49 protein-coding genes (1 of these 49 running past the window's edge) are annotated in these 57,671 nt (G+C 74.5%); 16 read left to right on the top strand and 33 right to left on the bottom strand.

The window, feature by feature from the left end; translation table 11 throughout:
- Positions 1-517 carry the 3' portion of a cation:proton antiporter gene (locus tag OO47_RS13590; protein WP_033209043.1) on the top strand. 695 nt of this gene lie to the left of the window's left edge, so 517 of the gene's 1,212 nt are visible here — the last part of the coding sequence; the start codon falls outside the window, past its left edge; the stop codon is at positions 515-517.
- A gap of 25 nt (positions 518-542) precedes the next feature.
- Here the strand turns inward: OO47_RS13590 and OO47_RS13585 are convergent, their stop codons facing one another.
- Positions 543-2,555, bottom strand: coding sequence for a hypothetical protein (locus tag OO47_RS13585; protein ID WP_033209116.1), 2,013 nt, complete (start codon positions 2,553-2,555; stop codon positions 543-545).
- Positions 2,556-2,928: 373 nt separating this feature from the next.
- Entirely contained in the window at positions 2,929-6,015 is a 3,087-nt protein-coding gene (locus OO47_RS13580) for an ATP-binding protein (protein ID WP_234323162.1), read from the bottom strand.
- A gap of 548 nt (positions 6,016-6,563) precedes the next feature.
- Between OO47_RS13580 and OO47_RS13575 the strand changes: the two genes are divergently transcribed.
- The 3 genes from OO47_RS13575 to OO47_RS13565 all read left to right on the top strand — a co-directional run bounded on the left by OO47_RS13575 (position 6,564) and on the right by OO47_RS13565 (position 9,764).
- Positions 6,564-8,171, top strand: coding sequence for a S8 family peptidase (locus OO47_RS13575; RefSeq protein ID WP_030213301.1), 1,608 nt, complete (start codon positions 6,564-6,566; stop codon positions 8,169-8,171).
- Between the two features lie 140 nt (positions 8,172-8,311).
- Positions 8,312-9,358 carry a YhgE/Pip domain-containing protein gene (locus OO47_RS13570; protein ID WP_030213298.1) on the top strand — a complete coding sequence of 349 codons (1,047 nt, stop codon included), beginning with the start codon at positions 8,312-8,314 and terminating at the stop codon, positions 9,356-9,358.
- An 82-nt stretch (positions 9,359-9,440) separates the two neighbouring features.
- Positions 9,441-9,764, top strand: a complete 324-nt coding sequence (locus OO47_RS13565) for an STAS domain-containing protein (protein WP_033209041.1) — start codon at positions 9,441-9,443, stop codon at positions 9,762-9,764.
- 294 nt (positions 9,765-10,058) lie between these two features.
- Here OO47_RS13565 and OO47_RS13560 read toward each other — a convergent pair whose 3' ends face one another.
- The 9 genes from OO47_RS13560 to OO47_RS13520 form a co-directional block, all read right to left on the bottom strand.
- On the bottom strand, positions 10,059-10,427 hold the full coding sequence (locus OO47_RS13560) for an STAS domain-containing protein (RefSeq protein ID WP_063831904.1): 369 nt from the start codon (positions 10,425-10,427) through the stop codon (positions 10,059-10,061).
- Entirely contained in the window at positions 10,424-11,509 is a 1,086-nt protein-coding gene (locus OO47_RS13555) for a cobalamin B12-binding domain-containing protein (protein ID WP_051715966.1), read from the bottom strand. Before OO47_RS13555 ends, OO47_RS13560 begins: the two co-directional genes overlap by 4 nt.
- Entirely contained in the window at positions 11,506-13,086 is a 1,581-nt protein-coding gene (locus OO47_RS13550; RefSeq protein WP_051715963.1) for a PP2C family protein-serine/threonine phosphatase, read from the bottom strand. Before OO47_RS13550 ends, OO47_RS13555 begins: the two co-directional genes overlap by 4 nt.
- Before the next feature lie 203 nt (positions 13,087-13,289).
- Positions 13,290-14,927 (bottom strand): SpoIIE family protein phosphatase, encoded by a 1,638-nt coding sequence (locus tag OO47_RS13545; RefSeq protein ID WP_030213283.1) that lies wholly within the window; start codon positions 14,925-14,927, stop codon positions 13,290-13,292.
- On the bottom strand, positions 14,927-16,759 hold the full coding sequence (locus OO47_RS13540; protein WP_078489637.1) for an ATP-binding response regulator: 1,833 nt from the start codon (positions 16,757-16,759) through the stop codon (positions 14,927-14,929). Before OO47_RS13540 ends, OO47_RS13545 begins: the two co-directional genes overlap by 1 nt.
- Positions 16,756-17,811 (bottom strand): ATP-binding protein, encoded by a 1,056-nt coding sequence (locus OO47_RS13535; RefSeq protein WP_033209106.1) that lies wholly within the window; start codon positions 17,809-17,811, stop codon positions 16,756-16,758. Before OO47_RS13535 ends, OO47_RS13540 begins: the two co-directional genes overlap by 4 nt.
- Positions 17,808-18,230 carry an anti-sigma regulatory factor gene (locus OO47_RS13530; RefSeq protein WP_030213280.1) on the bottom strand — a complete coding sequence of 141 codons (423 nt, stop codon included), beginning with the start codon at positions 18,228-18,230 and terminating at the stop codon, positions 17,808-17,810. The genes OO47_RS13535 and OO47_RS13530 overlap by 4 nt, the downstream gene beginning before the upstream one ends.
- Complete coding sequence (locus tag OO47_RS13525; RefSeq protein WP_030213278.1) at positions 18,227-18,604, bottom strand: STAS domain-containing protein; 378 nt, start codon at positions 18,602-18,604, stop codon at positions 18,227-18,229. The genes OO47_RS13530 and OO47_RS13525 overlap by 4 nt, the downstream gene beginning before the upstream one ends.
- Positions 18,601-19,446 (bottom strand): STAS domain-containing protein, encoded by an 846-nt coding sequence (locus OO47_RS13520; protein ID WP_030213275.1) that lies wholly within the window; start codon positions 19,444-19,446, stop codon positions 18,601-18,603. Before OO47_RS13520 ends, OO47_RS13525 begins: the two co-directional genes overlap by 4 nt.
- Positions 19,447-19,714: 268 nt before the next feature.
- On the opposite strand from OO47_RS13520, the gene OO47_RS13515 reads away from it, so the two are divergent.
- From OO47_RS13515 to OO47_RS13495, 5 genes are all read left to right on the top strand, one after another.
- Positions 19,715-20,602, top strand: coding sequence for an SDR family oxidoreductase (locus OO47_RS13515; RefSeq protein ID WP_030213273.1), 888 nt, complete (start codon positions 19,715-19,717; stop codon positions 20,600-20,602).
- A 92-nt stretch (positions 20,603-20,694) separates the two neighbouring features.
- Positions 20,695-21,141, top strand: a complete 447-nt coding sequence (locus OO47_RS13510; RefSeq protein ID WP_030213271.1) for a hypothetical protein — start codon at positions 20,695-20,697, stop codon at positions 21,139-21,141.
- Between the two features lie 246 nt (positions 21,142-21,387).
- Positions 21,388-21,870, top strand: a complete 483-nt coding sequence (locus OO47_RS13505) for an MSMEG_6728 family protein (RefSeq protein WP_030213268.1) — start codon at positions 21,388-21,390, stop codon at positions 21,868-21,870.
- A 123-nt stretch (positions 21,871-21,993) separates the two neighbouring features.
- Entirely contained in the window at positions 21,994-23,169 is a 1,176-nt protein-coding gene (locus tag OO47_RS13500) for a spore photoproduct lyase family protein (RefSeq protein ID WP_030213264.1), read from the top strand.
- A gap of 122 nt (positions 23,170-23,291) precedes the next feature.
- Positions 23,292-23,498, top strand: a complete 207-nt coding sequence (locus tag OO47_RS13495; RefSeq protein WP_030213261.1) for a hypothetical protein — start codon at positions 23,292-23,294, stop codon at positions 23,496-23,498.
- 44 nt (positions 23,499-23,542) lie between these two features.
- On the opposite strand, the gene OO47_RS13490 is transcribed toward OO47_RS13495, so the two are convergent.
- The 5 genes from OO47_RS13490 to OO47_RS13470 form a co-directional block, all read right to left on the bottom strand.
- The gene (locus OO47_RS13490; RefSeq protein WP_078489662.1) at positions 23,543-24,040 is read right to left on the bottom strand and encodes an ATP-binding protein; all 498 of its coding nucleotides are present in this window, start codon (positions 24,038-24,040) and stop codon (positions 23,543-23,545) included.
- 135 nt (positions 24,041-24,175) lie between these two features.
- Positions 24,176-26,365 (bottom strand): catalase/peroxidase HPI, encoded by a 2,190-nt coding sequence (katG, locus tag OO47_RS13485; protein WP_030213256.1) that lies wholly within the window; start codon positions 26,363-26,365, stop codon positions 24,176-24,178.
- 257 nt (positions 26,366-26,622) lie between these two features.
- A complete protein-coding gene (locus OO47_RS13480) occupies positions 26,623-26,985 on the bottom strand; it encodes a DUF952 domain-containing protein (protein ID WP_030213254.1) in 363 nt (120 codons plus the stop codon).
- A 144-nt stretch (positions 26,986-27,129) separates the two neighbouring features.
- On the bottom strand, positions 27,130-28,077 hold the full coding sequence (locus OO47_RS13475) for a LysR family transcriptional regulator (protein WP_030213251.1): 948 nt from the start codon (positions 28,075-28,077) through the stop codon (positions 27,130-27,132).
- Positions 28,078-28,114: 37 nt separating this feature from the next.
- Positions 28,115-28,810: a type 1 glutamine amidotransferase domain-containing protein gene (locus tag OO47_RS13470; protein WP_030213248.1), complete on the bottom strand. Its 696-nt coding sequence runs from the start codon at positions 28,808-28,810 to the stop codon at positions 28,115-28,117.
- A gap of 229 nt (positions 28,811-29,039) precedes the next feature.
- Between OO47_RS13470 and OO47_RS13465 the strand changes: the two genes are divergently transcribed.
- A complete protein-coding gene (locus OO47_RS13465) occupies positions 29,040-29,339 on the top strand; it encodes a DUF1876 domain-containing protein (RefSeq protein WP_030213244.1) in 300 nt (99 codons plus the stop codon).
- 169 nt (positions 29,340-29,508) lie between these two features.
- On the opposite strand, the gene OO47_RS13460 is transcribed toward OO47_RS13465, so the two are convergent.
- The 10 genes from OO47_RS13460 to OO47_RS13415 form a co-directional block, all read right to left on the bottom strand.
- A complete protein-coding gene (locus OO47_RS13460; RefSeq protein ID WP_030213242.1) occupies positions 29,509-30,111 on the bottom strand; it encodes a CBS domain-containing protein in 603 nt (200 codons plus the stop codon).
- Positions 30,112-30,309: 198 nt separating this feature from the next.
- Positions 30,310-32,373 carry a galactose-binding domain-containing protein gene (locus OO47_RS13455; RefSeq protein WP_030213240.1) on the bottom strand — a complete coding sequence of 688 codons (2,064 nt, stop codon included), beginning with the start codon at positions 32,371-32,373 and terminating at the stop codon, positions 30,310-30,312.
- A gap of 121 nt (positions 32,374-32,494) precedes the next feature.
- Positions 32,495-33,088 (bottom strand): TetR/AcrR family transcriptional regulator, encoded by a 594-nt coding sequence (locus tag OO47_RS13450; protein WP_030213234.1) that lies wholly within the window; start codon positions 33,086-33,088, stop codon positions 32,495-32,497.
- Between the two features lie 82 nt (positions 33,089-33,170).
- The gene (locus OO47_RS13445; RefSeq protein ID WP_051715960.1) at positions 33,171-33,989 is read right to left on the bottom strand and encodes an ABC transporter ATP-binding protein; all 819 of its coding nucleotides are present in this window, start codon (positions 33,987-33,989) and stop codon (positions 33,171-33,173) included.
- Positions 33,976-35,019 (bottom strand): taurine ABC transporter substrate-binding protein, encoded by a 1,044-nt coding sequence (locus OO47_RS13440; RefSeq protein ID WP_030213231.1) that lies wholly within the window; start codon positions 35,017-35,019, stop codon positions 33,976-33,978. The genes OO47_RS13445 and OO47_RS13440 overlap by 14 nt, the downstream gene beginning before the upstream one ends.
- Before the next feature lie 52 nt (positions 35,020-35,071).
- On the bottom strand, positions 35,072-35,947 hold the full coding sequence (locus OO47_RS13435; protein WP_030213228.1) for an ABC transporter permease: 876 nt from the start codon (positions 35,945-35,947) through the stop codon (positions 35,072-35,074).
- Entirely contained in the window at positions 35,944-37,116 is a 1,173-nt protein-coding gene (locus OO47_RS13430) for an LLM class flavin-dependent oxidoreductase (RefSeq protein ID WP_078489636.1), read from the bottom strand. The genes OO47_RS13435 and OO47_RS13430 overlap by 4 nt, the downstream gene beginning before the upstream one ends.
- Before the next feature lie 351 nt (positions 37,117-37,467).
- Positions 37,468-38,052 (bottom strand): 3'-5' exonuclease, encoded by a 585-nt coding sequence (locus OO47_RS13425; protein WP_030213222.1) that lies wholly within the window; start codon positions 38,050-38,052, stop codon positions 37,468-37,470.
- 53 nt (positions 38,053-38,105) lie between these two features.
- Entirely contained in the window at positions 38,106-38,792 is a 687-nt protein-coding gene (locus OO47_RS13420; RefSeq protein ID WP_030213219.1) for a GntR family transcriptional regulator, read from the bottom strand.
- Between the two features lie 106 nt (positions 38,793-38,898).
- The gene (locus OO47_RS13415) at positions 38,899-40,092 is read right to left on the bottom strand and encodes a CaiB/BaiF CoA transferase family protein (RefSeq protein WP_030213217.1); all 1,194 of its coding nucleotides are present in this window, start codon (positions 40,090-40,092) and stop codon (positions 38,899-38,901) included.
- A gap of 269 nt (positions 40,093-40,361) precedes the next feature.
- Here OO47_RS13415 and OO47_RS13410 point away from each other — a divergent pair, with 269 nt between their 5' ends.
- Positions 40,362-41,543, top strand: coding sequence for an acyl-CoA dehydrogenase family protein (locus OO47_RS13410; RefSeq protein ID WP_051715958.1), 1,182 nt, complete (start codon positions 40,362-40,364; stop codon positions 41,541-41,543).
- Between the two features lie 34 nt (positions 41,544-41,577).
- Here the strand turns inward: OO47_RS13410 and OO47_RS13405 are convergent, their stop codons facing one another.
- Together OO47_RS13405 and OO47_RS36855 are read right to left on the bottom strand one after the other, a co-directional pair.
- Positions 41,578-42,081: an FBP domain-containing protein gene (locus tag OO47_RS13405; RefSeq protein ID WP_030213213.1), complete on the bottom strand. Its 504-nt coding sequence runs from the start codon at positions 42,079-42,081 to the stop codon at positions 41,578-41,580.
- 104 nt (positions 42,082-42,185) lie between these two features.
- A complete protein-coding gene (locus tag OO47_RS36855; RefSeq protein WP_030213211.1) occupies positions 42,186-43,568 on the bottom strand; it encodes a DUF6777 domain-containing protein in 1,383 nt (460 codons plus the stop codon).
- Between the two features lie 242 nt (positions 43,569-43,810).
- Between OO47_RS36855 and OO47_RS13395 the strand changes: the two genes are divergently transcribed.
- A complete protein-coding gene (locus OO47_RS13395; RefSeq protein ID WP_051715956.1) occupies positions 43,811-45,175 on the top strand; it encodes a streptophobe family protein in 1,365 nt (454 codons plus the stop codon).
- A 10-nt stretch (positions 45,176-45,185) separates the two neighbouring features.
- Here OO47_RS13395 and OO47_RS13390 read toward each other — a convergent pair whose 3' ends face one another.
- From OO47_RS13390 to OO47_RS13380, 3 genes are read right to left on the bottom strand one after another with little or no spacing between them, the layout of a single operon-like run.
- Entirely contained in the window at positions 45,186-46,178 is a 993-nt protein-coding gene (locus OO47_RS13390) for a serine/threonine-protein kinase (protein WP_030213207.1), read from the bottom strand.
- On the bottom strand, positions 46,178-47,206 hold the full coding sequence (locus tag OO47_RS37745) for an SH3 domain-containing protein (protein ID WP_234323159.1): 1,029 nt from the start codon (positions 47,204-47,206) through the stop codon (positions 46,178-46,180). The genes OO47_RS13390 and OO47_RS37745 overlap by 1 nt, the downstream gene beginning before the upstream one ends.
- 4 nt (positions 47,207-47,210) lie before the next feature.
- The gene (locus OO47_RS13380) at positions 47,211-49,955 is read right to left on the bottom strand and encodes an FHA domain-containing protein (protein WP_030213203.1); all 2,745 of its coding nucleotides are present in this window, start codon (positions 49,953-49,955) and stop codon (positions 47,211-47,213) included.
- A gap of 104 nt (positions 49,956-50,059) precedes the next feature.
- Here OO47_RS13380 and OO47_RS13375 point away from each other — a divergent pair, with 104 nt between their 5' ends.
- Positions 50,060-50,731 carry a TetR/AcrR family transcriptional regulator gene (locus tag OO47_RS13375; RefSeq protein WP_030213201.1) on the top strand — a complete coding sequence of 224 codons (672 nt, stop codon included), beginning with the start codon at positions 50,060-50,062 and terminating at the stop codon, positions 50,729-50,731.
- Here OO47_RS13375 and OO47_RS13370 read toward each other — a convergent pair.
- Positions 50,695-51,501 (bottom strand): class II aldolase/adducin family protein, encoded by an 807-nt coding sequence (locus OO47_RS13370; RefSeq protein ID WP_030213199.1) that lies wholly within the window; start codon positions 51,499-51,501, stop codon positions 50,695-50,697. The two genes, OO47_RS13375 and OO47_RS13370, sit on opposite strands and share 37 nt — an antisense overlap.
- Before the next feature lie 221 nt (positions 51,502-51,722).
- Here OO47_RS13370 and OO47_RS13365 point away from each other — a divergent pair, with 221 nt between their 5' ends.
- Entirely contained in the window at positions 51,723-52,376 is a 654-nt protein-coding gene (locus tag OO47_RS13365; RefSeq protein WP_030213197.1) for a ThuA domain-containing protein, read from the top strand.
- Positions 52,377-52,488: 112 nt separating this feature from the next.
- Entirely contained in the window at positions 52,489-53,886 is a 1,398-nt protein-coding gene (locus OO47_RS13360) for an NADP-dependent succinic semialdehyde dehydrogenase (protein WP_030213194.1), read from the top strand.
- 103 nt (positions 53,887-53,989) lie between these two features.
- Here OO47_RS13360 and OO47_RS13355 read toward each other — a convergent pair whose 3' ends face one another.
- Positions 53,990-56,074, bottom strand: a complete 2,085-nt coding sequence (locus OO47_RS13355) for a SpoIIE family protein phosphatase (protein ID WP_106969394.1) — start codon at positions 56,072-56,074, stop codon at positions 53,990-53,992.
- Between the two features lie 233 nt (positions 56,075-56,307).
- On the opposite strand from OO47_RS13355, the gene OO47_RS13350 reads away from it, so the two are divergent.
- Positions 56,308-57,671 (top strand): AfsR/SARP family transcriptional regulator (locus OO47_RS13350; RefSeq protein WP_033209037.1); only part of this gene is annotated, 1,364 nt, incomplete at its 3' end.

The following is a 57,671-nucleotide window of genomic DNA, read 5'->3' as shown; positions in this document are numbered from 1 at the left end:
GGCGTTCGGCCTCGACGTGCTGCTCGGGGCCTTCGCGGCGGGCGTGCTCACCCGGCTCGTGCTCGACGGCGCGGCACCGGAGAGCGGTGCCGAGATCCTCGGCAAGGTGGAGGCCATCGGGTTCGGCTTCCTCGTGCCCCTGTTCTTCGTGGTCACCGGCATCGAGTTCCAGTTGGACGAACTCCTGGGAAACCCCGGGACGTCGGCGCTCGTCCCGCTGTTCCTGCTGCTGTTCCTCGTCGTGCGGGGGCTGCCCGTGTACTTCCTGGCGCCCCGCGACCTCGGCCGCGCCGACCGGTCGGCGCTGGCCCTCCACACCGCCACGTGCCTGCCGCTCGTCGTCGCGATCACCACCATCGGGGTGGACCAGGAACTCCTCGACGCGGAGAAGGCGGCCGCGCTGATCGGCGCGGCGATGCTCTCCGTGCTCCTCCTGCCCCTCGTGGCGGCACGGCTGAGGACGCCCGGTGGCGCGAGGCCCGCGGAACGCACCTCGACGGACACCGAGGCGTGGTGACCGGTCGGCCCGGGAGCGGCGCGCCTCAGTCGTCGGCGTGCCGGTCGATCCAGGCCAGGGCGGCCGTCCGCTCGGCCCCGGTCGGTGCGGGCCTCACCTGGTCCGGGCGGCGGACCAGGGAGTGCGCGCGGGCGGTCCGCAGGCCGATCGCGCGGGCCTCGGGGGAGAGGCCGGGGTGCTCGGCGACCTCCAGGGCGCGCTGCCACCAGCTCCGGCTGCGGCCGTCGACGGAGTAGTGCCACAGCGGCTGCGCGGGGTCGGCCACGCCGACCAGCACCTGCTGGAGCTTGTGCGGGGGGATTCCGGGGACGCCGATCAGCCGGTCGGCCACGAGCAGCGGATGCTCCCCGTCGAGGCGGGCCCGGACCAGGACCCAGGTCATCAGCTGACCCACGTCGTGGGCGGACGAGGTGACGAAGTCCCACAGCTCGGCGGCCTTCGCCTCGTCGGGGGCGCCGAGGTGGGTGAGGAGCCGCAGTTCGTCCTTCCAGAGCGGCCGGGCCCCGTTCCACCAGGAGACCAGCTTCCCCGCCGCCGGATGCCCCAGGTCGAGGGCGAGACAGGTCAGGGTGACCAGCGGGTGGCGCCACTCGGTGTACGTGGTCCGGTACTTCTTGGTGAGGTCCTTCATCCGGCGCGGCAGCAGCGCCCCGACCTCGGACTCCCCGGCCAGGCCGTGGGCCAGGAGGAGTTCCAGGCAGAACCCGAGCCCCTGCAGACCGGTCCCCGGGTCGGCCACCCGCTCCCGCAGCCAGCCCGCGTCGGCGTCGGTGAGCGTCCGGTACCGGTGCCACACGTCGCCCAGCACGCCCTCGTAGGCGGTGAGATCGGGCCCGGTGCCGGACAGGAGCCCGTCCCGGGCGGCCTCGTAGCGGTCCACGGCGGCCAGCACGTCGTCGGCGCCGGCGCCGGTGCAGGCGAACGCGCCGCCGCCGGGCCGGAGCGCCTCCTCCCGTACGAGCTCCACCCGGTCGCGGGCCGCGTCCGCGGCGAGGACGCGCAGGGCGCGCGGCAGCCGCTCGTCGGTGCTGAGGCGGACCGCCGTCAGGGCGGACCAGGACAGCCCGGCCCGGTGGTCCGCCCCCGTCTCCCGGCGCCGGTCGGCCGTGACGGCCCCGACCAGCGCCTCGTGGAGGCCGCGCAGCGACTCCTCCGGTGCGCCGTGCGCCTCCAGTTCGGCCGCGAGGGCGGCCGCGGCCCGTACCGCGTCGGGCTCGCGGAGCGCGCGGTGCAGCGACAGCCAGGCGTGGACCGCGCTCCGGTCGCCGGCGAGCGCGATCTCCCGCACGACGGCCAGACCCCGCTCGGACGGCACCCGGCGCAGCACGGGGGCGGTCCGGGTCCCGAGTTCGGCGACGACCTCCCACGCCTCCTCGAAGCCGTGGCGCAGCAGGGCGTGGAGCAGCTCCTTCCAGGCGCCCCACTCCGCCGGCCGTCCCTCGTACTCCTTCCGCCAGGCGCGCAGCAGCCGCTCCGTCTCGTCGGGCGCGAGCCCGTCCCGCCGCTCCAGCGAGACCGCGAACCGGGTCGCGGCGGAGAGGACCAGGGGACCGCGCAGCCGCTCGTGGAGCCACGCGGCCTCGACGGGGGACAGCGGCCGGTACGCGAAGGAGACGGCGGAGCGGTCCACCGGCTCGTCGAGCGCGTCGAGGAACTGGCGTACGCCGTCGGGGTCCGCCGGGTCGGGCAGCCCCGCCTCGTCCCGGCCTGTGACCCGGTCCAGGCCGAAGGCGCCTCCCGGTCCGTTGTCGGTGATCCGGAATCCGGCGGGCCCCTCGCCGAGCACGGCGGCGACGGCGGCGTGGTCGCCGCCCCAGTGCAGCAGCAGCTCGCCCGTCAGGGCGCCGGAGCGGTCGAAGGCCCGCCGGTGGGACTGCCAGTGCCAGTACGCGAAGGAGAACGGGACCGGAAGGCCCCGCACCGCGGCGAGTTCGGCGGCGTCCTCGTGGCCGTCGGACTGGGTGTAGCGGCCCCGGGTCGGCGGCGGGAGCGCGAGGAACCCGCCGCCGCCGAGCCCCCGCCACCAGGCCGTGACCACGGCGAGGTCCGATCGGCTCCGCGCCGCGCGGCGACCTTCCGCACCGGCGCCGTCCGGGCCGGCGCCGCCTGGGCCGATCCCATTCGTGCCGGTGCCGTCCGGGCCGGCGCCGTTCGTGCCGGCCCCGTTCGTGCCGATGCCGTCCGCGCCGGTGCCGTCCGGGCGGGCCCCGTTCGTACCGACCCCGTTCGTACCGACCCCGTTCGTACCGACCCCGTCCGGGCCGGTGCCGTCCGTGCTGGTGCCGGGGTCGTCCACGTGCTGCTCCCTGCGTTCTCCGGGTCCGTCGAGGACGGTTCCCCCGCCCGCGGCCCACCCTGCCACAGGGGTCCGACACCCCTTCCGGGCGGACCGCCGGAGGCCTCCCGCCCGGCTACCGCCGGCGCGCCTGCGCCCCGCCGTCCCCCCACCCCGCCGGGGCGATGTCGGCCCTGGACGCGGCGTTCAGCTTCCGCATGATGCGCGCCACGTGGTGCTCCACGGTCCGGGTGGAGAGCACCAGGCTCTCGGCGATGTCCCGGTTGGCGCGCCCCTGCGCGACCAGCCGCGCCACCTCCTGCTCGCGCGGGGACAGCCGGTCGCCGTAGCCGAGCCGGCCGCGGCGGTGGGTGGTGACGATGTCGTGGCGGCGCAGCAGCCGCCGGCAGCGGGCCACGTCCCAGCGGGCGTCGAGGCGCCGATAGGCCTCCACCACCTCCCGGACCTCGTCGGCCGCCGCCTCCCCGCGCAGACCGAGGAGGCAGCGGCCCCGGGCCTCCGCCGCCCGGGCCGCGTCGAAGGGACGGCCGAGCAGCCGCCACCGCTCCTCCGCGTCCGCCAGCAGCCCGACGGCCTCCTCCGGCCGCTCCCCGGCCTCGGCGAGCAGCGCCCGGCACACGGTCAGGGCGGCCCGCGCGGCGGGCGCGTCGCCGCCCTCGATCCCCGCCGCGAAGTCGGCGACGAGCCGGCGGGCCCGCGCGGTCTGCCCACTGCCGTGCAGGGCCTCCACGGCGACGGGCAGCACCTCCCCGGCCCACACCCAGCCACCGGTCAGGTCGAGGCGGTGCAGCACCTCCTCCACGGCCTCGCACGCCTGCCCGGGCCGCCCGGCCTCCAGATGGACGCGGGCCGTGGCGGCGGCGGACGCGGTGAGGATGAGACCGGTGTCGTAACGGGTGGTACGGGCGGCCTCCGCCAGGTCGTGGCGGGCCCGGGGGACGTCGCCGAGCACGTGCAGCGCGGTCAACCCGCGCACCAGCGTGGCCTCCGAGGTCAGGTCGGGTATCTCCCGGTAGAGCCGGGCGGTGCGGTCGGCGGCCTCGTACAGGCCCTGCCAGCGGCCCTCGTGCCAGGCGAGCACGAGCCGGGCGGTCTGGACCAGCCCCTCCAGGTAGGGGCTGGTGGTGTCGGCGAGCCCGTCGGTGGCCCGGCCCAGGAACTCCCGGGCCCGCGCGCCGTATCCGAGGGCGCTGGAAGCGTGCGCCAGATTGGTCCAGCCCCGGGCGTGGTGCGCGGCCTCCATCGCGGACCCGGCCGGGCCGCGCAGCGCCTCGGCGGCGGTCCAGGCCCGCGGGTCGCCGAGCAGCATCAGGGCGGTGGCGCGGTTGGCGGCGACGGCGGCCCGGGCGACCGGGTCGGCGACCCGGCCGTCGAGCGCCTCGCCGCGCTCCAGCCACTCCCGGTGGCGCTCGACCGGCCAGCCCTTGATGGAGGGGATGGCGGCGACCGCCATGGCGCGGGCGGCGGTCTGCGGGTCGGAGGCCTCCAGGTCGGGGACGGCGCGGGCGACCTCGTTGAGGCTGTCGAGCGCCCCTCCGCTCTGGTTGCGCAGGACGACGCTCAGGTGCAGCCGGATCTCGCCGCGCAGCCGGGGCGGCGGGTCGTCCTCGTCGAGGACCCGCCGCACGGCGGCCACCACCGGCTCGCCCGCGCGGGCCAGTTGCGCGGTGCGGGCCAGCTTCGCGGCGGTACGGATCCGGCCCTCCGCGCGCGGGTCCTCGGCGACGGCCCGGGTGTAGAGGCCGGTGGCGGTGGCGTAGTCGCCGGCGGCGGCCGCGCGGTCGGCGGCCGCGACGAGGCAGCGCAGGGCCTCGCGCACCCGTCCGGCCGCCGCGTACAGCCGGGCGAGGTCGGCCAGCGGCGGCGGCCCTCCGCCGTTCCGGCGCAGCGCGCGGGCGGCGCGCAGGCTCAGCCGGGCGAGCCGCGGCCCGGAGAGGAAGGCGAGCGCGGCCCGGCGGTCCAGCGGGTGCCGGAAGACGGGGTACGGGCCGGCGGCCCGCAGCACGGACCGGCGTACGCACGCGTCCACGGCCTCCTCGGCCCGCTCGGGCGCGAGGTCCGCGACCTCGGCGAGCACGTCGACGGGCACCGCGAGGCCGAGGACGGCCGCAGCCTCGACGACCCGCCGCGCGTCCTCGTCGAGCGGCGCGCACCGCCGGGCCAGCTCCCGCCGCACCCTCACGGGCACCCCGACCTCACCCACGGCGGCGCACACCGGCCCACCGACTCCCACCCACGCCTCCGCACCCCGGTCGCCCCCGTCCGCCCGGCGCCCCGCCGCGCGGTCGCCCCGGTCCGGGCGGGGACCCGGCGGTCCGTCGTCGGTCCTCCGGTGGGGGCCGTCCTCCCGCAGGAGTTCACCGGCACTCCGCAGCAGTTCCCCGGCGGTGCCGGGCAGTCCGCCGGTCAGTTCGTGCACGAGGGCGGCGAGTTCCTCCTGTTCGTCCGTCCGCTCCGGCCGGTGCGCGTCGAGCCATCGCCGGACGAACTCGCCCGTCTCCCCGGGCGTCCAGGGCCGTACCTCGATCTCCTCGACCCGTACCCCCTCCGGGACGCGGACGCCGAGGGCCGGCGGCCCGGCCGCGGCGTCCTCGGTGACCACGAGCCGCAGCCCGGCCGGCATCGCGCCCGTCAGGCGCCGGAGCAGGGCGAGGGTCGCGGGGTCCGCGCGGTGGACGTCCTCCACGACCAGGACGGCGTCCCCGACGGCCGCGAGGAGCGCCCCGATCGCCCGCGGCAGCAGCCCGCGCCGCACCTCGGGATCGGCCGCCGCGGCGGGCGGGTCCGGCAGCCGGCCGGCCAGTTCCGGTACGAGGAGGCCGACGGCCCCGGTCACCGCGGGCAGCGCCCGGCCGGGGAGCCCGGGCCGGCACGGCAGTCCGGCCAGCGCGTCGGCGACGGGCCCGAGCGGCACCGCGTCCGCCGCGTCGGGGCACGTTCCGCGCAGCTGCGTCCACTCCGCGAACTCCGCCCGGCCGAGCACCTCGTCCACCAGCCGGGACGTCCCCGTCCCCGCCTCCCCCCGTACGACGGTGAGGCCCGGCCCCTCCCGCAGCGCTTCCCCCAGCCGCCGCGCCTCCTCGGCCCGCCCGACGAAGATCCGCCCGGTGGAGGCCCGCCCGGTGGAGGCCCGTTCGGCGCACCCGCCCGCCGCGGCGGCCGCCTCCCCGCAGGGCCCCGTACCGAAGGAACGTCTCTCCACGGCTCCGCCTCTCACCGACCACGCATCCGGAAGGCCCCCGTACGACCGGGGTCGGCCCCGCCCGTCGAGCAGGTGGTCTACCCTCCGGACGGCCGAGGTCGCAATAGGGGTCCACCACCTAGGGAATGCGGGCGGTCCGCGACGGCCGCCGCTCCCACTCTTTGGGTAGCGCTACGGATTGCTGCGTTCCTCCCGGCCGGACGAAGCTCTGGGCGGTCCGGCGACGCCGTCCCGCACACCGCGGCCCCCAACCGGTGGGGTGCGGAGCGCGGCCGGACCCGCGCCGTGCGGAGCCGAATCCGTACGACGCACCGTCCCACGCCCCACCGCCGTGGGCGCCGACACCCGAAGGCGCCCGCACGTTCGCCACGTCCGGCTCATTGTCATGATCCGGACAGGATCGCGTCCGGCGATCCGGCGGCCGGTCTCCGGACGCGCCCTCCCCACCACCGGTGGAGCGCGTCCGGGGCCCACCGGGGCGACGGGTGTCCCCCCTCCGGGCCCGAGCCGGGCCCGGACACCTCTCAAGGGATCTCAAGGGAGAAACCATGGAGTTCGACGCTCGCGCCCTCCGGCGCCTGCTCGCCGTCGGCGCCAGTGCCGCCCTGCTCGCCGGGGCCGCCTCCACCGCCGGGGCCACGGCCGCCCCCGTACCGCCGGGCGGCGGCGAGGGCCGCATCGTCGGCGCGGACCGCCCCGGCGCGGTCGACGGCTCCTACATCGTCACCTTCAAGGACTCGGTCGCCCGCGCCGACGTACCCGCCTCCGCGAAGGCCCTGGCCGAGCGGCACGCCGGCAGCCTGCGCCACACCTACACCGCCGCCCTGCGCGGCTTCGCCGTGCGGATGACGGAGGCCGAGGCCAAGGAGCTGGCCGCCGACCCGTCGGTGGCCCGGGTGGAGGCCGACGCGGCGGCGTACGCCGCCGACACCCAGCCCAACCCGCCCTCCTGGGGCCTGGACCGCGTCGACCAACGCGACCTGCCGATCGACAAGGGCTACACCTACGGCACCACCGCCTCCACCGTGAACGCGTACATCCTGGACACCGGCATCCGCATGAGCCACCGCGACTTCGGTGGCCGCGCGGTCAGCGGCTACGACTTCATCGACAACGACTCCAACGCCTCCGACTGCCAGGGCCACGGCACCCACGTCGCCGGCACCGTCGGCGGCGGCGCGTACGGCGTCGCCAAGGGCGTCAAGCTGATCGGCGTCCGGGTCCTGAACTGCCAGGGCACCTCGGGCGACACCTGGGCCCCGGTCCTCGCGGGCATCGACTGGGTCACCAAGAACGCCAAGAAGCCCGCCGTCGCCAACATGAGCATCGGCGGCGGCAAGACCCAGTCCGTGAACGACGCGGTGGCCGCCTCCATCGCCTCCGGCGTCACCTGGGTCGTGGCGGCCGGCAACAACAACGCCGACTCGTGTTCCTACTCCCCGTCCTCCACCCCGGCCGCCATCACGGTCGGCGCCACCAACAGCCGGGACGCCCGCGCCACCGGCTGGTCCAACGGCCAGGGCTCCAACTACGGCTCCTGCCTGGACGTCTTCGCCCCCGGCGACAGCATCGTCTCCACGTCCAACTCCGGCGACACCGCCTCCCAGTCGATGAGCGGCACCTCCATGGCCGCCCCGCACGTCGCCGGCGCGGCCGCCCTGCTGCTCGCCGCCAACCCGACCTGGACCCCGGCCCAGGTCCGCGACAAGCTGGTCGCCGACGCCACCTCCGGCAAGGTCACCGACCCCCGCACCGGCTCCCCGAACAAGCTCCTGTACACGGGCACCGGCAGCACCACCCCGCCGCCCACCGGTGACAAGTTCGAGAACACCGACGACGTCCAGATCCGCGACAACGCCACCGTCGAGTCGCCGATCACCGTCACCGGCGTCACCGGCAACGCCCCCGCGAACCTGGCCGTCACCGTCGACGTCCGCCACACCTTCCGCGGCGACCTGAAGGTCGAACTGGTCGCCCCCGACGGCGGCGCGTTCGTCCTGAAGAACTACAACTCCTCCGACAGCGCCGACCACGTCCAGGGCACGTTCACGGTCGACGCCTCCGGCAAGGCCGCCAACGGCACCTGGAAGCTCCGCGTCACCGACAACTGGGTCAACGACACCGGCTACGTCAACGCCTGGTCGCTCCAGTTCTGACCGGCGCCCCGCGTTTCCCCCGTCCCGCACCCCCGGAGCAGAGCCGCTCCGGGGGCGCGGGCCGTGCCACGCGCGCGTACGACAGCCGTTCGGGCGCCCTCCGGCTGCGCGGACACCGGGCCACCGGGAGCGTGGGGGACATGAAACAGAGCACCCTGTCCGAGGTGAAGGACGCCGTCACTCCACGGGCCACCCTGCTGGTCATCGGAGTGATCGCCCTCCAGCTGCTGTTCGTCGCCTCCTACGTGGGCGCGCTGCACGAGCCCAAGCTCAAGGACGTGCCCTTCGGCGTGGTGGCGCCGCAGGCCGTGGCCGGCCAGACGGTGGCCCGGCTGGAGGGGCTGCCCGGCTCGCCGCTCGACCCCCGCGCGCTGCCCGACGAGAGGACCGCGCGGCAACAGCTCCTGAACCGGGAGATCGACGGAGCGCTCGTGGTGCGCCCGGCCGGCACCACCGACACGCTCCTGGTCGCCTCCGGCGGCGGCAGGGCCCTGTCCCTCGCGCTGGAGTCGCTCGTCACCGCCGTGGACAAGAACCAGGGGCGTACCGTCCGCACGGTCGACGTGGCCCCGTCCTCGCCCCACGACTTCAACAGCCTGTCCTCGTTCTACCTGGTCATCGGCTGGTGCGTCGGGGCCTACCTGTGCGCGTCGATCCTGGCGATCAGCGCCGGGGCCCGCCCGGCCAACCCGGCCCGCGCGGCCACCCGCCTGGGCACCATGACCCTGGTCGCCCTCGTCGGAGGCCTCGGCGGCGCGGTCATCGTCGGGCCGATCCTGGGCGCCCTGCCGGGCAGCGTGTGGGCCCTGTGGGGGCTCGGCGTCCTGCTCATCTTCGCGGTCGGCGCCGCCACCCTGGCCCTCCAGGGCCTCTTCGGCGTCATCGGCATCGGCCTGGCGATCCTGCTGGTCGTGATCGCGGGCAACCCGAGCGCGGGCGGCGCCTTCCCCGCGCCGATGCTGCCACCGTTCTGGGAGGCCATCGGCCCGGCCCTGCCACCGGGCGCGGGCACCTGGGCGGCCCGCTCGATCTCGTACTTCCACGGCAACGACATGACCTCCGCCCTGCTGGTCCTGTCGGCCTGGGCCGTCGTCGGCGTCCTGGTCACCATGCTCGCGGCGGTGCTCCGGCGACGCCGGGCCGCGGAAGCGGACGGCGCCCCGGACCCGGTGGTCCGGGCCCCGTGACGGCCGCCCGCCCGGGGGCGACTGGCGCGGCGGCGTCCGCCGGTGTGAGGATGACGCCATGTATGCGGTCCCCGAGGGAAAAGTGCACCTCACCCGACACGAGCAGGTCTTCCTGATCACGATGCGCGGCGAGATGGATCACGACGACGTGGAGGAGGTCGAGGCCGCCTGGACGGCGGCCGACGAAGCGGCCTCCCCGATGACGGCGGTGGACCTCTCCCGGGTGACGTTCGCCGACAGCATGCTCCTCAACACGCTGCTCGGAGCCCGGCGCCGCCACGAGGCGGACGGACGCGAACTGGTGCTGATCGGCCCCCTGCACTCCGCGGTGCTGCGTCTCCTGGACGTCAGCGGTACCCTGGACCGCTTCCGGATCGTCAGCACGGGCCCCTCCCCGGCCAGCTGAGCCCGTGACCGGTGGCGGGGAAGGGAAGCCGGTACCGGGGAGCGGCGGGGGCCGTTCCGTTCGGCGGTTCGACCGCGCACCGGCCCCGGCGTACTCCTCCTCGAACCGTCCCCCCGGGGGCTCCCCGCTGGACGTCACCGTCCGCGACGGCTCCCCCCGTCCGCCGGTCGTCCGGGAACGGGACGTCCGCCGCGCGGGAGGACACGGCCTCCGCCTGGTCGCCCTCCCGTACGAGCGGCTGCACCACGACGACCTGGCGACGGGCAAGGAGGTCGTCGCCCGGCTCCGCCCGCGTCAGCCCGCCGACCGACCGGACCGAGAGCCCGGCGGCGGGCCGGTGAGGTGGTCCAGGACGTTGGTGATGTGGAGCATGCGCTCCAGGAAGTCCGGACGGTTGTCCAGGTGGAGGGTGGCACCGAGGGCGCCGGCCCGGCGGTGGACGAGCAGCAGGGCGGACAGGCCCGAGGAGTCGATGTGCGTCAGGCCGTCGAAGTCGAGCCGTACGCACCGTGGCGGCGTTCCGTCGCCCGTCAGGTGCTCGGTGATCCCGTCGACCAGTTCGTCGCAGGTGTCGTAGTCGAGGTCCCCGGTCACGCGCACGAACAGCGAGTCGGACTCGCGAACGAGTTCGAGGGCGAACTCGGTGGAGGGGAAGCCGCTCATGAGCCGGAGCCGGAGCCGGAGCCGGTACGGACGGCGTGCGCGCCCAGGGCTGCCGCGCCCCGTTCGATCGCGCGCATCGTGCGGGGGAAGTCACGCAGCTGTTCCGCCAGGACGTCCAGACTCGCCACGAGGAAACGGGCGGGGACGCCGCGCACTCCGAGGACGTCGGCGGTCCAGACGAGGAACGTGGTGAACAGCTCGGGGTCGTCCACGTAGAGCGAGGTGGCCAGGAAGTCGACGATGTGCGCGATGTCCTCAGCCGTGCGCTCGCGCTGGAGGTCGTCGTACGCGCGCATCGGGGGGAACCGGTCCTCCAGGTCGGCCAGGGTCTGCTTGACCAGCCGGTGCCGGGACCGGACGACCATCGTGTACTCCTGGTCGGCCAGGTGCGGCAGGTCGTCCACGGCCTGTCGGCCGGCCGACGCGTTCGGCCGTGCCACGCCCCCGTCCAGGACCGCGAGCGCGCCCCGCGCGTCGGGCGCCCACCGGTCGGCGCACAGCGTGCGCGCGTACCGGCCGTCGGGACCGAAGGCGCGGCCGCCCGCCAGGACCGGGACGCCGACGGCCTGACAGGCGGTGATGGCGGCGTGGGCGGCCGGCAGGTGGGTGGGGATCGAACCGGACAGCAGGACGGCGTCGGGATTGCTCTGGTGCAGATGGGCGACCAGGTGCGGGGTCGGGGTCTGCGCCCCGAGGTAGTCGACCCGCCATCCGTGCAGGGAGAGGACCTCCGCGACGAGACGGGCGGGGAACGCGTGCCACTCGCCGTCGACGCAGCTGACCGTGACGCGGCCCCGGAAAGGCGCGGTGCCGCCGCCGGTGCGGCGGTGCGCCAGGGAGGCGACGATCCGCTCGTTGATGGCGGTGACGGCGTGTTCCTGGGCCACGGTGATGCGGTCGGCGGCCCACTCGACGCCGACCCGCGCCTGGACCCGCGCGAGCACGTCGAGGAGGAGGGTCTCCTCCGGCACACCCGCGTCGAGGGCCTCGTGGACGACCGAGGCGGCGGCGGGTTCGTCACCCTCCACCGCTGCCCTCCACAGCCGTTCCACCACCGTGTCCGTCGCGGTGGCCTGTCTCACGTGTTCCTCCAGCCGTTCCGGCCGCTTTCTTCGTCCCCGGCGTGCGACGAAGCCCTGGGAGCGGTGATCGCCACGACGGCCATGTCGTCGTGACGGCCCTCGCGGATCCACTGGGCGGCCAACATCTGTATCCGCTCCACGACCGCCTCCGCCTGCATGCCCGCGCACTCGGCCAGGGCCCTCTTCAGGCGTTCCGTCCCCAGGAAGTCGTCTCCGAGAGGGCCGCCCCGCGCCTCGACGATGCCGTCGGTGTAGAGCAGGCACGTCTCCCCGGGGGCGAGCACGGTCTCCACGGTCCGGGCCTCGACCGTCGGCAGCGCGCCGACCAGGGTGCCGCGGGTCGCGACCTCCTCCACCGTGCCGTCGGCGCGGGCGAGGAGCGGCGGCAGGTGCCCCGCGCTGGTCAGTCGCAGCCGCGTCCGGCCGTCCCGGTTGAGCACGGAGACGAGGACGAGGGTGGCGAAGCGGGTGTGGTGCGAGGAGAGCAGCGCGCCGTTGAGCAGGTTCAGGATCCGCCGGTGGTCCTCGGCCAGCGGGAGCAGGGCGTGCAGCGTGTTGCGGATCTTGCCGGTCAGGACCGCCGCGTCCAGGCCCTTGCCCGCGACGTCGCCCAGGACGACGAGGGTCTCCCCGGAGGGGTCGGCACTGGGATGGACGTCGTAGAAGTCCCCGCCGACCCGTTCGTGGTCCTTCGAGGCGCGGTAGCCGCCGGCGTATTCGACCCCGTGGACGTGGTGCAGCGCCGGCGGCAGCAGCTCGCGCATCAGTGTGGTGGTGATGGCCGCCTGCTCGGTGTAGAGGCGGGCCGCGGACAGGGCGGCCCCGGCACGCGCGGCGAACAGGCGCGCGAACACCTCCTCGCTCTCGCTGAAGGCCCGTTCGGTGCCGGAGCGCAGCAGGATGAGCGCTCCGGCGGGCACCCCGTGGCCCGGGAGCGGCGTGACGATGACGGAGCCGACCGGCGAGGTGAAGCCTTCGGGAACCACCCAGTCGGGAAGGTCGGCGGGATCGATCCAACGGGCCGGTACGGGCGGGAAGCCCTGCAGGGCCTCGGCGAGACCCGGCACGGCGGAGACGTCGACCTGCCGGACGGTCTGCGTGACGGGGCCGCCCCGGCGGGCGAAGGTCAGCGGGTGGCGCCGGCCCTGGGGCGGCGCCACGAGGACGGCGGCCTCGGCGAGGTGTTCCGTGGCCATCGAGGCGGCCATCTCCATGCATCGTCCCGCGTTCAGCGTCGACAGCAGCGCGCCGGAGACCTCGGCGAGGATCTCGGACCGCGCCCGTACGTCGAGCAGTGCCGTCTCGGCGAAGCGGCGGTCGGTCTCGTCGACCAGCCACCACACCACGTCACCGTCGTCGCCCGTCGTGGGGTGCGCCTCCAGGAAACGGTCGCGGATGCGCCCGGTCGGCGGCCCGGACCCCGCGTCCGACAAGCCGTCGCAGATGCGCCGGTGGGCGTCCGACAGCCAGGGCGGCACCCGTTCGTGCAGCCAGTCGCCGCTCGCGGCGTCGGGGAGGAGGAGCCGGGCGGCCTCGTTGATCCGCACGAGACCCCCGTGCCGGTCCACGACCAGCACGGGGTGGGGAGCTTCGATCCAGGCCGCACGGGCCCGGGGGCCGACGCTGGGCGGACGGGCGGGAGAACCGCGGGAAGCAGACACAAAAGGAGGCGCGCGACGCGCCTCACCACCTTCCTGCTATGGACGACAGTTGTCCGAGGGCAACCGTCTCGCATCCGGCACCGGGACCGCAACCCGTCGGGCACATGCGCATGGAAGCCTCACGATGTGAGGGATCGCCCTTTGCCGGTCAAACGCACCGCCATCAGGGCGATGTCGTCCTCCCCGTTCGGCGGGAACGCCTCCAGGAGGCCGTCGCAGACGCTCTCCACGTCCGCGGGGAGGCCGCCGAGGGCGGATTCGAGGCGTTCCAGGGAGACCTCCAGGTTCTCACGGCGGCGTTCGACCAGGCCGTCGGTGGTCATGACGAGGACGGAGCCGGGCGGCGGCGCCACCTCGGTGCTCACCGGATGGGGGAGGCCTATGCCCAGGAGCGGTCCGTGTTCGTCCAGGGAGCGGACCTGCCCGTCGGGGGTGCGCAGCAGCGGCGGCAGATGGCCGGCGTTGGCGATGTGCAGCAGACCGGTGGCCTCGTCGATGAGGACGATGCACAGGGTGAGGGTCAGTCGCGCCCCGACGGCCGTCAGCAGGTGGTCGAGCCGCCCGAGGATGTCGTGCGGCGGATGCCCCTCGATGGCGTAGGCGCGCAGCGCGTGGCGCACCTGCCCCATGAGCATGGCCGCGTCGAGGGAGTGGCCGGCGACGTCGCCGACGGCGAGCAGGAGGCCGCCCCGCGTCGGAAGGGCCTCGTAGAAGTCGCCGCCGATCTCCGCGTGGTCGCTGGCCGGCAGATAGCGCACCGCGAGGTCGGCGAGGTGCGAGTCGGGCAGCGTCTCGGGCAGGAAGCTCCGCTGGAGGGTGAGGGCCAGGTCGTGCTCCTCGGTGTAGCTCCGCAGGGCCTCCAGGGCGAGCGCGCACGCCTGGGCCAGCTGGGCGAGCAGCTGTTCGTCGTCGGACGTCGACACCGTCTCCGCGGGGACCGCGAGGCACACCGGCTGCCGGCCGGGCTTGGCGCGCGCCACGGCCACGACCAGCCTGTCGCGGGGCACGGGGCCGGACGGGAACCCCGGCCATTCGCGGGCGTGGACCGTGAGCAGGCGCGTCCCGGTACGGTCTCCCAGCTCGTGGTGCGGGGGCAGGTCGCGGGCGTCGAGCCGCGCGTCGGCGACGGCGTCCGGGGAGGAAGGGCCGCCCGCGCCGTCGCAGACCGCCGAGGCCGGTTCCCCGTGCGGGGAGATGATCGCCGCCACGGCGGGCGCCCCCAGGACGATGGACGCGCCCCGGGCGGCCGCCCGGGCGACCCCGGCGGCGCTGTCCGCGCTGTAGAGGAGCAGGGTCGCCTCGTTCAGGTGCAGCAGGCGGTCCGCGAGGCGCTCGGCCCGGCGGCGCGCCCGCGCGTAGCGCAGGGTGGCCGTGACGGTGGCGAGGAGCTCGTCCGGGGCTATGGGCTCCGTGAGGTAGGCGTCCGCGCCCCGGTTGAGGCCCTGGGTGCGGTCGTCGACGGTGATGGCGGACGCCGAGACGTGGAGGACGGGGATGCCCGCCGTCGCCGGGTCGGCCTTGATGCGCTCGCAGACCTCGAAGCCGGTCATGTCGGGCAGCCGCACGTCGACGACGGCCACCTCCGGCAGGGCGTCGGCGTCCTTGAGCAGCGCGAGCGCCCCGGTGCCGTCCTCCGCCTCCACGACGGTGTGGCCCGCGCGGGACAGCGTGGTCCGCAGGACGTAGCGGTTGGTCGGGTTGTCGTCCACGACCAGGACGCACGCGGGCGAGTGGTCGGAAGGGAACTGGCCTGCGATCACGGCGTGGCTTCTCCGGACGTGCGCTGCTCGCCGGCCTCCGCCGGCGGGGTGTGGTCGGGTCCGGCCGGATCGATGGCCAGGGACAGGGCGATGCGTTCGGGCGTCAGGTGCGTCTTGCCCAGGACGGCCCGCGCGTGGGTGAGCCGGGAGCGATCCACGTCTCCGGGGTCGGACGAGGTGAGGACCACGACCGGGACGTCCGCGGTCTCCGGGTCGCGGGCCAGGACCTGGAGGAGCACGTACCCGTCGGGGGCGGGCATCGCCAGGTCGATCAGGACCGCGTCGGGCCGCTCCGCGCGGATGACGTCGACGGCCCGCGAGCTGACCGACACCTCCGTCACCTTCCGTGCGACCCGGTGCAGGACCGGCCGGAGCAGTTCGACGAACGTCCGGTCGTCGTCCACGACGACCAGCGACCCCACCCGGGTGCCGTCGGCGGCCCCGGACTGCGGCGCGTCCTGTGCGGGAAGGTCGTGACGGGCCGGGATCTCGACCCGCACCACGGTCCCCGCACCCGGTTCGCTGGTCAGCGTGAGGACGCCGCCCAGCAGGCTGGTCAGCCTGCGGGCGTAGGGCAGGCCGAGGCCGGTGCCCGGCTGCCCCCGCTGGTGTGTGCCCAGGACCTGGTAGAACTCCTCGAAGACACGGTCCTGCTGGTCCTGGGGGATCCCGATGCCCGTGTCGGTGGTGGTGAAGACGAACCAGGGCCGTCCGGCCCGGTCCTCGGCCGTGACCGTGAGGCGGACCTCGCCGGCCGTGGTGAACTTCAGGCCGTTGGACAGCACGTTGCGCAGGACGCGTGTGAGCATGACCTCGTCGGTGACGAGTTCCGGCACGTCCTCCACGTCGGGGATGTCCAGCCGCACCCCGTCACGGGCCATGCTCCGCAGCGTCCCCCGCAACTGGTGCAGCAGGGTCCGCAGGTCGGTGGGCACCAGATGCGGTTCCAGGCGTCCCGATTCGGCCTTGGCCACGTCCAGGAGCTCCTCGACCAGGGCCAGGAGCGTACTGCCGGAGCCGGCGATCAGCGACATCTGCTGGCGCTGCTCCTCGGTCAGCGGATCCGCGTCGGGCGCGAGCAGGAGACGGGCCAGCGCGATGACCGAGTTGACCGGGGCCCGCAGCTCGTGGCTCACGTTGGCCCAGAAGCGGGTCTTGGCCTCGCTCGCCAGACGCAGCTGACGGGACTTGTCCTCCAGCTCGGCGTAGAGGGCCACCACGCCGGTGTTCGTCTCCTCCAGCTCCGCGGACAGCTCGCTGTAGAGGGCGACCACCCCCTTGTTGGTCTCCTCCAGCTCGGCGTTCAGCCGCTGCAGCTCCTCCTGCTGGGCCCTCGACTCCTCCAGGGCCTGGAGGAGCTGGCGGTTCTGGATCCGCAGCTCCTCGCCCATGCTGAGGTCGCCCGATTCGCGGAGTGCCGTACGGGCGCGCTCCGCCCTCTCCCCGGGGCCCCCCGAGGAGGCGGTCAGCCGCTGGCCGACCGTCAACGCGTTCTCTCCGGACGACGCGGCGTACCGGCAGTGGTCCAGGAGCCGCCCGGCGGCGTCGAGCGCATCACGGCCGGGGACGCGGGGACCGCTCCAGGTGAAGCGGGCACGGAAGAGATCGGAGTCCCGCAGGGAGCTCTCCACCTGCAGGTCCACGCGAAGCCCCGGGGCTCCCAGGAGATCACGTCCCACCTCGCTCAGTACCGTCACCACTCGCACCAGTTCGTGCCCCTCCAGACCCAGGGCACGACACACCAACTGTCCCCGCCTCCGCAGTTCAAACCCGTCCCGCTCGACGGCCAGCGGAAGGACGCAGAGACTGTCGACGTGCGGCTGCCTCATCCGCGGGCCGCCCGGGCGACGACGATGCCCGCGTCGTCGCGGCGCACTCCCGCCTGCCCGAGGAGCTGGGCCGCGACGACGGTCGGCTGCCGGGTGAACAGGCCGGGGAGATCGGCCGGTGACCAGCGGTCGCTCAGGCCGTCCGAGTGCATGACGAGGACCGCACCGGGTTCCAGCGCGGTCCGGAAGGGCCGGAGGGCGGGCAGCTGGTGGCCCACTATCCCGGGAAGGGAGAGGAGGGGGACGCGCTTCTCCCCGCCGACGACGAAAGCGCTGACGTTCCCGACCCCGCAGTGCTCCACCACCCCCCGGGAGAAGTCGGCCCGGGCGACCGTGATCGCCGCGCCCCGACTGCCCCGCAGCTCCGCGTGGAGGGCTCGCACGACGTCCTGGGGGCTCCTGTGGGCACTCGCCCGGAAGGCGGCCCGCGCGCGCTCGCCGGCGAGCGCCGCCAGCGGGCCGTGCCCCAGCCCGTCGCACATCATCACCGTGACCGCCCGCGCCCCGTCGGAGCCGTGCTCGGTGCGCGCGGCCCAGGTGTCCCCGCAGACCTCCTCGCCGCTGATCGGGCGGGTCAGACCGGCGACCTCGGGCTCGTCGGGGTCGGGGAGCGGGCCGGGGCCGTCCTCCGCCCAGAACCGCGCGAGCAGTGCCGTACCCCGGCCGGGCAGGGAGTGGACGTCGAAGACGTCGGCGAACCGCGCGATCGCCCCCATGCCCACGCCCAGGGTGCCGCTGCCGGACACGCCGTCCGTGAGCGCACTGCCCAGGTCGGTCATGCCCGGACCGCTGTCCAGGGAGAGGAGTTCGAGGGCGGCCCGGCCCCGGGGGGCGGTCACCCGCAGGGCCAGGGCGCCGTCCCGGGCGTGCTTCTGCAGATTGGTGGCCGCCTCGGTCACGGCGAGTTCCGCCTCGGCCACGCGGACCGGAGCCATGCCGATGCGCCGGGCCAGCCGCGCGGCCTCCCGCCGGGCGGCCGCGGCGACGGCGACGTCGAGGCGCAGCCACACGACGTCCCCGGCCTCGGTCTCGTCACCGGACACCGGGTTCACCGCGCCCACTTCAGCACCGTCACCGTGGTTCCGGCGCCCGGCGCCGAGTCCAGCTCGAACTCGTCGACCAGCCGCCGGGCGCCGCTGAGCCCCAGCCCCATGCCGCTGCCCGACGTCCAGCCGTCGGTCAGGGCCTGCTCGATGTCGGGGATGCCCGGGCCGGTGTCCGAGAAGCTCACCCACACGCCGACGCGCGCCACGTCGCGGACGATGACCGCGCGCGCCGTACCGCCCCCGCCGTAGATGAGGGTGTTGCGGCCCAGCTCGCTGGCGGCCGTGACCAGCTTGGTCTGGTTGACCAGGGACAGACCGGCCTGCTGGGCGAGGACGCGAACCGCCTGGCGGGCCTTGACGACGTCGCCGCTGGACCGGATCTCCACTTCCTCGCGGGAGGCCTCGTCGGCCGGATACTCCTTCACCGGCGCGCCGGAGGAGTGTCCTGCGCCCGGCGCAGGTAGCCCAGTCCGAGTTCGAGGTTGAGCGCGGTGCGGACGCCGCCCAGTGAGAGCCCGAGCTCCACCAGCGTCATGGCGACGGCCGGGCGCATGCCGACGACGACCGTCTCCGCGCCGAGGACGCGGGAGATGGCGGCCGTGGTGGCCAGCATGCGCCCGACGAACGAGTCGACGATCTCCAGGGCCGAGATGTCGATGACCACGCCGCGGGCGCCGGTCGCGACGATCTGCTGGGAGAGGTCGTCCTGGAGGTCGAGCACCATCTGGTCCTCCAGGTCCACCTGGATCGACACCAGCAGGATGTCACCGATCTTCAGGACCGGTACGCGATCGCTCACAGCAGACCCGCCGGACGGGCCGCGGCGGCCTTGTCGATCTCCATCAGGGCGTGGCGCAGGGCGTCGGCCAGGGTCGCCTTCGTGGGGATGTCGCCGAACTCGATGCCCAGGGCGACGATGGTCTGCGCGATCTGGGGCCGGATGCCGGAGATGGTGCACTCCGCGCCCATCATCCGCGCTGCGACGACGGTCTTGAGGAGGTGCTGCGCGACCTGCGTGTCGACGGCCGGCACACCGGTGATGTCGATGATCGCGTGCGCGGAGTTGGAGTCCACCAGGGCCTGGAGCAGCTTCTCCATCACCACCTGGGTGCGCGCGGAGTCGAGCGTGCCCACCAGGGGCACGCCCACCACGCCGTCCCACAGCTTCACCACGGGCGTGGACAGCTCGAGCAGCTGCTGCGACTGCGCGGAGATGATCTCCTCGCGGGTCCGGGCGTACTCCTCCACCGTGAACAGGCCGAGGTCGTCGAGCAGGCGGGCGAACTGCAGGTAGGCGCGCGCGTCCTCGACGGAACCCGCGAGGAGGGGCTCGAGGACCTCCTTGAGCGCGAAGATGCTCACGGCGGTCTCGGTCGGGGTGAACCCCTGCCGGGCCCGGGTGCGCGACAGCTCGACGAGAAGACTGCGCACGACGGCGAAGTGCTCGCCGCGCCCGGCGAGACCGCCCTTCGACACGGCGTCCACGACCGCGTCGTAGAGCTCGCCCAGTTCCCGGCCGAGTTCCGCGGTGCTCACGCGCCCGCGCAACGAGGCTCCGACGGTCTCCTCCCACTGCGCCAGCAGGTCGGCCCGCCGCGCGGTCAGCAGTTCCAGCAACCGCTTCGATTCCTCGTTGTCCATGGGCCTTCCCCTCACCTGTCCTGCCGTGCGAAACCGGCTCCGACGATACGTCACCGGTCGGGGGCGCCGATCACTCGCCTCCCGGCCTTCGCACCCCCGGCCACGCGTGCCCCCGATTCTCGTTCTCACACCTGTGCGGAGAAAACCGGGACCATGCGGCAATCGGCGCAGTCGGAAGGCGGCTCGCGAGGCCCGGTGGTGCCATGGAGGCGTCCCCGCGACCGGCGGGGAGGAGAACCGGGAAGGCCCGACCACCGCTTGGAGGAACATGTCCCACGACAACCCCCTGCGGGGGCGGACGGCGGTCGTGACGGGCGCGGCACGCGGCCTGGGAGCCGGGCTCGCCAGGGAACTGGCCGGCCGGGGCATGCGGATCGCCCTGCTCGGCCGGGAGCGCGAGACCCTGGAACGGGTGGCGCGGGAGCTGCCCCCGGGCAGCCGGTGCTACGAGGTCGACGTGACGGACGACGACCTCATGGAACGGACGGCCCGCCGGGTGACGCGCGACCTGGGGGAGCCCTCCGTCGTGATCGCCAACGCGGGCGTCGCCGAGGGCGGCCCGTTCGCCGCGTCCGACCCGAGGACCTGGAACCGCGTCGTCGAGGTCAACCTCATGGGCAGCGCGACCACGGCCAGGGTCTTCCTGCCGGGTCTGCTCGCCTCGCGGGGGTACTTCCTCCAGGTGGCCTCGACCGCCGCCTTCGGATCGGCCCCCATGATGAGCGCCTACTGCGCCTCGAAGGCGGGGGCCGAGTCGTTCGCCCGGTCGCTGCGCGCGGAGTGCGCCCACCGGGGCGTCGCGGTCGGCGTCGCGTACCTGCACTGGACGGACACCGACATGGTGCGGGACGTGGACGCCCACGACGTCCTGCGCGAGCTCCGCGCCCACATGCCCCGCCCCGCGCGCAGGGTGTACCCCGTGGAGACGGTGGCGTCCTGGCTGGCCGAGGCGGTCCGCCGTCGCTCCGCCACCGTCTACGCGCCCCCCTGGCTGCGCCTCGTGCAGCCCGTCCGCCCCCTCCTGCCCGCGCTCGTGGCGTGGTCCTCGGCGAGGACCCTGCCCCGTCTGGAGGAGGAGGGCGCCCTGCGCCCTACGGGGCTGCTCGGACCCGGCGGCCTCGCCGCCGGGGAGGGGCCGGACCGTGGCGGCCGTTGACCCGCGTCCCCGCCGCCCGGCGGGTTGACCCGGCCGGACCACATGCGATCCGGCCGGGTGTGCCCCTCCCGGGCCGGGGGCAGAGGGGGTACATGACCAACGATGATGATCACCGGGGCCGCCGCGTACGTCCCGAGAACGTCGACGACCTCACGGTGGAGGCGCTGGGCTCGCTCTCCAAGGCACTGGAGACCACCGAACGGGCCCGCGGCCACCTGTACTCCTTCCACCAGCTGACCGGCACCGCCGACCTGGAGCTGGACAGGGCGGTGGCGCTGCTCAGGCGGGCCGGCCACGAGGAGTGGGCCGCTCTCGTCGAACGGGAGGTCCTCGGCCGCAACGTCATCCCGGGACACTGGACGTTCCAGCTGGTCGAGTCCTACGACCGGACGTACTACGAGCCGTTCAAGAAGGTCGAACGCGACGCCGTCGCGGCCCTCGCCGAGGGCCGCCCCCACCTCTACGAGGCGGAGATGAAGGAGCGGCGGCGCACGCACGGCCACCGGGACCACACCGCGACCCCCGAGGAGACGCCCTAGCGGTACCGCCCTGTCCGGCACCTTCCCCGTGCCACCGGCCCCGTCCCGGCGTCATGGGCGTCGACCTCTTCGCAGGCGTCTCCGTGGGGACCGCGAAGGCCGGCCCCGCCGGCCGCGAGACCCGGGCGAACGACGTGCGCAGGGTGACGTACGAGGACGGGGACCGGATCGGGTCCGGGGACGCTCCGCTCCGATCACGCCCCGCGATCCGGAGGCGGCGGGCCGAAGAACGGGTAGGGCTGTTCCGTGCAGACATTTCTCCCCCATGCCGGATTCGCCGACTCGGCCGCCGTGCTCGACCCGAAGCGGCTGGGCAAACAGCGCGTCGAGGCCCTCCAGGTCCTCCGGGGGCTCACCGTCCCCGGATACGGGTGGCGCCGGCACCCCGCGGTGCGGATGTGGGCCGGTTACGAGGAGGCCCTGGTGCGCTACGGCCTCGACGTCTGCGGCGTCTGGACGGCCGGGGGCCGTTCCGACACCTGCGCCGCCACCCTCACGCGCGACTACCTCGCCCTGGCCCCCGGGCGAGGGGTGAGGGAACAGGACGAGCTCGCGGCGGCCGGCGAGCTGCCGCCCTGGCTCGGCGACCCCGCGTTCCACCGCAGTCACCGGTCCGCGCTGGTGCGCAAGGCCCCGGAGGTCTACCGCGACCTCTTCCCGGGAGTTCCCGACGACCTTCCCTACGTCTGGCCCCGGTCCGACCGGGAGGGCGGGTCCGCCCGCTCCTGAGCCGCCGCCCGCGGCCCTCCGGCGGACCGGCTCCCTACACTGGAGAGGACGCCGAGGCAGAGGCCCGGCCGCCGACAGCGCCCGCCCCGGCGGCGCGCGCCGGCCCAGCGCAGCGGAGTGGACATGCGAAGGCGTTCCGAAGGACCGGGGGAGGGGGCCGAGGGTCTGTTCGACGTGGGCGAGCTCGCGGCCGCCCCCGCCGGAGAGACGCACGACCGGCCGTTCCGCGACGGGGAGCGGGCGCGCCGAATGCTCGACGTGGCGGAGATCCACGCCGAACCCGCCGCCGCGGACTCCCTGCGGGGGCGGCAGATCATCGCGCGCTTCCCCGGGGCCCGGATCGTGGAGACGGAGTCCCACTGGCGCGTCCCGCACCTGCACGGCAACGCCGGGAACGTGGAGCGCTGGGTGAGGACCAAGCGCGACACCCTGGTCCTCGGGGAGCGGAAGTCCTTCGGCGTCCGGCCCAACGGCCGCTCCGCCGACTGGATCGCCCCCGGCCTCTCCAACGGCTGCGCCATGGCCTGCGCGTACTGCTACGTCCCGCGCCGCAAGGGCTTCGCCAACCCCGTCACCGTCTTCACCAACGTGGACCGCGTCCTGGCCGCCCTGGGCCGGCACGTCGCCGCCGCCGGACCGAAACGGGAACCCAACCAGTGCGACGACCGGGCCTGGGTCTACGACATCGGGGAGAACGGCGACTGCGCGGTCGACGACCTGATCAGCGACAACACCGCCGACCTGGTCCGGGCCTTCCGCCGGTGGCCCACCGCCAAGGCGTCCTTCGCCACCAAGTTCGTCAACCCGGACCTGCTGCGGCTCGACCCGCGGGGCCGTACGCGCATCCGCTTCTCCGTGATGCCGCCGGACGACTCCAGGCTCCTCGACATCCGGACGAGCCCGGTCCCGGACCGCCTGGCCGCGGCCGCCGACTTCCTGGACGCCGGGTACGAGGTCCACTTCAACCTCTCCCCGGTGGTGATCCGTCCGGGCTGGCAACAGGCATGGGACGAACTGCTCCGCGCCATGGACGACGTGCTCCCCCGCAGGGTGAAGGACCGGGCCGCGGCGGAGGTCATCATGCTGACGCACAACGAGGACCTCCACGAGGTCAACCTCGGGTGGCACCCCCGTGCCGAGGAGGTCCTGTGGCGCCCGGACCTCCAGCAGCCGAAGCGTTCCGAGAACGGCGCGCGGAACGTGCGCTACCGCACGGGCACCAAGGCGTCCGCCGTCGAGTCGCTGCGCCGCCTGATCGAGGCGCGCGCCCCGTGGCTGCGGGTGCGGTACGCCTTCTGACCGCGACGGGAGCCCGTGCCGCCGGCCGGTTCCTCCGTACGGACAGTCCCCCTGTCCGTACGGAGGGTTTCGGGGCACACGTACGGGGACGGCCGATGGGCGGCCGGACAGGAGGCGCAGCCATGGCACAGGCATCCCGACCCGTTCCGGCGGCGGACGAGGTCCGCGCGGCCCTGGAAGAGGTGTCCGACCCCACCGCGAGGGCCGTGGTCCTGGCCCTGCTCGGGGTCCGCGACGAGCTGAGGGCCGTGTCCGAGCGCGCGGGCCGGATGGACGCGCGGATGAAGCAGCTGAACCAGTACCTCGGGGCCCTCGCCAACAAGCCCTGAGCGGGTGGCGGTCGGGGGGCCCGGGCGAACCGCCCCCCGACCGCTCATCGGCCGGCGTCTCGTCGGCCGGAGCCGGCGGTCGGGGCCTCGTCGTCCGGGGCCTCGTCGTCCGGGGCCTCGTCGTCCGGGGTCTCGTCGTCCTCCAAGGGAAGGGCCGGGCGGAAGCACGCCGTGACCGTCTTGCCGTGCCGCTGGCAGCGCATGCTCCACTCGTCGGCGAGGGCCCGCACGATGCTCACGCCCCGCCCCGAGACCGCCCCCTCCTCCGCGACGCGGGGGCGGGGCAGCGTCGGGTCCTCGTCGTGGACGCTGATGTGGAGGCAGTCGCCGTCCCAGGTGAGCACGAGCTGCGCGTCGCTGTGCGCGTGGAGGTGGGCGTTGGTGAGCAGCTCGGAGACGGCCAGGACGACGGAGTCCACCGTCTCCGGTTCCCGCGCGGTCCACGGCAGGGAGGCCAGGTGCCGCCGCGTCCACTGCCGGCCGGCCCGCACACCTCCGGACACGGGAAACGAGTGCGCCCACCCCATCGCCTTGACCGTCACGCTCTTCACTCCTTCGAGGGTCGCCCGCGTCGTCCGTACGGGACCCGGTTACCCGGCAATCGCCCCGGCAGACACGGCGGGTCCCCACGGCCCGTGCCCGTTCCGGCCGCCCGGGGCCGGAACGGGCCGGTGGGTTCAGGCGAGGTCGAACCGGTCGAGGTTCATCACCTTGTCCCACGCCGCCACGAAGTCGCGCACGAACTTCTCGCCCCCGTCCCGGGCGGCGTACACCTCCGCGAGGGCGCGGAGCTGGGAGTGCGCGCCGAAGACGAGGTCGACGGGCGTGGCGGTCCACTTGAGCTCGCCCGTGGCGCGGTCGCGGCCCTCGAAGACGTTCTCCTCCGCGGCCGACGTCTTCCACTCCGTGCCCATGTCGAGCAGGTTGACGAAGAAGTCGGTGGTCAGCGCCTCGGGCCGGTGGGTGAAGCGGCCGTGCGGGGACCCGGCGAAGCCGGTGTCCAGGACCCGCATGCCGCCGACGAGCGCCGTCATCTCGGGCGCGGTCAGCGTCAGCAGGTTGGCGCGGTCGAGGAGGTGGGTCTCCGGCGACAGCTTCTCGCCCGCCCGCAGGTAGTTGCGGAAGCCGTCCGCCTTGGGTTCGAGCACGGCGAACGCCTCCACGTCCGTCTGCTCCTGCGAGGCGTCCGTACGCCCCGGCGCGAACGGGACCGTGACGTCGTGCCCGGCGTTCCGCGCGGCCTGCTCGACGGCCGCGCAGCCGCCCAGGACGATCAGGTCGGCGAGCGAGATCCGCTTCCCGCCGCCCTGCGCGCCGTCGAAGTCCTCCCGGATCCGCTCCAGGGCCTCCACGGTCCCGGCCACCTCGGGCAGGGCGTTGACCTCCCAGTCCTTCTGCGGCGCGAGCCGGATCCGCGCCCCGTTGGCCCCGCCGCGCTTGTCGGTGCCGCGGAAGCTCGCCGCCGCCGCCCACGCGGTGGTGACCAGCTGGGGGAGGGACAGGCCCGAGTCGAGGACCCGGCGCTTGAGGGAGGCGACGTCCTCGTCCGAGACCAGCTCGTGGTCGACCGCGGGGACGGGGTCCTGCCACAGCTGCGGCTCGGGGATCCAGGGGCCCAGGTAGCGCGAGAGGGGGCCCATGTCACGGTGCAGCAGCTTGTACCAGGCCTTGGCGAACGCCTCCGCGAGCTGGTCCGGGTTCTCGTGGAAGCGCTTCGTGATCGGCCCGTAGACGGGGTCGACCCTCAGCGCGATGTCCGTCGTCAGCATCATCGGGGCGTGCTTCTTCGACGGGTCGTGGGCGTCGGGCACGGTGTCCTTCGCCGACGGGTCCGTGGGCGTCCACTGCTTCGCTCCGGCCGGACTGGTCGTCAGCTCCCACTCGTACCCGTACAGGTTGTCCAGGTAGCCGTTGTCCCACTTCGTCGGCCGGGAGGTCCAGGCGCCCTCCAGGCCGCTGGTGAGCGCGTCGCCGCCCACGCCGGTGCCGTACGTGTTCCGCCAGCCGAGGGCCTGCTGCTCGAAGGGGGCGGCCTCGGGCTCCGGACCGATGTACGAGGGGTCGACCGCGCCGTGGCACTTGCCGAAGGTGTGGCCGCCGACGATGAGCGCCGCCGTCTCCTCGTCGTTCATCGCCATGCGGCCGAACGTCTCCCGGATGTCCCGGGCGGCGGCCAGCGGGTCGGGGTTCCCGTTGGGGCCCTCGGGATTGACGTAGATCAGGCCCATCTGCACGGCGCCGAAGGGCCCGGTGAGCTCCCTGTCGCCGCTGTAGCGCTCGTCCCCGAGCCAGGTGTCCTCGGGGCCCCAGAAGATCTCCTCCGGCTCCCAGATGTCCTCCCGCCCGAAGGCGAAGCCGAACGTCTTGAACCCCATGGACTCCATGGCGCAGTTGCCGGCGAAGACGAGGAGGTCGGCCCAGGAGATCTTCCGGCCGTACTTCTGCTTGACCGGCCAGAGCAGCCGGCGCGCCTTGTCGAGGCTCGCGTTGTCCGGCCAGCTGTTGAGGGGCGCGAAGCGCTGGGCGCCGGAGCCGCCGCCGCCCCGGCCGTCGGCGATGCGGTACGTGCCGGCGGCGTGCCAGCTCATCCGGATGAAGAGCGGCCCGTAGTGGCCGTAGTCGGCGGGCCACCAGTCCTGCGAGGCCGTCATCACCTCGAAGACGTCCCGCTTCAGCGCGTCGAGGTCCAGGGTCGCGAACTCCGCCGCGTAGTCGAAGTCCTCTCCCATCGGATCGGACAGGGGCGAGTGCTGGTGGAGGACCTGGAGGTCCAGTTGGTTGGGCCACCAGTCCCGGTTGGTCCGGGGCCGGGTCGGCGCCGGGGTGGGGGCGGGGATTGCCGGGTTCTCGCTTTCGCTGCCGGACACGTCCGTCCTTCTTCCTGTGTCGGTGTTCTTGCGTCGAGCACTGCGACCCGCGCCCGTCACGCGCCGTGGCGCCCGCCGGCCGGAATCGTCCGACCGGGCCCACGGGGCGGGGAGCTCGCGTCGGCGTCCGTATGCTCGCGCACCACCGACCGCGCGGCTGAGAGAACACGCAGGGCACCCGCGCTTTACACGTCATCACACCGGAGCGGTGCTCGTGGAGGAACGGAGGGCGCCCACCGGGAATCAGGACGTCCCCGTCACCCCCGCGGCGCCGTTCCGACGGCCCGGCCGTCCTCGTTCCAGGTGACCTCCAGGACCCGTACGACGGCCTCGCGGTCGAGCGGTCCGAACACGTGGGGGAAGAGGGTCCCGTCGGGAACCCCCGGTGGCGGGGCGGGGACGGCCGCCTCCCGCTCGGTCCGGGCGGACAGCCGGTCCTCGTCGAGGACGAGCGCCAGGAGGGGCCGGGGGGAGGCGCGGTAGAAGGCGTTGACGACGGCGAGGGCGGTCGCCTCGTCGGGCGCGCAGTGGACGAAACCCTCCTCGGCCAGGGACGCGGGCGCGTACGGCCGCTCCGGACGTGCGGACCATTCGGCGAGGGGGACGACGTGGTAGATCATGCTCCGGTTATACCGGCCCTCTTGTACCGGCCCCTTGTACAGGCCTCGTGCATGGACCTCGCGCACGGACCTCGCGCACGGACCTCGTACACAGGCCTCGCGCACCGGCCCCTTGCATCGGCCTCCGCCCGGGCCGTCCCGGGCTCACCAGGAGCGTCCCGCCGCGACCAGCGCGTCACGCACGCGCGTGACGTCGGGGTTGTCCGCCCGGCCCGGGCGCCGCACGAGGTAGCCGGTGTTGAGGGGCGGGTCCTCCGGCTCGTGGAGGAGGACGAGCGCCCCGGAGGCCAGTCCGGACGCGCAGAGGTAGCGCGGCAGCACGCTGAAACCGGCCCCGGCGGCCACCGCCGCGAGAACGCCCCGCAGATCGGGGACGGTGACGTCGGCGGGGCGGGACAGCCGCGTGCCGAAGACGTGGCGCCAGTAGCGGCGTGCGATGGGCAGGTCCTCCGCGTAGGCGACGAGGGGCACCGCGCGCAGGGCGGCCGGGACCTCCGCGGCCGGCCGGCCCCTCACCCGCCCGGCCCACGCGGGCGCGGCGACCAGGACGAACTCCTCGTCCATCAGGGGGACGGCGACCAGGGAGCGTCCGCGCGGCCGGAACGTGGCGATCACCAGGTCGTGGCGGCCCGCGCGCAGCCCGTCGAGGAGGGGTTCGGTCAGGCCCGGGGCGATCCGCAGCCGTACGCCGTCCTCCACGAGCGGGGCCAGGAGGGGCAGGACGCGGACGCAGAGCAGCTCGGCGGGGCCCGCCAGGTGGACGGGGGCGGCCCGCTCGTGGGGCGCGGCCTCGTGGCCGAGCGCGGCGGCGAGCGCGTCGAGCGGGGCCGCGACCCGGGCCGCGAGGTCGTCGGCCACGGAGGTCGGGGCGACGCCGCGCGGCAGCCGTTCGAAGAGCTCGCGGCCCGTCTGCCTCTCCAGGGAGCGGATGCGTTCGGTCACCGTGGGCTGGGAGAGGCCCAGGAGCCCGGCGGCGGCGGTGAACGAGCCGGAGCGGTGGACCGCCAGGAACGTCCGCAGCAGGTTCAGGTCCGTCACGGGCGTCGCGCCGGGTCGCCTCGTACCGCTGTCGTCGGGCTCCGTGTCGCTCATGGCGAAAGACCGTCCGCGTCCGTGTGCCGGTGTGTGGTCAGGCGAGGCGTGCGACGACCTCGGCCGCGAGCGGGGCGGACGAGGCGGGATTCTGGCCGGTGACCAGGTTCCGGTCCACGACGACCTTCGGCGCCCACGGCTCGCCCGCCACCACGTTCACGCCCGCGTCGGTCAGACGGGTCTCCAGGAGCCACGCGGCCCTGTCCGCCAGGCCGCCCTGGGCCTCCTCGGCGTTGGTGAAGGCGGCGGCCTCGTAACCGGCGAAGGCGTTCGTGCCGTCGGGCCGGGTGGCGGCGAGGAGCGCGGCGGGCCCGTGGCAGACGACGGCGACGAGCTTGCCGGAGTCGAGGGCGTCCACGAGCAGCCGGCCGGAGACGGGATCGACGGCGAGGTCCTCCATGGGCCCGTGGCCGCCGGGGTAGAAGACGGCGTCGTACGCGTCGAGGTCCACGTCGTCCAGGCCGATCGGGTGCTTGATCGCCTCGATCGAGGCGAGCGCGGCGGCGGTCTTCCCGGCGCCCTCCGGCCCGCCGTTGTGCTCGGGCGCCAGGCTGCCCTCGTCCACGGTGGGGACGACGCCGCCGGGGGTGGCGACGACGACCTCGTGGCCGGCCTCCGCGAACGCCTCGTAGGGGGCGACGACCTCCTCCGCCCAGAAGCCGGTGGGGTGCTCGGTGCCGTCGGCGAGGGTCCAGTGATCGGCGCCGGTCATCACGAAGAGGATCTTGGACACGGAAGTCTCCGGGGGAGTGCGGGGAAGCGGGGGTACGTCTCCGACCGTAGACCGGCGTCCGGAGGTCCACCAATGGGGAGACCCATGGCTGCCATCGGAACTCCTATGGCAGCCCGGGAACAGGGCCGCCCCCGCGCGCCGGGGCCCCCGCCGGTGGGATCCTGGAACCGTCGGAAGGGGTCGCGCCGGTGCGCACGGCCCGCTGCCGGACGGTGCGAGGAGGCAGACCATGACCCGCACTCTGGAGTGGACGGTCGGTGTGGAGCTGGTCGAGGACGGCGGTACGACCCGGGCCGAGGCCCGGCTGAGCACCGGGACCTCGACGCTCACGGGCCGCGGTTCCGCCCGCTGCAACCCGACGGACAGGGACGTGCCCGCGATCGGCGACGAGCTCGCCGCGAGCCGCGCGATGAAGGACCTGGCGGGCAAGCTGATGCGGGAGGCCGACCGGGAGATGGAGGCGGCGGGCGCGGGGACCGTGCCGCAGCGCACCGGCCCCGGCTACGGCTGGCCGGAGGCGGTCTCCTGACGGACGTCGAGGACGAGGCCGGCTCCCCTTCCGGGGGGCCGGACCCGGCTCTCCCGAGGACTGGCCTCGGTCTCCCGGGGGACCTGACCCGCCCCTCCCGAGGACTGGCCCCGGTCTCCCGGGGGACCGGACCCGGCCTCCCGAGATCCGGATCGGCCCGGCCCGCCTCTCAGGCCCCGCCTTCCCCCTCCTCGTACGTCAGCCTGTCCACGACCTCCACCACCCCGTCCACCGTCTCGCACAGCCGGACCAGGATCGGGCCGATCCCCGGCCGTTCCAGCGCGCCGCTCAGGGTCACCCGGCCCTCGTCCACGTCGATGTGCACGGCGGCGGGGGAGAGGCGCAGGATCCGGACGACCACGTCCTCGCGGATCTCCTCCTGGATGGAGCGGTCCCTGCGCAGGAACAGCTGGAGCAGGTCGCTCCGGCTCAGCACCCCGATCAGCCGCCCGTCCGCGTCCACGACCGGCAGTCGCTTCACCCGGTGCCGCTCCATCCGCCGGGCCGCCTCGACCGCCGTCCACGACGGCCGGGCCGTGACGACCGGGCTCGTCATCATGGCCTCCGCCGTGCTCGGCCCGTCCTTCGCCGTGTGCCGCCGCAGCAGGTCCGCCTCGGAGACGACGCCCACCGGCCGGTTCTCGTCGTCCACCACCGGGACCGCGGTGATGCCGTACTCGTCGAGGAGCCGCGCGATCTCCTTGAACGGCGTCCCGCGCTGCACCGCGACCGCGGTGGGCGTCATCAGGTCCGCGACACTGCGGTGCCTCATCGTCCGTTCCGTCCCTTCTGCGTTCCGGATTCCATGATCCCGCACCGGGGACCGCGGCGGAGCGAGGGGGTGGAGCGAGGACACAGTGGGAGAGGGCACGGCGAGGGCGAGGAAACGGCGAGGGAGAAGACACGGCGAGGGCCGGTCGGACCGCGTCCCGGTCCGACCGGCCCCACCCGTACGGGGTTCCCGGCGCCCTCAGGCCCGGTGGACCGCCACCTCGTGGAGCGAGTACCCCCACTTCGTCGCCCGCCGCTCGCCGTGGATCCGTACGTAACGGGCCGGCTGCGACGGGAACCCGGCCGTGTCGTACCCGCCGTCCCCGGTGGTCGTGGACCACACCGTCCGCCAGTCCGTGCCGTTGTCCGACAGCTCGATCCGGTAGCGGCTCGCGTACGCGCGCTCCCAGTCCAGGACGACCTTCCCGACCGGGCGGACCGACCCGAGGTCCACCCGCAGCCACTGGTCGTCCGACCAGTCGCTGGCCCAGCGGGTGCCCGTGTCGCCGTCGAAGGCCCGGCCCGGCGCGTAGCTGGTGAAGGGGTTCCACTCCGAGGAACTGGCCGACGCGGGCGCGCCCGCCGCCAGGTTCGCGCCCGGCTCGTGGTCCTCGGTCGCCTTCCACGTGGTCAGGTACGACTCCGCGCCCGAGGCCAGCTCGTCCACGACGCCCGGACCGCCGGCGGTGAGCCGGATCTGCTCGATCCAGTCGGGGACCATGCCGTGGTGCGCGGCGCCGTCGGTGTTGAGGTCCCAGACGCGCTGCCCGGTGACCTGGCGGTCGAGCACCGCGCCGCCGTCGAAGCTGCGGAAGGGGTACGTCACGGCGTTCGGCGCGCCGGTGCCGACCGGGCCCGGCCAGCCGCCGACGCCGTTCATGTCGGTGCCGTAGCCGAGGCCGACCCCGTACTTCGCCCGCAGCGCGGCCTTCTGCCCCGCCTCGCCGACGAAGCCCTCCGCGCCGTGCATGTACTGGGCGACGAAACCGCCCAGGCGGTAGAGCCGCTCGGTCCAGTCGAGGTCCATCCAGCTGTGGCTGGACAGGACGCCCGGGTACTCCTCGGACTCCAGGACGTCCAGCGCCCGGCCCGCGGCCTTGACGCTCATGTGGTCGAGCTCCAGCATCATCCCGCGGTCGATCATGCCCCGCAGGGCGTGCTCGCCGAGCCGGGTCAGGCCGCGGGTGTTGCACTTGGCGTCGGAGGCGTACGAGGGGACGCTCACGCCCGGCGGCAGCTTCGACGCCATCACCGGGGCCGCCGCGAGGCCGATCGGATTGTCGTGCTGCGGGCCCGCGCACTTCTCCGTGGTCCAGAAGGTGCCGGTCGACAGGAACTGGCCGATGTTGACCGCCGTGCCGATGGCGCCCTCGTCGAAGCGGACGCCGCACAGCGCGTTGTCGAACTTGTGGCACAGGAACATGCTGCGCACCCCGAGGCCGTACAGCTCGTCCAGGCCCCGGTCGATGTCCGCCTCGTCGCACTGGGCGACGTCGAGGATCTGCTTGCAGCCGAACGGCTCCGAGGTCTCCACGCCGAGGACGACGGCGAGCTTGCCCTGCTCGACCACCGAGCGGGCCTGGGCGGCGTCGGTGACGATCCGGAACCAGCCCTTGCCCGGGCCGCCGTACATCCGGTCGACGTAGTCCTGGAGTTCGTACGTCCTGCGGGCCTGGAGGCGGATCGAGTCCATCTCGTCGCAGCCCCGGTCGCGGGGCAGGATCGAGCAGATCAGGCCGTTCGTCACCAGGTCGTTGACGAGGACGCGCTGTCCGCCGCGCCAGGCGCGCTCGACCCAGGCGTAGTAGTTCTGCTGGTGGGTCAGGGAATCGTGGGCGGGCCAGTCCTCGAACGTGGGCCAGCCGACCGGGTCGTGGTGGCCGTCGGCGCCGCCCGTGATGTTCTCGAACAGGGCGCCGGAGCCGTCGGGGTAGTGCTCGGGGCAGTCCTTGAGCGCGTCGGCCGCGCCGGCCTCGGAGAACGTGCGGCCGCAGATCAGCCGCCCCCCGAAGCCCTCGTCGGACATGAGGTGGTTGTGCGCGTCGACGAAGCCGCGCACCTTCCCCCGGGCGTCGGTGCCGGTGAACGGCGCGCCCGTGACGTTGATCTGCGAGTCGGCGGCGGGACGGGACGTGGGCTCCCACCACGGGCCGCCCGCGGCGGCGGGGACCGGGGCGGAGCCGAAGAGGACGGCGGCCAGGGCGAGGACGAGCGCCAGGAGGGCGGATCCGCCGCCCCTCCCGCGCGAGAGGGGTCGAGTCATGGGCAGCGAGCCTCCGGTCGGTGGGGGAGTACCGGGCGTGCCGAGGATCGCGGTGCCGAAGGACCGAGTCAAGGGTCCGGGACGGATGACCCACTCACGCGTGAGGGAGGCCGCCTCCCCCTCAACCCTCCATCAGGGACACGAGTTGATCGGCCATCAGGTCGAGATGGCCGTCCGCCGCGTCCTCGTCGCCGAGGACGAGGAACTGGAGGGTGAGGCCGTCGATCACCGCCGCCAGATACCGCGCGACCACCTCCACCGGCACCTTCGGCTCGACCCCCCGCACCGCCCCCACCCGCTCGACCAGATCGGCCGCCGACGCCACGTACTGCTCGTACTGGGCCCGCGCCAGGTGCTCGAACCCGGGCTCGCGCAGCGCGTACTGGGTCAGGTCGTAGGTCAGCATGTGCTCGCCGGGACGGGCGGTGACGTGGTCCCAGTACGTCCGGAGCGCGCCCCGCACGGTCTCGCGCAGGGTCGCGCCCGGCTCCACCGCCGACATCACCCGCGCCACGTAGTTGTCGGTGATCGTCTCGATCGCGGCTTCGAGGAGCGCCTGCTTGGACTCGAAGCAGTAGTGGAAGACGCTCAGCGACACCCCCGCCTCGGCGCAGATCGAGCGGGTGGTGGTCCGGGCGACCCCGTCCCTGGTCATCGCCCTGATCGCCGCCTCGACCAGCTGCCTGCGTCGTTCGGCCGACGGCATCCGCGCCATGGTTCCTCCTCGCGTCCGGCGCCAGGGTAACCGCAGCCCCCCGGCACCGTGATCGCCCCGGCCCGTCCCCTCCGCCGGACCCTCAGGCCGCCGCCGGGCCCTGTGCCACCGGGCCCTGCGCCGCCGAGCTCCGCGTCGCCGCCGCGAGTTCCGACCGCAGGGCGGCGAAGCCGGGGTCGCCGCGCAGGGCGGCCACGTCCGTGCCCGGATCGCGGGGGAAGGGGACGGGGACCTCGGCGACCACCCGGCCGGGGCCCGCCGCCATCACCAGGACCCGGGAGCCGAGCAGGACCGCCTCCTCCGCCGAGTGCGTGACGAAGAGGACGGTCGCGCCGGTGGTCGACGCCAGGGCGCGGACCTCCTCCTGGAGGCGTTCGCGGGTGAGCGCGTCCAGGGCCGCGAACGGCTCGTCCATCAGCAGGACCTGCGGTTCCGCCGCGAGCGCCCGCGCGATCGCGACGCGCTGCTGCTGCCCGCCCGACAGCTCCCAGGTGCGCCGCCCGGCCATGCCCGACAGGCCCACCAGGGAGAGCAGTTCCTCGATCCGGGCGGCCCGCGCGGAGCGCTCCACCCCGTGCCGGGCCAGGGCGAAGGCGAGGTTGCCCCCGACCGTGCGCCAGGGGAAGAGCCGGGGCTGCTGGAAGACCACGCCGACCTTCCGGCGCACCTCCACGGTCCCGGCGGCGGGCCGCTCGAAGCCCGCCACGAGCCGCAGCAGCGTCGTCTTGCCGCAGCCCGACGGGCCGACCAGGACCACGAACTCGCCGGGGTCCACGGTCAGGGACACGTCGGAGACCGCGACGACGGGGGCCTTGGCCGTGCCGTAGCGGACCCCGACGCCGGACAGCACGACATCGGCGCCGCCCGGAGCCGTTTCCGTACCCGCCTCAGCCGGTGACACGGGCCAGCTCCTTCACCGCGAGGCCCTTCTCGAAGACCGACCGGTCCGGCACGGCATCGATGGCCTTCTGGCCCTTGAGGAAGACGGCGGCGTCGTACAGGTTCCCCGCGAGCGCGCCCGGGGCGCCGGGCCTGCCCAGGTACTGGGCCCCCCGCTGCTCCTCCGCGGTGAGCAGGACCAGCTCGGCGAGCTGCTCGCGGGCCTCCTCGGGGCTGAGGTTGAGCTCGGCGCCGATCGCGACGGCCGCCTTCGCGGGGTCGCTCTTGGCCAGTTTCACGGCCTGGTCCTCGGCCTTCAGCCAGGCGTCCACGATCTCGGGGTGCTCGGCCGCGAACGCGTCGGTGACCACGCCCAGGTCGGCGGTCGGCCTGCCCTCGGCCGCGATCTCCCGGCTGGAGACGAGCACCTTCCCGTCCTTCTTCAGCTCGGTCAGGCTCGGCGTCCACACGTAGGCGGCGTCGATGTCGCCCCGCTGCCAGGCCGCGAGCGCGTCCTGCGGCTGGAGGTCGACGAGCGTCACGTCGGACGCCTTGAGCCCCGCCGACTCCAGCGCCACGAGCAGCGAGTAGTGCGCGGTCGAACCGAACGGGGTCGCGATCTTCCGCCCCTTGAGCGCGGCGACGGACGCGACGTCCTTCTGGGCGACGAGCGCCTCGTTGTCCCCGATCAGGTCGTGGATCCACAGCACCTTGTACGGAATGTCCAGCGGCGCCGAGAGCCCCTTGGTGACCGGGCTCGAACCCAGCAGCCCGAGGTCCACCGACCCGGCGATCACGGCGGTGTTGACGTCGCCGCCCGAGTCGAACTTCACCCACGACACCTCGGCGTCCGGCAGTGCCTTCTCCAGGAGCTTCTGGTTCTTCACCACCAGATCGGCATTGGGGATCGCCTGGTACGCGATGCGCACCCGGACCTTCCCGCCCTTGCCCTCGCCGCCGGAGTCGGCACCGCCGCAGGCGGTCGTGGAGAGGGCTAGCAGCAGGGCGGTGGCGGAGGCGGCGAGCACGGCGCCGCGACGGGAGGAGGGCATGACGGTTCCTTCGGGGAAGAGAGGGTGGTGGGGAGAGAAGGGGGAGGGGGTGTCAGGCGCGGCCGCGCCAGGGGACCGCCGCCCGCTCCAAGCCCCGGAACAACGCGTCGAGGAGGATTCCGGAGAGGCCGATGGCGATGATGCCGGCGATGACGACGTCGGTCTGGTTGTAGCGCTGGGCATCGCGGATCATGCCGCCGATGCCGGGCACGCCGTTGATGGTCTCGGCGGCGACGACCGAGGTGTACGCGATGCCGACGGCGATCCGCACCCCCGTCAGGATCTCCGGCAGCGCCGACGGCAGCCGGATGGAGAACAGCAGCGCCACGGACCCCGCGCCCAGGGCCCGGCCCGCCTCCACCAGATCGGTGGGGACGCCCCGGACGGCCGCGGCGGTGGCCGCCGCGATCGGCGGGAGGGCGGCGATGAGCAGCAGCCAGATCTTCGGGGACTCGTCGATCCCGAACCAGATGACGAGCAGCGAGAGGTACGCCAGCGGGGGCAACGTGCGCAGGAAGGTGACAGCCGGCTCCAGGACCACGGCCAGCGGCTTCACCACCCCGATGAGGAGCCCCAGCGGGATGCCGACGAGCGCCGCGTAACCGGTGCCGATCGCGATCCGGCGCAGCGAGACCGCCAGGTGCTCGACGAGCAGGTGCCCGCTGATGCCGCGCACCCCGTCGTGGACGGTGGACGCCTTCACGAAGGCCTGCCACACGTCTCCCGGGGACGGGACGAGCACGCGCGGCCAGACGCCCGCCGCGACCACGGCCTGCCAGGCGGCGAGGAGGACCGCGAGCGCGAGGAGCCGCAGCGCGGTCCAGCGCAGGGCCGCGACCCCGGCCGGTATCCGGCGGGCGGGCCGCCCGGGGGGAGCGGGCGCGGGGGCCGCGCCGGCCTTCTTCTCGGCGGTGTCGAGGAGGGTCACGCCGCCACCTCCCCGGTCGTCGTCCCCGTGCCGTCCGCACGGACACCGGCCGCCGTCTGCGTACCGGCCGCCTCCGTGAGCGCCCGCAGCCGCGGTGCGACCTCCTCGCCGACCCGGTAGGCCTCTTCCAGGTGCGGGTAGCCGGACAGGACGAACTCGTCCACGCCCGCCCGCCCGTACTCGAAGAGGCGCTGCGCCACCTCGTCGTGCGAGCCGACGAGGGCCGTGCCCGCGCCCTCGCGGACGAGTCCGATGCCCGCCCACAGGTTGGGGGAGACGGTCAGGTTCTCGGCGGAGCCGCCGTGCAGCGCGGTCATCCGGGCCTGTCCGGTCGAGTCCATCCGGGCGAACCGTTCCTGCGAGGCGCGGACCGCCTCCGGGGCGAACCCGGCCAGGATGCGGTCGGCCTCCCGCCAGGCCTCGGCGGAGGTGTCGCGGGTGATGACGTGGAGGCGGATCCCGAAGCGCAGGGCGCGTCCGGCCCGTGCGGCCTTCTCCCGTACCCGGGCGACGCGTTCGGCGACGGCGGCCGGGGGCTCGCCCCACAGCAGCTGCACCTCGGCGTGGCGGGCGGCGACCTCCTCGGCCTCCGGCGACGCGCCGCCGAAGTAGAGGGGCACGGGCGACTCCACGGAGGGCTCGTGCAACCGGGCGTTCTCCAGCCGGACGTGACGCCCGTCCAGATCGACGGCGCCGCCGTCGAGCAGCGCCCGTACGACCCGCATGAGCTCGCCGGTCCTGACGTACCGCTCGTCCTTCGGCAGGTGGTCGCCGTACGCCCTCTGCTCGACCGGGTCGCCGCCGGTGACCACGTTCAGCGCGATCCGGTCGCCGAACAGGCGCCGGAACGTGTCGGCCTGCTGGGCGATCAGCGTCGGCTGGGCGAGCCCGGCCCGGAACGCCACCAGGAAGCCGATCCGCTCGGTCACCGCCGCGACGGCCGGGGTCAGCACCCACGGGTCCACGCAGCCGAGTCCGACCGGCGTCAACAACTTGGCGAAACCGGCCTGTTCGGCCGCCCGGGCCACCTGCGCCAGATAGTCGAGACCGGCGCCGCGGCGGGTCGCGGCGGCGGTGCGGCCCTGGACGGCGGTGACCCCGCCGGGGTCGCGGCCGTCACCGCCGGTGGGCAGGAACCAGTGCAGTACGGGGGCGGCGGAAGAGGACATGCGGGCGTACCTCGGGGGAAGTGCGGAGCGGAGGCGGGCGTACCACGGGAACGCCCGTCAGGCGTGGAAAGGATGCGCGGAGGGCCGGGAGTTCAGGGCCCGGGGCGTCGAACGCGGCGGAGGCGCACGGCGGCGGAGGTCCGCCGGCGGCGCGAAGGGAGAGAGGGGAGGAGCGCCGGGAAGGGGCTCAGCAACAGGCCGCGCGACGACAGGAGTCGACCCGACACAGCATCCCCGCGACACGCAGAAGATCCACGTGGCGGCGGGAGACGAGGGCGGGAGTCATGGGCGCATCCTTGCCGCGCGGACGCTCCGCCGACAAGTCTCGTCCGTCATGTGGACCGTGTGGTCTCAGTCGATGGGATCCGGGTCCTCCGGCCAGGCGCCCCGCCCGGCGATCCGCAGCACCAGGGCGGCGATGTTCCACGCGTCGTCCTCGCCCCGGTGGTGGCGCCCCTCCAGGGGCAGCCCGGCGACCTCCAGGGCCTGCGCCATGCCGGGGCGCCGGGAGAGCCCGTACGCCTCGGTGAAGACCGCCTTCGCGTTGGTGTGCCGCCGCCCGAAGGGGTACTGCGTGCCGGTGGTCCGGCACTGGTGGGTGAACTGCTTGCGGTCGTACTCGCCCCAGCTCGCCCAGGGCCGCCTCCCCGCCTCGTACGCGGTGGCGAGCAGCCGGCAGGCGGCGGCGAAGTCCAGGCCGGTGTCGACCTCCGCCTGGGTGAGGCCGGTCAGGTCGGTGCAGAACGCGCTGACCCGCGAACGGACCGGGCGGACCAGGATCCGGTGGCGGGAGAGCCGCTCCCGCGCGTCCAGGTCGACCACGGTCAGGCCGATCTCGATGATCTCGCTCACCTGGCCGGGCGGGCGCTGCCCCTCCCAGCAGGTCGCCTCGACGTCGACGACGTTGACCAGTCCCCGGTGTCCCCCGTGCTCCATGCGGGCGAGCGTAGGGCGCCCCGGCGCCGTCGGCACCTGGTTTTCCCGGGGCGTCAGTGGGGGAGGGCCCGGTCCGCTTCCCGCCCCAGCACCTCGCGCAGTGCCGCCACCGCGTGCGCCCGGTGCTCGTCCAGCCAGCGGACGGCGGCCGCCTCGTCACCGTGGCGGAGCGCGGAGATCACGGCCCGGTGCTCCCGCACGGCCAGCTTCCGGTGCGGGGCGTCGGCGTAGTACAGCGAGCGGTACGCGTCCGTGGAGTCCCACAGGGTCGCGACGAGGCGGACGAGGCGCGGCATCCCGGACGCCTCGATCAGGGTGAAGTGGAAGAGCCGGTTCGCCGCCGCCATCGCGGGCACGTCCCCGTCGGCGGCGGCCCGCTCCACCTCGCGCTGGATCCGTTCGAGCGCGCCGACCGTGCCCTCCGGCATCCGCCCCACGGCCAGGCGGACCGCCTCCGTCTCCAGGAGCTCCCTGATCCGGTAGATCTCCTCCAGGTCGGCGAGCGAGAGCTCCGCGACGAAGTAGCCCCGGTGTATGTGATGGACCACCAGGCCCTCGGCCTCCAGGGCCTTGAGGGCCTCGCGCAGCGGCACCCGGCTCACCTCGAACCGCGCCGCCAGGGCGTCCTGGCGGATCTGGTCGCCCGGCTTGAGCTCCCCGGTGGTGATGGCGCGCCGCAGTTCCTCCAGGACGAACTGCTGGGCGGTCTGCGGCCGCCGCTTCTGCACCGCGCTGCTCATCGCCTGTGACCTTCCGTTCCCTCGTACCGCCGCCGGACCGCTCCCCGTCGGACCGCTCCTCCGGCGGTGACCATCTTCCTACGGATCCTCCGGACCTTCCGCCGGGTCAGGGGGTGCGCGCGGTCCGTCCCTCCGCGCCGAGGACGGCGTCCGTGTGCTCGCCGAGGCGCGGGGGAGGGTACCGGTAGGAGGGCGGGGTGGCGCCGAGCCGGATCGGGTTGGCGACCTGACCGGGACCGGCGGCGGACTCGGGGACGCGCGGGGCGAGCCCCAGCCGGTCGGCCAGGCCGAAGGCGTCCGCCAGGTCGTTGATGGGCCCGCAGGGCACGCCGGCCACCGTCAGCTCCTCGAACCAGTCGTCGGCGGTACGCGTGCCGAGCGGCCCGGCGAGCACCGCCGCCAACTCCTCCCGGTGGGTGACCCGGGCCGCGTTGGTCGCGAAGCGGGCGTCCCCGGCCAGCTCCGGCAGGCCGATCCGCTCGCACAGCGCCCGGAACTGCCGGTCGTTGCCCACCGCCAGGACCAGCGGCCGGTCCTCCGCCTCGAAGACCTCGTACGGGGTGATGCTCGGGTGCCGGTTGCCCATCGCGCGCGGCACGACCCCCGCCCCGAGGTGCGCGGCGGCCTGGTTGGTGAGCGCGGAGAGCAGGGAGCCGAGCAGCGAGACCTCGACGCGCTGGCCCTCGCCGGTGCGCTCCCGGTGCCGGAGCGCGGCGAGCACGCCCATGCCCGCGTGCAGGCCGGTGACGACGTCGACCAGGGCCACCCCGGTCTTCGTCCCCGGCCCGTCCGGCTCGCCCGTCACGCTCATCAGGCCGCCCATGGCCTGGACGAGCAGGTCGTACCCCGGCAGCCGGGCGCCCTCCGCCGTCCCGAAGCCGGTCACCGAGCAGTAGACGAGCCCCGGGTTCGTCGCCCGCACCTCCTCGTGACCCAGCCCCAGCTTCTCCATCGTGCCGGGCCGGAAGTTCTCCACCAGGACGTCCGCCCGGTCCACGATCGCGCGCGCCGCCGCCAGGTCCCGGGGATCCGTCAGATCGAGCGACACGGACCGCTTGTTCCGGTTCACCCCGAGGAAGTACGTGGCCTCCCCGCCCGCGAACGGCGGCCCCCACGCGCGCGTGTCGTCCCCGGACCCCGGCCGCTCGATCTTGATCACGTCCGCGCCCAGATCGGCCAGGAGCATCGTCATGTACGGCCCGGCGAGGACCCGGCCGAAGTCCGCGACGACGATCCCGGACAGGGCACCGGGCGCGGGGGCGGGTGAGGTGCCGGACGGGTCCGGCTGGTCTGCGCGCATTCCGCTCTCCTCGGGGTCGGCGACCGGATGTCGGATCCCATGCATCGGATCCCATGCACCGGATCCAATACATCGAATCCAGTACATCGGATCCAATACATCGGATTCGGATATTGGATCCAGTCCACCGGACCGTAGGGCCGGGTCGGCGGATTTTCAATACTGGATCCAATATCCGATGTGCGGATACGCTTCGGCACGCCGAGTCGTCGCAGGCGCCCGTCACCACCCGTCACCGGCGCCAGTCGCCCACCGCCAGGAGGCCGTCCGTGAAGTCGTCGTCCACCCCCGTCCACCCCTTCGACCTGCTCGCCGTCGACGGACTCCTGACGGACGAGGAGCGCGAGATCCGGCGCACCGTCCGGGCCGTCGCCGACCGCGAGCTGCGGCCGCACGTCGCCGGCTGGTTCGAGGAGGGCGAGATCCCCGCCCGTGAGCTCGCCCGCACCCTCGGCGGCACCGGCGTGCTCGGCATGCACCTGGAGGGGTACGGCTGCGCGGGCACCAACTCCGTCGCGTACGGCCTGGCCTGTCTGGAGCTGGAGGCCGTCGACTCCGGGCTGCGCTCGCTGGTCTCCGTGCAGGGCTCCCTCGCCATGTACGCGATCTGGAAGTACGGTTCCGAGGAGCAGAAGCAGCGGTGGCTGCCGAAGATGGCGGCGGGCGAGTACATCGGCTGCTTCGGCCTCACCGAGCCGGACGCGGGCTCGGACCCCGGCGCCATGCGGACCAACGCCAAGCGGGACGGCTCCGACTGGGTGCTCAACGGCACCAAGATGTGGATCACCAACGGCTCCGTCGCCGACGTGGCGGTCGTCTGGGCCCGCACCGAGGACGGCGTCCGCGGCTTCCTCGTCCCGGCCGGCACCCCCGGCTTCAGCGCCCCCGAGATCAGGATGAAGCTGTCGCTGCGCGCGAGCGTCACCAGCGAACTGGTCCTGGAGGACGTGCGGCTGCCCGCCGACGCGATGCTGCCGGAGGCCCGGGGTCTCTCGGGCCCGCTCGGCTGCCTCAACGAGGCCCGCTTCGGCATCGTCTTCGGCGCGCTCGGCGCCGCCCGCGACTGCCTGGAGACGGCGATCTCCTACGCCCGGGACCGCACCGTCTTCGCCCGCTCCCTCGCCTCGTACCAGCTCACCCAGCAGAAGCTCGCGGACATGTCCGTCGAGCTGGGCAAGGGCATGCTCCTCGCCCTCCACCTGGGCCGTCTGAAGGACGCGGGCGCGCTCACCCCCGAGCAGGTCAGCGTGGGCAAGCTGAACAACGTGCGCGAGGCGATCGCGATCGCCCGCGAGTGCCGCACGATCCTGGGCGCCAACGGCATCACCCTGGAGTACCCGGTCCTGCGCCACGCCAACAACCTGGAGTCGGTGCTCACCTACGAGGGCACGAGCGAGGTGCACTCCCTGGTCATCGGCAAGGCGCTCACCGGCGAGCAGGCGTTCCGCTGAGCCGTCCCGCCCCGGAACGGTCGCGGCGGGACGCTCAGCCCGCCGTGACCCGCCGGACGAAGGCGTCGAGGTTGGCCGTCGTCCGGGCGATCTGCTCGTCGAGGGTGAGGGACTCCTCCTGGCGCCGGCCGCGCAGCTTCGGCTGCCGCTTGCCCCGGACGTAGAGGGAGCAGGCGAGGTCGGAGCAGAGGTAGATCCCGACCGTGTTCCCCTCGCGGCCGCGGCTTCCGGCGAGCGGCGCCACGAGGAGCGTCACGCCCGAGGAGGCGTGCCCGGTCAGGCAGACCTGGCACAGGCTCGACTTCACGGCGCTGGTCCGGCCGGCGGCCGGGACCCGCAGGGACACCCCGAGCGGTCCGTCCTCGCGCGGGACGACCAGGTGGGCGCGCAGGGGCGCTCCGGGGTCGACCCAGCCGAGGAAGTCCAGGTCCTCCCAGGGGAGCTCGGCGAAGTCGAGCGGCAGCTTGAGCCGCGCGGCCTCGCCCTTGGTGCAGTTCACGAAGGACGAGCGGATCTGTTTGTCGGTCAGCGGTTCCACTCGGTGGACCGTACACGTGTCGTCCCGGGCGGGCATCCGAATATGGCGGCGCCCGGTGGGGGCGCCTCGCTCGAGGGGGCGTGTCCGGGGCGGGCGGGCCCGGCTCAGGCCGGGACGGCCGCCGACCCGCCCGTGTTCGGGTTCGCCGGGGCGTTCCCCGAGGTCTCCGGGGCCGGCCCCGAGTTCGGGGCGGAGGAGTCCGGTTGCGGTTCGGGCGGTGGCGGTGAGTCCGGCTGCGGTTCCGGCGGCGGTGGGGAGTCGGGTTGCGGTTCGGGCGGTGGCGGTGAGTCCGGCTGCGGCTCCGGCGGCGGTGGGGAGTCCGGTTGCGGTTCGGGCGGCGGGGAATCGGGCCGCGGTTCCGGCGGCGGTGGGGAGTCGGGCCGTGGCTCCGGCGAGGACGTCGACGGTCCGGGGGAGGTGCTGCCGGAGGGACAGGGGGACGAGGCCGGCGGGCACGGCGCCGGGGAGGTCGACGTCGGCGGCGAGGTCGGCTCGTCCTTGTCGCCGGTGTCGCCGTGCTCCCGCGCGAACCAGTCGCCCTTCTCGGGGTCGTACACCACGAAGACGTTCACGACCTTCGAGGAGGGCGCGACGGCGACCACCTGGTCGGAGGAGTAACCGGGCCAGGCGGTGCCCGTCGTCCGGGGGTTCTTCTGGGGCACCGGCTCGGTCAGCGGGTTGCCGCAGGCGCAGCGCACCCGGGGCACCCCGCGGTCGTCGACCAGGACCGCCGTGCCGGACTGGAGGACCGCCTGGTAGGCGGTGGCGGAGCCGTTCTTGAAGCCGTGGTTCGTCACCCGGGTGTCGGCCCGGAGCTGGAGCGGGGTGAGGGAGCGCAGATAGCCGGGCACCTCGTTCGCCGAGACGCGCAGGACCGAGGCGAAGGCCGCGTTCTTCGCGGGCTCGCCGGAGAGGTAGCGCACCTGCTGCTCCACGTCGCAGCTCGCCACCGACCGCGTCCCGCCGTAGAGGCCGGGCGCCGAGCCCGAGACCTGGGGCGTGCCGGCCTCCGCCGAACCGGTGCGGGGCGGCAGCGAGGCCGGCGGGGCGGACTCGGTGGCGCGGGCCGTCGACCGGGTGAACGGGTCGGGACCGGTCGTGGAGGCGCTCTGCAGGAAGACCTCCCCGCCGGCGTTCGCGGTGCCGCCGTCGTCGCCCGAACGGCTGGTGAGCACGACGATCAGGGCGACGGCCGCCACCAGTACGGCGGTGATCGAGGCGACCTTGGGGACGGAGCGCCACCACGGGCCGCCGCCCCTGCCGCCGTCACCGGGGTAGCGGGACGAGCCCCCGCCGCCCCCGGAACCGCCGCCCGAACCCCCGGAGCCCCCAGAGTCGCCGGAGCCGCCGGAGGGCGGTCCCGAGGGCGGCGGGGGGCCGGCGGCGTTCGGGCGCGTGCTCGGGCCCGAGAGGGGGCCCGAGGGGGGACCCGTGGGGGGAACCGGTGGTGGACCGGACGGAGGGCCGGACGGCGGGTGGGAAGTCACGTTTTTCCCTTTCTTCCGTTCCGCGCCCATTGTGTGCGCCGACCCGTACCCGCCCGCAAGCGGAGACGCGCCGTTCCGAGCCGCCCGGCCCCGGCCGGCAAGCGCCCCGACACCGCCCCGCGCGCCCTGACCCCCTGCCCCGCGCGCCCTGACCCCGCTCCGGGCACCCCGGCCCTGCCCTGGGCACCCCCGCCCTGCCCCGGGGCCCCGTCCGCAAGCGCGCGGCCGTCCCCGGTACTAGCGTGGTCACCGTGAGCAGCAGGCCCCCCACCTCCACGCGGCCCGCCGCGACCCCGGCCGGGCTCTTCGTCCGGATCGCCCTCCAGGCCCTGGCGGCCGTGGTCGCCGGGTACCTCGCGATGGGCGTCGTCGCCGGGCTCGGCCTCTGGGCCGCGGGCGCCGCCGACCTGCCCGGCGGCTTCACCGCCGTCCTCGCCGCCGTCGTCGTCATGGCCACGGGCGGCAAGGTCGAACTCTCCGGCGACGCCGGCGCCCTCGCCGGAACCCAGGCCCAGCTGACCGCCATGCCCCTCACCGTCACCCTGGTGGGCGCACTGGTCACCGGCTACTGCTTCCTGCGCCCCCTGCGCCACCACGCGGTGGCCGGCGCCCGCGAACTCCTGCTCCGCGCCGGGGCCGTCGTCGTCCTCTGGCTGATCGCCCTCGCCGGGCTCTCCGCCCTCGCCCGCCACGACTTCCGGATCACCCTCGGCGGCCAGGAGACCGAGGACCCGCTCATGGACCTCTTCGGGGACCTCCTCGACTCGGTGAACCCGACCGTCGGCTTCCGCACCGACCTCGGCCCCACGCTCTTCCACGGCCTCCTGTGGATCCTCGGCGTGCTGCTCGTCGCCCTCCTCGTCTCCCGCAGGACCCCCCTGCCGTCCCGGCTCGTCCGCTACCAGGAGCCCGTCCGGCCCGCCGCCCGCGCGATGCTCCTGCTGCTCCTCGCGTACGTGCTCGCGGGCCTGGTCGTCGGGCTCGTCGTCGCCGCGACCAAGGGGCATCCGGCCGACACCTTCGCGGTCCTCCTCCTCGGCCTGCCCAACGTCACCTGGCTCGCCCTCGGCGTGGGCATCGGCGGCTCCTGGGAGGGCAGGGCGGAAGGCCCCTTCGGGCTGCCCGTGCCGCAGGTCCTCGACGCCGTCCTGCGCGACGGGAGCGGGGACGCCTCGAAGCTCTCGACCATCGACCTGTCCTCGCTCGCCGCGCAGGACGGACGGGCCTGGTGGCTGCTCCCCGTCGCCGCCGTCCTGGTGCTCGCCGCCGCCTTCGCCGCCGCCGTGCGCTCCCCGGCCCGCACCCGCCCGTGGCAGCACTCCCTGCGCCTCGGCGTCGCCTTCGCGCTCACCATGCTGGTCGTCGCCCCCGTCACCCTCGTCGAGGCCCGCTTCGGCCTCTCGGTCCTCGGCATCGGCGAACTCGACTCGCTCGGCGGACAGGTGCTGCTGCGCCCGCACGTCTGGGTGATCGCCGGCCTCGCGCTCCTGTGGGGCCTCGTCCTCGGCCTCCTCGGCGGCCTCCTGGCCTCCCGGGTCAGCCGGAAGGGCGAGGTCGAGCGGCCGGCCCGCGACAAGGACGGTACCGGCCCGCCCCGTACCCCGTAACCCCGGCGGCCTACAGCTCCCGGAACACCGGCCGCGCCCACGCGGGCGGGGCGGGCGGCGGGCCGAGCGGCCGGGGCGCTCCGGCCACTGCCGGGCCGGCCTCCCCCGGGGCGCCCGACGCCAGGGCGGCGCGCAGCTGGGTGACGAACTCCAGGCAGGTCCCGTACCGCTCCTCCGGCGTCTTCGCCAGCGCCTTCGCGAAGACCGCGTCCGCCGCCCCCGGCAGCTCCGGCCGCGCCTCGGAGACGGGCGGCGGCGGATCGTACTGCTGCGCCCACAGCACCGCCCAGTCGGTGTCCCGGCGGAACGGCGGCGCGCCCACCAGGGTCTCGAACACCACGCAGGCCAGTCCGTACACGTCGCACCGGCCGTCGACCGGCTTCCCCGAGATCTGCTCGGGCGCCACGTAGTCGAGCGTGCCCACGAACTCGCCCACCGTCGTGAACCCCGTCAGGGACAGCGACTTCTTCGTCAGGCCGAAGTCGGTCAGGTACACGTGCTCCGGATGGTCGCGGTCGGTCCCCTCGGCCACCAGGATGTTGCCGGGCTTCACGTCCCGGTGCACCAGGTCGTGCGCGTGCGCCGCGTCCAGGGCCGAGGCCACCTGCACGGCGATCCTGCCCGCCTTCGCCGGGGGCAGCGGCCCCTCGCGGTGCAGCAGGGCCACCAGGTCCTGTCCCGCGACGTACCGCATGGCGATGTAGAGCACGCCCTCCGTCTCGCCCGCCTCGAAGACCGGCACGATGTGCGGGTGGTCGATCGAGGCGGCGACCCGCGACTCGTGCGCGAAGCGCTTGCGGAAGGTGTCGTTGCGGGCCAGCTCGGGGGCCAGCAGCTTCAGCGCCACCGTGCGGTCGAGCCGCAGGTCCCGCGCCCGGTACACCACCGCCATGCCGCCGCGCCCGATCTCGCCCTCCAGGCGGTAGCCGGCGATCTCCTTGCCGACGAGCCCCGAGGGCCGCCCGGCCGGAAGGTCCGGGTCGGCGTGCGCCCCGCCGGCCATCAGCCCTCACCCGTCGGAGGCCGCTCCACGACCCGGGTCGGGGGCGGCTCCGGGGCCTCGGACGGCGACTCCACGACCTGTGTCGGCGGCGGTGGTTCCACCGTCTCGGGCGGCTGCTTCACGATCTGTGTCGGCGGTGGCGGCTCCACGGCTTCGGGCGGCTGCTCCACGACCTGCGTCGGGAGCCGTTCGGCCGTCTCGGGCGGCCGTTCCACGACCTGAGTCGGGGGCGGCGGCTCCACGGCTTCGGGCGGCTGCTCCACGACCTGCGTCGGGGGTGGCGGTTCCACCGTCTCGGGGAACTGCTCCACCACCTGCGTCGGCGGCCGCTCCGCCGCTCCGGCAGGTGGCCGGTCCACCACCCGCGTCGGGGTCGGGGCGGGGGACGGAGCGGGAGGCGGTGCCGGTGTCGGCGGATCGGTCGGGCCGGTCGGGCCCGCCGTCTCCGGGGCCGCCCGGGGCACCACCCGGGCGGGTTCGTGACCGCCGCCCGGGGGCGTGCCGGCCGGTGCCGGGGCGGTCACCGAGGGCGCGGTTCCGGCCGCGTACGTACTGAGCCCCGCGCCGTCGCAGTACACCCAGCGCTCGTGCTCCGCGTCGTACAGCCACACCGACTCGCCGTCCACGACCATGCCCACCCGCAGGCCGCGGGTCCGCAGCCGGAAGGCCTCGCCGTCGAGGCGGCCCGCGCCCAGCTCCTCGGCGGCCCGCCGGTAGCGGCCGAGGGCGTCCTCGGCGCGGGCGATCAGCGGGCGGGGGTCGGCGGTCCTGGTGAGGGGCCGGCCCGCCGCCGGCGGGTCGTCGGGGACGCTGACGAGCAGCCGCGCGTCGACCCACGCCGTCCAGCCGTTGGAGCACCGGATCCGCCCCCAGTCCCCGCTCCGCTCCTCCAACCGCACCGGCAGGAAGGCGTCCAGGGGCGCCGTGGGCAGCCCCGGGTCGGGCGCCTCCCAGGCGGGCAGGCCGTCGCGCGGTACGACGTGGGTGGGCCGGAAGTCCGGCACGTACTCGGAGAGGGGGACGCTCACGGGCCTACCTCCGCATGACGACCGGCTCGTGGCGGCGCAGCAGCCGGGCCACGACCAGGCCGAGGACCAGACAGAGCACCACCATCATGCCCATGTCGAACAGCCAGGCCTCCGCCGTGTGCCGCATCAGCGGATCGGTGGTCTTGTCGCTCGGCGCCACCTTCCCGAGGTCGATCGTCGCGCCCATCGCCGCGAACGCCCACCGCGAGGGGACGAGCCAGGCCAGCTGCTCCAGGACGGGCGTGCCCCGCACGGTCAGGAGCGCCCCGCAGAACACCACCTGCACGATGGCGAGCAGGACCAGCAGCGGCATCGTCACCTCCTCCTTGCGGACGAGGGCGGAGACGAACAGGCCGAGCATCATCGCGGTGAAGGAGAGCAGTGCGACGGCGAGGGTGATCTCCACCAGCGGGGGCATCAGGACCCCCTTGCCGCCGGGCACGTTCAGCGGCACGCCGATCAGGGCCACCAGGGTCAGGACCACCGCCTGCACGACCGTGATCAGGCCGAGGACCACCACCTTGGAGGCGAGGTACGCCGAGCGGGACAGGCCGACGGCTCTCTCGCGCCGGTAGATCGTGCGTTCCTTGACGAGTTCGCGCACGGCGTTCGCCGCGCCCGTGAGGACCCCGCCCACGCAGAGGATGAGCAGGACGTTCAGCGACGACTCGGGGTTGAGGCTGCCCTCGGACAGGGCGCGGGCCATCGCCCCCATCACGAACGGCAGCGCCACCATGATGACGATGAAGGTGCGGTCGGCGGAGAGCGCCGCCGCGTAGCGGCGCACCAGGGTCCGCAGCTGGGAGCCCCAGCTCTGCGCCTTCGGCGGCGGGGCGGGAACCTCGCCCTCGGGGGCGCCGCCGCCCAGGGGCAGGTCCGGGCTCGCCGTGGCCTCGGTGATGTACCGGCGCTGGAAGCGGGAGGAGCGGTAGCCGCCCGCCCAGTCGCGGTCCCGTTCCCGTTCGAAGGCCTCGAACGCCTCCGGCCACTCCGTGAAGCCGAAGAATTCTAGTGCCTCGGAGGGCGGGCCGTAGTAGGCGACCCGGCCGCCGGGCGCGAGGACGAGCAGCCGGTCGCAGACGTCCAGGCTGAGCACGCTGTGCGTGACCACGACGACCGTGCGCCCGTCGTCGGCGAGCCCGCGCAGCATGTGCATCACGGACCGGTCCATGCCGGGGTCGAGGCCCGAGGTGGGCTCGTCGAGGAAGAGGAGGGACGGCTTGGTGAGCAGCTCCAGGGCCACGCTCACCCGCTTGCGCTGGCCGCCGGAGAGGCTGTGGATCGGCTGGTCCGCGCGCTCCACGAGGCCGAGCTCCCGGATCACCTCGTCCACCCGGGCCTGCCGTTCCGCGCGCTCGGTGTCCTCGGGGAACCGCAGCTCGGCGGCGTACCCGAGGGCCCGGCGGACGGTGAGCTGGAGGTGCAGGATGTCGTCCTGCGGGACGAGCCCGATGCGCTGGCGCAGCTCGGCGTAGTCCCGGTACAGGTCGCGGCCGTCGTACAGCACCGTGCCCCGGTCGGCGGGGCGCTGGCCGGTGAGGGCGTTCAGGAGCGTGGACTTCCCCGCGCCGGACGGCCCGACGACCGCGAGCAGGCACTTCTCGCCCACCGGGAACGACACCTCGTCCAGGAGGGTCTTGTGCCCGTGGTCGACGGTGACGGCGAGCGACCGCACGTCGAGGGAGACCTCGCCGGTGTCGGTGAACTCGACCAGTTTCCCGCCGATCAGGCAGAACGCGCACCGGCCGATGCCGACGATGTCCTCCGGGGTCACCCGGGCGTCGGTGACGGGCCGCCCGTTGAGGAAGGTGCCGTTGTGGCTGCCCAGGTCGTGGATCCGGTAGGTGCCGTCGGGGTGGGCGCGCAGCTCGGCGTGGTGCCGGGAGACGACGAGGTCGGGGACGACGACGTCGTTGTCGGGGGCGCGGCCGATGCGGATGCTGTGGGTCGGCAGCGGCCGGACGGACGTCGGCTGCCGGAAGGTGCCGGTGGCGGCGGGGTGCGAGACGGAGGGGGGCCGGGGAGGGACGGAACCCCGTACGGGACCGGACACGAATTCCCGTACGGGTTCCCGTGCGGGTCCTCGTACGGGCCCGGGCCCGGGTTCCGGCAGCGGCTCGGCGGCGGGCCCCGGTCCGGTGGCCTCCGGCTCCTGTACGGGCTCCGGCCCCGGCTCCTGTACGGGCTCCGGTTCCGGGGCGGTCTCCCGCTCCCGTACGGGCTCCGCTACGGGTTCCTCCCGCACGCGCCTCTCTCGTGCGGGCCCCGGCTCCGGTTCCGGGGCGGTCTCCCGCTCCCGTACGGGTTCGGGTCCTGGCTCCCGTTCCCGTACGTGCTCGGGTTCCGGCTCCGGCGCGACCGGTACGGCCGGTGTGCCCGCCGAGCCCGGTACGGGCGGAGGCGGCGGCTCCGCCGGGCGGGCCCGGGCGGCGGTCGAGAGGACGGCTCGCGGGCCGTCCTCCGGGTGTCCGAACCGTACGACGGTCCCGGCACCGACCTCCCGCGAACGGTCCACCTTCCGGCCGTCCGCGAAGGTGCCGTTCGTACTGTCCTCGTCGGTCAGGGTCCACCGGCCGGCGGAGGCCCTGAGCACCGCGTGGTGCCAGGACGCCCGGGCGTCCGCGAGGACGATGTCGCTGGCGGGGTCCCGTCCGATGCGGTAGACGCGGCTCGGATCCATGAGCGTCGCGTCCCCGTCGATCTCGAGGACCAGGTCGGGCGCCGCGGGCGCGGCCGGCCACTCTCCCATGTCTGGAATTTTATCCGCCGGAGCTGATCCCCGCCCGGGCTGGAGGCGCCGGTAGGGTGGGCGCCGCCGCGGGAAGCGGCCCGGACGAACTGGAGGAACCACCCGTGCCGAAAGGCGTCACCAAGCGGCGGCCCCGCACCCGCGCGGCGCTCCTGGGGGCCGCCCTGGAGACCTTCGCCGAGCACGGCTTCCACGCCACGACGATCGAGCAGATCTGCGAGCGCGCCGGCTACACGCGGGGCGCGTACTACTCGAACTTCGCGAGCAAGGAGGAGCTCTTCCTCGCCCTCTTCGACGAGCACAGCGAGCGGACGGTGCGGCGGCTCGCCGAGTCGATCGACGCGCTGGCGGCCGAGGAGTACACCCTGGTCCGGCTCGCGGAGCTGGCCTCCCGCGTGGAGCCGGACGAGCGGGACTGGTACCTGGTGACCACCGAGTTCACCCTGCACGCCATCCGGGACCCGCAGGCCGCCTGGGTGCTCGCGCGCCACGACGCGCGGCTGCGGGCCGAGATAGCCCGCGGCCTCACGCTCGTCCTGCGCAGGGCCGGGCGCGAACTGACCGTGGACGCCGACCGGTTCGCGCGTCTGCTCATCGCCCTGCGCGAGGGCGGTCTCGCGCAGAGCTACGTGGAACCGGACGCACTGCCGCCGGGCAGCCTGGAGCGCCAGTTCCTCCCCGGGTTCCTGGAGGCCTCGACGCGCGAACTCCCGGAAGGCGGGACCCGGACGGACGGGGATCAGTCGAAGAGGTCCGGGTCGGACGCGGTGATCTGATCCCACAGCGGGCGCGCCTGGAACCAGCCGGCCAGGTGCCCGCCGATCTGCCCGCGCGTGAGCAGGGCGGTCTCCCGGTCGATGGACTGCGGGGCGCCCGCGGCCATCGCGAGGAGCTGGGCCTGGCAGGAGCGCTCCATGGTGACGAACCACCACACGGCCTCGGCGACGGACTGCCCGACCGTCAGGAGCCCGTGGTTCTTGAGGATCACGGCCTTGTACGAGCCGAGGGCCTTCGCGACCCGCTCGCCCTCCTCGGTCTCGTTCACCACGCCCCGGTAGTCGTCGTAGATCCCGTGGTCCTCGAAGAAGGCGCAGGCGTCCTGGGTGATCGGGTCGAGCGGGATCCCGAGGCTGGAGAAGGCCTTGCCGTACAGGGAGTGCGAGTGCGCGGCGGCGATCGCGTCCGGCCGGGCGGCGTGGACCCGGGAGTGGATGACGAAGGCGGCCCGGTTCACGGGCCGGCGCCCTTCGAGGACGACGCCCTCGTGGTCGACCAGGATCAGGTCGGAGGCCTTGATCTGGGTGAAGCTCATCCCGAACGGGTTGACCCAGAAGGCGTTCGGGTCGCCGGGGTCGCGGACGGTGATGTGCCCGGCGACCCCCTCGGAGAAGCCGAACCGTCCGAAGATCCGGAACCCGGCGGCCAGTTGCTCCTTGCGGTACCGCCGCTCCTCCTCGACGCTCTCGAAGGTGGGCGGCAGCGGCAGGACGACCCCTTCGGGCAGCGGCCCGACGGCGGCGGCGAGCGCGGGCGGCACGGTGCTCATGACGGCTCCTCCATGGAACGGGTGGCGGGGAACAGGGGACGGGCGGCGGGGGACGGGCGGGGAAGGCGCGCCAAAAGATACAGATGTGTATCCGATACGACAATGGATCAGTTCGTGCCTTGCGGTGCGCGGCACCCCGTGACTACGGTCGGCGCATAGGGAGAAAGCGCTTTCTCCGCTTCCTTCTCCTCCCCTCCCCTCCCGCCTCCGGAGTACGCAGCGTGCCCACCGCAGACGTCCTGATCTACACCCGCACCGCCGGATACCGGCACGACTCCATCCCCGACGGCGCCGCCGCGCTCACGGATCTCGCGGACGAGCTGGGGCGGACGGCCGAGACCACCGAGGACCCGGGCGCCTTCACGCCCGGACGGCTCGCCCGGTGCGCCGCCGTCGTCCTGCTCTCCACGACCGGGAACGTCCTGACGCCCGAGGGGCGTACCGCCTTCGAGGCCTACCTGCGGGGCGGCGGCGCCCTCCTCGCCGTACACGCCGCCGCCAACGCCGAACCCGACTGGCCCTTCTACGGGGAACTGCTCGGCACCCGCTTCGACGGCCACCCCGAGATCCAGCCCGGCACCGTCCTCGCCGCCCCCGGGGACCACCCGGCGACCGCCCCGCTCCCGGCCCGCTGGGAGTGGACGGACGAGTGGTACAACTTCACCTCCGCACCCCGGGGGGTACGGGTCCTCGCCCGGGCCGACGAGTCCTCGTACCGCGGCGGAACGCACGGCGACGACCACCCGCTCGCCTGGTGCCGGGAGGTGGACCGGGGGCGCGTCCTCTTCACCGCCCTCGGACACGCCCCGGAGGCGTACCGCGACCCGCTCTTCCGGGCCCACCTCACCGGCGCCCTGACCTGGCTGACCGCCTGAACGCCCGGGGCGCCCGCCCGGGTCACCCCGCCGTCCCGCCCCTGTTGCGCCGCGCCGCTCTTCACGGAAGGTTGGTGTCGGACGGGGGCCGAGGCAGGAGGAGACAGAGGCCATGGGCATCGCCACCGTGAACCCCGCGACCGGAGAGACGCTGCGCACCTACGAGGCCCACGGGCCCGAGGAGGTCGAGCGCCGCGTCGCCGCCGCGCACGAGACGTACCGGCAGTACCGCACCACCCCCTTCGCCGAACGCGCCCGCCTCCTGCGCGCCGCCGCGACCCTCCTCGACGAGGACACCGAGGACATCGCGCGCACCGTGACCGTCGAGATGGGCAAGCCGATCGCCGCCGCCCGCGCGGAGGCCGCCAAGTGCGCCAAGGCCATGCGCTGGTACGCCCGCCACGCCGAGGAGCTGCTCGCCGACGAGCACCCGGCGGAGAGCGACGTCCAGGACTCCGGCGCGGACACCGCCCGCGTCCACTACCGGCCCCTCGGCCCCGTCCTCGCCGTCATGCCGTGGAACTTCCCCCTCTGGCAGGTGATCCGCTTCGCCGCGCCCGCCCTCATGGCGGGGAACACGGGCCTCCTCAAGCACGCCTCCAACGTGCCGCAGACCGCGCTCTACCTGGGCGACCTCTTCCGCCGCGCCGGATTCCCCGAGGGCTGTTTCCAGACCCTCCTCATCGGCTCCCGCGAGGTCGAGGGCGTCCTGCGCGACCCCCGCGTGGTGGCCGCCACCCTCACCGGCAGCGAACCGGCCGGCCGGGCCGTCGCCTCCGTGGCGGGCGACGAGATCAAGAAGACCGTCCTGGAACTGGGCGGCAGCGACCCGTACATCGTGATGCCCTCCGCCGACGTCGTCGCGGCCGTGAAGACCGCCGTCACCGCCCGCGTGCAGAACAACGGCCAGTCCTGCATCGCCGCCAAGCGGTTCATCGTCCACCGGAACGTGTACGACGACTTCTCCGAGCGCTTCACCGCCGCCATGAACGCCCTCACCGTCGGCGACCCCCTCGACGAGTCCACCGACGTCGGACCCCTCGCCACCGAGAAGGGCCGCGCCGACCTGGAGGAGCTGGTCGACGACGCCGTGGAGCGGGGCGCCACCGCCCTCTGCGGCGGCCACCGGCCCGAGGGCGAGGAGCTGCGGAACGGCTGGTACTACCGGCCCACCGTCCTCACCGGCATCACCCCCGAGATGCGGATCCACCGCGAGGAGACCTTCGGCCCGGTCGCCACCGTCTACCCCGTCACCGACATCGAGGAGGCCGTGGCCGTCGCCAACGACTCGCCGTTCGGCCTCAGTTCCAACGTCTGGACCCGCTCCCAGGAGGACGTCGCCTTCTTCGTCCGCGAACTGGAGGCCGGCGGCGTCTTCGTCAACGGCATGACCGCCTCCCACCCCGCGCTCCCCTTCGGCGGGGTCAAGCGCTCCGGATACGGCCGCGAGCTCGCCGGCCACGGCATCCGCGAGTTCTGCAACGTCACCACGGTCTGGCAGCGCGCCTGACCCCACCGCCGGACGCCGCTCCCTGCCGAGGGCTCACCCGCCGCCGGACGCCGCTCCCTGCCGAGGGCTCACCCACCGCCGGACGCCGCTCCCTGCCGAGGGCTCACCCACCGCCGGGAGCGGCGTCGGCCGGCACCCGCGCCGGGCCGATCTCGCACCACACCGCCTTGCCCTCGCCGCGCGGCTCGACCCCCCACCGGGAGGCCAGCGCGTCCAGCAGGAGCAGCCCGCGCCCCGACGTGGCCGCCTCGCCCGGAGTACGCCGCCGGGGCCAGGCGCTCGACCGGTCCTGCACCGACAGGCGCACCCGCCGCACCGGCTCGGGCAGCACTTCCAGGGTCAGCACCGCGCCCCCCTCCGTGTGCAGCAGCACGTTGACGAGCAGCTCGCCCGTCAACAGCTCGGCGTCGTCCGCCAGTTCCCGCATGCCCCAGTCGCGCAGCGCCTGCCCCACCGCCGCCCGCGCGTCCGAGAGGCCCTGCGGATCTGCCTGGTGGATGTACTGGTGGATGCGCGGCGCCTTGGGCGTGCCCGGGTCCGGGCTGCGCCGCAGCACCAGGAGGGCCACGTCGTCGCCCGAACCCCACCGCTCCCACAGGCGGTCGGAGAGGTGGTCGGCGAGCGCCTCGGCCTGCGGCGGACCGCTGGCGATCGCCCCGGCGAGCGCGGCGAGACCGGACGAGATGTCCGAGTCCGGCTGCTCGACCAGCCCGTCCGTGCAGAGCACCAGGGTCTCCCCGGGCACCAGGTCGAGCCGCGTCTCCGGGAACTCCTCGTCCCCGAACACCGTCGCCAGGCCCAGCGGGAGCCCGCCCCGCAGCTTGGGCTGCCCCACCCGGCCGTCGTTGTGCCGGATCAGCGGATCGAGGTGCCCGGCCCGCACCGCGCGCAGGGTGCCGCTCGCCAGGTCCACCTGCGCGTACGTGCAGGTCGCGAACCGGTTCGTGTCCAGCTCCGCGAGGAACCGGGAGGCCCGTGCCAACACCGTCGAAGGGGCGTGCCCCTCGCCCGCGTACGCCCGCAGCGCGATCCGCAACTGGCCCATGATGGCGGCCGCGTGCGTGTCGTGGCCCTGCACGTCGCCCACCACGATCCCGACCCGGCTGCGCGGCAGCGGGATCACGTCGTACCAGTCGCCGCCGACCTGCCGCCCGCTCCACGCCGCGTGGTAGCGGACGGCGATCTCCCCGCCGGTGATCTCCGGGATCCGGCGCGGCAGCATCGCCGCCTGGAGCCCGGTCGCCAGCTCCCGCTCCTCGTCGAAGAGCATCGCCCGCTGGAGCGACTGGGCGACGATCGCCGCGAGCCCCAGCGCCAGGTTCCGCTCGTCGGGGTTGAACGAGGTGCGGCCCCGGTAGAACAGGGCCATCCCGCCCAGCGAGCGCGCCTGCGCCACCAGCGGCAGGTAGCAGGCGGCCCGGAAGTCCAGCCGGGGCAGATAGGGGGCCAGTTCGGGGAAGTCCCGCCCGAGCGACGGGAAGGACGACACGAACCGGGGCCGGCCGCTCAGCACCGCGTCGGCCAGCGGCAGCCGCCGGTCGAGCCGCCGGTTGCGCAGGCCGTCGAGCACGTCGAGGGTCTCCCCGCTGAGCGCGATGATGTTCAGCGAGCCGTTCTCCACCAGCCCGAGCGCAAGGCCGTCCGCGCCGAGCCGCGCCAGCCCGCCCGGGCCGGTCAGGGCCGCCGTCACGTCGTCCACGGTCACCGCGCGCGACAGCGCGTTCGTCGTCCGCTCCACGATGTTCGTCTGGACCTCGCGCCGCTTCTCCAGGTCCCGCACGAACGCGAAGTGCATCACCTCGGCGGTCGTGTCCCGCACGACGCCGACGATCCGCCGGGCCCGCCCGTCCGGCGAGCGCAGGATCCGCGCCTGCACGTGCGTCCAGTGGGGCGGTCCGTCGTCCTGCGGGATGGGGAAGTGCGCGGTGTACGAGGACGCACCGCTCTTGACGGCCTCGCGCACGACACCCCGGAGCTTCACCCGCTCCTCGGGGTCGAGGCGCGCGACGAGGGTCTCGGGACGCCCGTCGAAGGAGTCCGGGGACACGCCGAAGACCAGCAGCCCGGACTCGTCGGCATCGATGCTGCCCGTGTCGAGATCCCAGTCGAAGCTGCCGGTCCGGTTCATGGCGAGCCACTCGGCGGGCCCGATCTCGCCACTGCGCGCACGCGGGTCGTCATCGGTCATCCTCCCCATTGTCGAACCCGCGCCCCGGCGACGCCATGGCGGTGACACGGCGTGGCGCGAGTTCGCCGCGGGTTCGCCGCGGGTTCGCCGCGGAGGACGGAGCCGACCGGGCCCCGCCGGGGCGGGCACGGTTCCGGATTCCGGTGGTGCCCCGGGGCCGGCGGCACCGGTGATGCCGTCGGTGCCCCGGATATCGGTGGGGACCCGGAGCGCCGCCGGGGCAGAATGGGCCGGTGCAGCCGCCCTACCGTGTCCTCGGTCCGTGCCTGGCCCTCCGTACCGACGACGGGACGGAGGCCGTCCTGGGCGGCGGCAGGCTCCGGGCCCTGCTCGCCGCGCTCGCGGCGGCCGGCGGGCGCCCGGTGGCCCCGGACGCGCTGATCGCGCAGGTGTGGGCCGACGCGGACCCGGCCGACGACCGGGACCGCACGGCCGCGCTCCAGGCCCTCGTCGGCCGGCTGCGCCGGGCCGCGGGCCGGGAGGCCGTCGTCTCGGAACCCGGCGGCTACCGCCTCGCCGCCACCCGCGACGACATCGACCTGTACCGCTTCGAACGGCTCGCCGCCGAGGGCGCGGCCGCGTTCACCGCCGGGGACGCGGGGCGGGCGGCTGTTCTGCTCGACGAGGCCCTGGGGCTCTGGCGCGGCCCCGCCCTCGCCGACCTGCCGGGCCGGGACGAGGACCCCCTGGTCGTACGGGTCGAACAGCGGCACGCGCAGGCGCGCCGCGACCGGTTCGCCGCCGACCTGGCCCTGGGCCGGGCCGCCGACGTCCTCGCGCCGCTCGCCGCCCTCGCCGCGGAACAGCCCCTGGACGAACCCCTCCAGGCCCTGCGCGTCCGCGCCCTGCGGGCGGCCGGACGGCCCGCCGAGGCCCTGGCGGCGTACGAGGAGGTGCGCACGGCCCTCGCGGAACGCCTCGGCACGGACCCCGGTCCCGAACTGCGCGTCCTGCACGCCGAACTCCTCACGGAGCACCGGCCCGCCGGCCCCGGGGAGCGGACGAGCGCCCTGCCCGCCCGCCTGACCTCCTTCATCGGCCGCGACGCCGAACTGGGGGACCTCGCCGCCGACTGGGGCGCCCGGCGGCTCGTCACCCTCACCGGGCCGGGCGGCGTCGGCAAGACCCGGCTCGCCCTGGAGGCCGCCGAGACGTACGACGGCCCGGTCCACCTCGCCGAACTCGCCTCCGTACGGGACGGGTCCACGGTCGGCGCCGCCGTCCTCACCGCCCTCGGCGCCCGCGAGACGCAGCTCTGGCAGCGTCCGTCCGTCCCCGAGGCCGCGCCGAAGGACCGTTTCGCCGATCTCGTGGAGCACTGCGCGGGGCGCCGGATGCTGCTCGTCCTCGACAACTGCGAGCACGTCGTCGGTACGGCGGCGGAACTCGCCCAGGAGCTCCTGACGCGCTGCCCCGGAGTGACCGTGCTCGCGACGAGTCGGGAGCCGTTGGGGGTGCCGGGGGAGGTGGTGCGGCCGTTGGGTCCGTTGCCGGTGGGGGTGGCGTTGCGGTTGTTGGGGGAGCGGGGGGCTGCGGCGCGGCCGGGGTTCGTGGTGGGGGAGGACCGGGCGGCGGCGGAGGAGGTGTGCCGTCGGCT

The sequence above is a fragment of the Streptomyces bikiniensis genome (assembly GCF_000716625.1).
Classification (GTDB): Bacteria; Actinomycetota; Actinomycetes; order Streptomycetales; family Streptomycetaceae; genus Streptomyces; species Streptomyces bikiniensis.
Note: the sequence above shows the minus strand (reverse complement) of the source record. Positions and strands in the feature narration are given on the sequence as shown.

What these genes read in the sequence shown, in the direction of transcription:
- OO47_RS13500 (WP_030213264.1), top strand. Translation starts at nt 21,994, where the DNA reads ATGCGAAGGCGTTCCGAAGGACCGGGGGAGGGGGCCGAGGGTCTGTTC.
- OO47_RS13495 (WP_030213261.1), top strand. Translation starts at nt 23,292, where the DNA reads ATGGCACAGGCATCCCGACCCGTTCCGGCGGCGGACGAGGTCCGCGCG.
- OO47_RS13455 (WP_030213240.1), bottom strand. Translation starts at nt 32,373, where the DNA reads ATGACTCGACCCCTCTCGCGCGGGAGGGGCGGCGGATCCGCCCTCCTG.
- OO47_RS13380 (WP_030213203.1), bottom strand. Translation starts at nt 49,955, where the DNA reads ATGGGAGAGTGGCCGGCCGCGCCCGCGGCGCCCGACCTGGTCCTCGAG.
- OO47_RS13440 (WP_030213231.1), bottom strand. Translation starts at nt 35,019, where the DNA reads ATGCCCTCCTCCCGTCGCGGCGCCGTGCTCGCCGCCTCCGCCACCGCC.
- OO47_RS13515 (WP_030213273.1), top strand. Translation starts at nt 19,715, where the DNA reads ATGTCCCACGACAACCCCCTGCGGGGGCGGACGGCGGTCGTGACGGGC.
- OO47_RS13390 (WP_030213207.1), bottom strand. Translation starts at nt 46,178, where the DNA reads ATGGCCGGCGGGGCGCACGCCGACCCGGACCTTCCGGCCGGGCGGCCC.
- OO47_RS13355 (WP_106969394.1), bottom strand. Translation starts at nt 56,074, where the DNA reads ATGACCGATGACGACCCGCGTGCGCGCAGTGGCGAGATCGGGCCCGCC.
- OO47_RS13510 (WP_030213271.1), top strand. Translation starts at nt 20,695, where the DNA reads ATGACCAACGATGATGATCACCGGGGCCGCCGCGTACGTCCCGAGAAC.
- OO47_RS13570 (WP_030213298.1), top strand. Translation starts at nt 8,312, where the DNA reads ATGAAACAGAGCACCCTGTCCGAGGTGAAGGACGCCGTCACTCCACGG.
- OO47_RS13475 (WP_030213251.1), bottom strand. Translation starts at nt 28,077, where the DNA reads ATGAGCGACACGGAGCCCGACGACAGCGGTACGAGGCGACCCGGCGCG.
- OO47_RS13450 (WP_030213234.1), bottom strand. Translation starts at nt 33,088, where the DNA reads ATGGCGCGGATGCCGTCGGCCGAACGACGCAGGCAGCTGGTCGAGGCG.
- OO47_RS13425 (WP_030213222.1), bottom strand. Translation starts at nt 38,052, where the DNA reads ATGGAGCACGGGGGACACCGGGGACTGGTCAACGTCGTCGACGTCGAG.
- OO47_RS13560 (WP_063831904.1), bottom strand. Translation starts at nt 10,427, where the DNA reads ATGAGCGGCTTCCCCTCCACCGAGTTCGCCCTCGAACTCGTTCGCGAG.
- OO47_RS13465 (WP_030213244.1), top strand. Translation starts at nt 29,040, where the DNA reads ATGACCCGCACTCTGGAGTGGACGGTCGGTGTGGAGCTGGTCGAGGAC.
- OO47_RS13540 (WP_078489637.1), bottom strand. Translation starts at nt 16,759, where the DNA reads ATGAGGCAGCCGCACGTCGACAGTCTCTGCGTCCTTCCGCTGGCCGTC.
- OO47_RS13420 (WP_030213219.1), bottom strand. Translation starts at nt 38,792, where the DNA reads ATGAGCAGCGCGGTGCAGAAGCGGCGGCCGCAGACCGCCCAGCAGTTC.
- OO47_RS13360 (WP_030213194.1), top strand. Translation starts at nt 52,489, where the DNA reads ATGGGCATCGCCACCGTGAACCCCGCGACCGGAGAGACGCTGCGCACC.
- OO47_RS13415 (WP_030213217.1), bottom strand. Translation starts at nt 40,092, where the DNA reads ATGCGCGCAGACCAGCCGGACCCGTCCGGCACCTCACCCGCCCCCGCG.
- OO47_RS13460 (WP_030213242.1), bottom strand. Translation starts at nt 30,111, where the DNA reads ATGAGGCACCGCAGTGTCGCGGACCTGATGACGCCCACCGCGGTCGCG.
- OO47_RS13370 (WP_030213199.1), bottom strand. Translation starts at nt 51,501, where the DNA reads ATGAGCACCGTGCCGCCCGCGCTCGCCGCCGCCGTCGGGCCGCTGCCC.
- OO47_RS13480 (WP_030213254.1), bottom strand. Translation starts at nt 26,985, where the DNA reads ATGATCTACCACGTCGTCCCCCTCGCCGAATGGTCCGCACGTCCGGAG.
- OO47_RS13575 (WP_030213301.1), top strand. Translation starts at nt 6,564, where the DNA reads ATGGAGTTCGACGCTCGCGCCCTCCGGCGCCTGCTCGCCGTCGGCGCC.
- OO47_RS13520 (WP_030213275.1), bottom strand. Translation starts at nt 19,446, where the DNA reads ATGGACAACGAGGAATCGAAGCGGTTGCTGGAACTGCTGACCGCGCGG.
- OO47_RS13430 (WP_078489636.1), bottom strand. Translation starts at nt 37,116, where the DNA reads ATGTCCTCTTCCGCCGCCCCCGTACTGCACTGGTTCCTGCCCACCGGC.